A 56638-nucleotide genomic window follows, 5' to 3' on the forward strand; every position below is an offset into this window, starting at 1 on the left:
ATGCCCGGCATGCGGTAGTCGAGCAGCAACAGGTCGACCTTGCCGGCCTCGCACCAGGCCAGCGCGGCCTGCGAGTCGCCGAAGTCGCGCACGGTCAGTTCCGGGGCGATGTCCTCGATCACGTGGCGCAGCATGGTCCGCGCAGACGTCTGATCGTCGACGATGACGATGTTCAAGCGATTGTCCGCCCCCTCCGCCCAGTCCGGGCGGTCGCTGCTGGAGGATACTCCGGACAGGCTCATGCTGGCATCTTGCATCTGCGATCCTCTCGCCCACGGGCTTCGGGCTACTGAGACAATAACGGGAAACGCTCCGGCGCCGGCTATGCCGACCCAACCGCCTCACTTCCGCTTGCTTGCCAACCGCTTGCTTGCCGACGCCCGATACGAGAACCCCACGCCTACGAGAACCCCACGCCAAGGCTACCGCCGCCTTCGGCTAGATTAAGCCTCCGGGCGCATGTACGGGAACAGCAGCACGTCACGGATCGAATTGCTGCCGGTAAGCAACATTACCAGCCGGTCGATGCCGATGCCCAGGCCGCCGGTGGGCGGCAAGCCGACCTCCAGCGCGCGGATGTAGTCGGCGTCGAAGTGCATGGCCTCGTCGTCGCCGCCCTCCTTCGCCGCCACCTGGGCCTGGAACCGGGCCGCCTGGTCTTCCGGATCGTTGAGCTCGGAGAAGCCGTTGGCGATCTCCTTGCCGTTGATGAACAGCTCGAAGCGGTCGGTATAGCCGGGTTCGGTGTCGCTGGAACGGGCCAGCGGCGACACCTCGACCGGGTGGTCGGTGATGAAGGTCGGCTGGATCAGGGTGTGCTCGACGGTGGCCTCGAAGATCTCCAGCAGCAGCTTGCCCCAGCCGTAGGACGGCTTGGTGCGGATCTTCAGCCGCTCGCAGTGGCGCAGCAGCGCGGCGCGGTCGGTGCAGTCGGCGGCGCTGATCTCGGGGTTGTGGTGGCGCACCGCCTCGTCCATGCGCCAGCGGCGGAACGCCGGGGCCAGGTCGATGTCGGCGCCGTCCCAGTGCACCTGGGTGGTGCCGAGCACCTCCTGGGCCACGTCGCGGATCACGCTCTCGGTCAGGTCCATCACCTCGTGGTACGTGGCGTAGGCCTCGTACAGCTCCATCATGGTGAATTCGGGATTGTGCCGGGTGCTGACGCCTTCGTTGCGGAAATTGCGGTTGATTTCGTAGACCCGTTCCAGGCCGCCGACCACCAGCCGCTTCAGGTACAGCTCCGGCGCCACGCGCAGGTACAGATCCAGGTCCAGCGCGTTGTGGTGGGTGGTGAACGGCTTGGCGGTGGCGCCGCCGGGGATGTAATGCATCATCGGCGTCTCCACTTCCAGGAAACGGCGCGCGTCCAGCCAGGCGCGCATCGCGCGGATGATCTTGGAGCGCTTGACGAACACCTCGCGCGCCTCCGGCGACACGATCAGGTCCACGTAGCGCTGGCGGTAGCGCTGCTCCACGTCGGACAGGCCGTGCCACTTGTCCGGCAACGGGCGCAGCGCCTTGGTCAGCAGCCGCAGCGCGGTCGCCCGCACCGACAGTTCGCCGGTCTTGGTGCGGGTCAGCCCGCCTTCCACGCCGATGATGTCGCCGATGTCCCAGCCCTTGAACGCATCGTAGGCCGGGCCCAGCGCGTTGGCCTGCAGGAACAGCTGGATGCGCCCGGATTCGTCCTGCAACTGCACGAAGCTGGCCTTGCCCATCACCCGCTTGGCCAGCAGGCGCCCGGCCAGGCTCAGGTTGCGGCCCTCGGCCTCCAGCGCCTCGGCGCTCCAGCGCTCGGCATCGGCGAACTCGGCCTGCAGGTCGCCGGCGTAATCGTGGCGGCGGAAATCGTTCGGATAGGCCACGCCCTGCGCGCGCAGCGCTCCCAGCTTGGCGCGGCGTTCGGCTATGAGGCCGTTCTCGTCGACGGGAAGGGACGGCGTGGGGGTCTGCTCGGTCATGGGAATGGGTACGCGGAGAAGAAGGGAGAGGATGCAGCAGATGCGGGGGCTGCGCCGCGGGGCCGGCCTCCGCCACGGCGGGCGCAGGCCGACGGTTCAGGCGTCGCTGCGTTTGGCGCCGACTTCCAGGCCCGATTTGAGGCTGGCCTCGACGAATTCGTCCAGGTCGCCGTCGAGCACCTTCTGCGTGTCGGTGCGTTCGATGCCGGTGCGCAGGTCCTTGATCCGGCTCTGGTCGAGCACGTAGTTGCGGATCTGGCTGCCCCAGCCGATGTCCGACTTGGTCGCCTCGACCGCGTCGCGCTCGGCGTTGCGCTTCTGGATCTCCAGCTCGTACAGCTTGGCAGCGAGCATCTTCATCGCGTTGTCGCGGTTCTGGTGCTGGCTGCGCCCGGTCTGGCAGGCCACGACGATGTTGGTCGGGATGTGGGTGATGCGCACCGCCGACTCGGTCTTGTTGACGTGCTGGCCGCCGGCGCCGGAGGAGCGGTAGACGTCGGTGCGCAGGTCGGCCGGATTGATCTCGATGTCGATGTTGTCGTCCACTTCCGGCGACACGAACACCGAGGTGAAGCTGGTGTGGCGGCGGTTGTCCGAATCGAACGGCGACTTGCGCACCAGCCGGTGCACGCCGGTCTCGGTCTTCAGCCAGCCATAGGCGAAATCGCCTTCCACGCGCACCGTGGCCGACTTGATCCCCGCGACTTCGCCGCCGGAGACTTCCATCAGTTCGGTCTTCCAGCCGCGCGACTCGCACCAGCGCAGGTACATGCGCAGCAGGATCTCGGCCCAGTCCTGGGCCTCGGTGCCGCCGGCGCCGGCCTGGATGTCGACGAAGGCGTTGCTGGCGTCCATCTGCCCGGAGAACATGCGCTGGAACTCCAGCTTCTCCACGTGCGCCTGAAAGCGGTCGACATCGGCAACCACCGCCAGTGCGGTGTCCTCGTCGTCCTCGCTCTCGGCCAGCTCCAGGAACTCAAGCGCCTCGTTCAGCCCGTCGAGCACGCTGGCGATGCCGCCGACGGTCTTCTCCAGATTGGAGCGCTCGCGGCCCAGGCCCTGGGCGCGCTCGGGGTCGTTCCAGACATCGGGATTTTCCAGCTCCCGGGTGACTTCCTCTAGGCGTTCTTTCTTGACGTCGTAGTCAAAGAAACCCCCGGAGCGACAGCACCCGATCGGACAGATCGGCGATGCGGTGGCGGATGGGATTGAGTTCGATCATGGCGGCATTCCGGCAAACGGCAAACAAGAGCGCGATTCTAGCAATTCCGGCCGCCGCGCCACAGCGCGCGCGCTGCCGCGCCCAGGCCGGACCGGGCCGCGATCACTCGGCGATCGCCGCCTCGCCCTCGCCGGCCGCCGTGCGCAGGGCCGCGCGGTAGCGGCGGCTGCACGGCACATGGCTGCCGTCGCGCAGGTGCACGCGCGCCTCGCCGGCCTCCAGCGGCTCGATCGAGACCACGCAGCCCAGGTTGACCATGTAGCTGCGGTGGATGCGCACGAACACGGCCGGGTCGAGCCTGGCCTCGATCGCGGCCATGGTGCTGCGCAGCGGGTAGTCGTGGCCGCGCACGCGCAGGTTGACGTAGTTGCCCGAGGCCTGCAGCCATTCGATATCGGCGGCGGCGACCAGGAAATCGCGGCCGAGCTTGCGCACCAGGAAGCGCTCCGGGCGCTCCAGCGACTCCACCGGCGGGCCTTCGTCGGGCGCACCGAGCAGGGCCGCCTCGCCCTGCCAGCGGCGCAGCAGGAAACGGTACATCTCCACGCACAGCAGCATCGAGGCCAGGCTGCGCACGTCCTTCAGGTATTCGTAGGCCAGCCCCTGCGGCCACGGGCCGAAGTCGTAGTGCTGGTCCTGCAGCCGGTACACCACGCTGCGGACCGCGACCATGCCCAGCACGTGCAGCACCGACAGCGCGACGCTGCCCAGCAGGTAGGCCGGCAACCGCCGCCGCCAGTTGTCCCAGTGCAGCGGATAGCGCCGGGTCAACAGCACCACGATCGGCACGATCAGCAGGAACACCAGGCCGCTGGACCATTCCCACAACGCCGGCTCCCACGCGGCGAAGTGCAGCCCGGTGCGGCGGATGTCGATCAGCACGGTGATGCTGTTGGCGATGCCGTTGACCAGGGTCAGCGCGACCCAGAAGCCGATCTCGAAACTGCGGCGCCACGGCAGGAAACGGGAGTAGACGCTGGTGGCTGGCGATTCGGACATGGCGCATTTTAGCGCGCCGGCCACTCTGCAATGGCCGGCGCACGGACGGCCTCAGCGCACCTCGAACTCGCCGACCAGGATCGTCTCCTTCTGGTCCTTCAGCCGCAGCGTCACCTGCTGGTCGCGCTGCGTGGCGCCGCCCCAGCCGGTGCTCAGCTGCAGGTGCAAGGTGGTGGCGCCGGTGACCAGCGGCTGGCGGTCGCCGAAGAAGTTGGCTTCCACCTTGTACTTGCCCGGCTTGGCCCGGCGCAGCGAGAACTCTTCCGGCCCGTAGCCGCCGGTGAAGTCCTGCGACAGCTGCCCGCCCTGGTAGGTCGAGCGGTGCGCGTAATAGCAGCGCTCGCCGTTGGGATCGGTCACCCACAGGTCCATGTCGCTGTTGTCGCTGTCCCAGTTCAGCACCACGCGCAAGTCCAGCGGCAGGTTGCGCTGCAGGCGTGGGTCGATGAAGCCGGTCTGCAATGGCTGCTGCGACTGCGCCACGATCGCATTCAATTCGTTCAAGGCGATCAGCGCCACGCCGTCGAAGCGGCTGTCCCAGTCGCGCGCGACCACCTGGTACAGCTGTTCGATCGCGGCCTGCGCGTCGCCGCGCGCGGCGTAGGCCAGGCCCAGGTCGCGGAAGCTCTGCGGCTCTTCCTCGCCCAGCCGCAGCACCTGCTCGAACACCGGCACCGCCAGGTCCGCCCTGCCCGCCTGCAGCAACCGGTAGCCGAGCACGCGCAGCACATGGCGATTCTCCAGTTGCAGTTCGGCCAGGTTCGACAGCACGCGCAGCGCCAGTTCACGCTGGCCGCGTTCGAACAGCACGTCGGCCACGTCCAGGTAGAACGCAACGCTGTCGGCGTGCGCGGCGCGCTCGCTCAGGTACAGCGGATAGACCGCCTCCGGCGCGGCGGCGCGCAGGCGCCGGGCGTAGGGCGAATCCGGCTGCCACGGCTGCAATGCCAGGGAAATCGTGGTGGACGCGGGCGCGCCGGCACGCGCATCGGCGTCCGCCGGTGCCGCAACCGCGGCGCTGACGGCCATCGCCTCCAGCTCAGCGGGCTCCGCTGCCGGCATCGGCGCGGCGGGTGCCGGCGGTGGCGCCATGGCCATCACCGGTGCGGGCCGCGAAACCTCATCCCGCCGTTCCCGACGGGCGTCCCCGTCCTCGCCTTGCGGCTTGGGCTGCGGCGGCGCGTTCTTCGGGAACGTGCGCTGCCACCAGGCGACGCGCTGCGCGAAATCCTCGGCGACGCGATCGATGCGCTGCTTGCGCTGCTCGCCCTGCTCTTGCTGGCGCTGCGCCTGCGCGCGTGCCACCGCCTCGCGCAGCGCCGGCGGCGGCGCGATGTCGTAGCGTACGTAGTCGTCCACGTTCTCCAGCACCAGCAGCGAGGTGTCGGCGCTGACCATGCCGAAGCGGCTGGCCAGTTGCTGGCGGCGCGCGGCGTCGCCGAGCGGATCGGCGGCCAGGCGGCGCAGCATGGCCCGCGCCCAAGCGCCGGGCACCAGATCGCCCGGTACCTCGCTGGCGTCGCGCAACGGAAGGCTCAAGCGGCGCGTACTGGCGGCAGTGGCGATCTCCAGGTGCAGCGTCGCATCGGCCGCGAGCAGGCGCCCGGCGATGCGCAGATAGCCGTCGTCGGCGTAGCGCGAATCGGCGACCAGATCGGCGACGCCCTCGCCCTGCAGCGCCACCAGTTCGCCGCCGCGCTGCAGCAGCCGTTCGCTGGCCTGCTGCACGCCCTGCATGCCCTGCAACTCGATTAAGCGGCCGCCGCGCGCTTCCGCCGACGATGCCAGACGTGCCGCATCGGCATGGGCGCCAGCCGAATCGATCGCGTACAGGCGCTGGCCCGGCGCCAGCGTCGGCAAGGCCTGCGCGCCGTAGTTGCCGAGGCCATCGCTGAACAACAGATACTCCTGCACGTCCGCCGCCGGCCGCCAATCGCCCAGCGCGCTGGCGCCGTCCGGCTGCAGGCCCTGCAGCGTCGCTTTCAACGCGTTCCACTCGCCAGCGCGCACCTGGAACCGGCGCGGCGCCTCAGCGCGGTCGCGCAGCACGATCAGATCGACCTGCGCGTTACCCAGCGCGGCGAAATAGCGCTGCAGCAAGGCCAGTTCCGCAGGAATATCGCGCTGCCGCGCCGAACCCGATGCATCCCACAGCAGGCCGATGCGCTGCGGCAACGGGCGGGCGCTGTGCAGATCGGCGATCGGCAGCAGCGCCTGGAAGTAGCGCTGGCCGTCGTGGCTGCCGACCGCGACGCGTGGATCGCTGGTCGCGCGCAGCGACAGCGCCAGTTCCCTGGGCAGTTGCGCTGGCGTGCCCGACCACGCCGCCGCGTAACCGCCGGGCGCCGGTGACAGGCGCAGGCCCGCAGGCAACGCCGCGGTGTCCACCGGCGCGGCCTGCATATTCAACTCCAGGCGCAGCGCCTGGGCGCTTGCCGCATACCCCAGCGGCAGCCGCCACTGCCAACCGGCGGCAGTGCGCGGCAGCGACTCGCGATAGACCAGGCGCACGCGGCGGCTGCCGTGCGCGGGAATCGGATAGAGCCGCAGTTGGAACTGGTTGCCGGCGGTCTGCTCGACCAGGCCCGGGTCCACGCCGCGCCGCTCGATCGCCTCGAACACCTGCCGCCCACGCGCCTTCGGCACCGGCACCGCGTCGCGCATCTGTCCGTCGATGTCCAAGGCGAAGCCGCTGATCTGCTGGCCGTCGCGCAGCGGGAACGCCAGTTGCCCTTCCAGCACGCGCGCATTGGGGTTGAAGAACAGCAGCTCCACCGTGGTTTCGGCCAGGCCGGCCGCGGCATGCGCGCTCACCGTCGCCGAGCGCAGCTCGACCGGGCGTTCGCTGCGATCGGTCTTCAGCAGCGGGGCCAGGAGTTGTCGCTGCGGCGCGGTCTGCGCCAAGGCCGGCACGGCGGCGGCCGACAACAGCGAGAACAACAGCAGGCACAGGCCTTTGCGTGCGACGTACGGCATGGATCACTCCTTGATGGGTCGGTACAGCTTGAACGTCCGGTGCGGCGCTGTGGGGTTAGCCAGAATCTTCGTGCGGTGTGCTTGGGTCGCTGAGTCTTGCAGCGATGCGGCTGATCCTATCTTTACCCAGCCGTCTTTGAGGGGAGAGCGGCTAGCGGCCGTTCCCTTCTCCCATCGGGACCATGGCCCCCTTTTCGGGGGAAGGTGCCCCGAAGGGGCGGATGAGGGTACGAGCGCAGCCTCGTGCACCCAAACTCCGCGAGTCGCTTTCGCGCCGTACCCTCACCCCAACCCCTCTCCCGATGGGAGAGGGGCTAATCGGCTGTTCCCTTCTCCCACCGGGAGAAGGTGCCCCGAAGGGGCGGATGAGGGTACGGGCGCAGCCTCGTGCACCCAAACTCAGCGAGTCGCTTTCGCGCCGTATCCTCTCCCCAACCCCTCTCCCGAGGGGAGAGGGGCTATGCGCGCTCGGCTGTTCCCTTCTCCCCTCGGGAGAAGGTGCCCCGCAGGGGTGGATGAGGGTACGGGCGCAGCCTCATGCACCCAAACTCAGCGAGTCGCTTTCGCGCCGGACCCTCACCCCAACCCCTCTCCCGAGGGGAGAGGGCTATGCGCGACCAGGCAACGCGCGCGCGGCAAGGACGCTGGATCAGCCCGTAACGCTCCGGCAATGCTCAACCACCAACTGCACCGCCTCGCCGCCGCGATAGTCGTCGGCGACCAAACGGTAGGCGATGTGCACGCGGCGGCCGGGTTCGTCGCCGCGCCAACCGTTGAAATGGATCGCGTTCAACGGCTCGCCGCGGCCGGCGCAGCGCAGGCTCAGCTTGAGGTGGCGCTCCTTCAGCAGGCGCCACTGCAACACCTCGAACTCGCCGTCGAACAGCGGCTCGGGGAAGCCCTGCCCCCATGGCCCGGCCAGGCGCAGCGCCTCGGCATGGCGATGGTCCAGCTCATGCGGATCCAGCGCGCCGTCGCTGAGCAGTTCGGCCTGCAGCAGCGCCGCGTCCAGGCTGGCCAGCGCATGTTCGCGGAACAGCTGTTCGAACTCGGCCAACGCGGCGTGCGGCAGGCTCAGCCCAGCAGCCATCGCATGGCCGCCGAACTTGTCCATCAATCCGGGCCGGCGCGCCTCCACTGCGGCCATCGCATCGCGGATGTGGAAGCCGGGAATCGAGCGCGCCGAGCCGCGCAACTGGTCGCTGCCCGGCTCGGCCGGGGCGAAGGCGATCACCGGGCGGTGCAGGCGGTCCTTCATCTTCGAGGCGACCAGGCCGATCACGCCCGGATGCCAGTCGGCATCGAACAGGCACACCGCCACCGGCGGCGCGTCCGGCGCGGCCAGCAGCGCCTGCGCCACGGTGGCCTCGGCCTCGTCGGTCATCTGCTGCTGCACCGCGCGGCGCTCGCCGTTGATCTGTTCCAGCGTGGCGGCGATCTCGCGCGCCTGCTGCGGGTCCTCGCACAGCAGCAGCTCGATGCCCAACGCCATGTCCTCGAGCCGGCCGGCGGCATTGAGCCGCGGCGCCAGCGCGAAACCGATGTCGCTGGCACTGAGCCGCGCCGGATCGCGGCCACTGGCTTCGATCAAGGCGCGCAAGCCGATGCAGCCGTCGCCACGCTGCAGGCGGCGCAGTCCGGCCGAGACCAGCGCGCGGTTGTTGGTGTCCAACGGCACCAGGTCGGCGACGGTGCCGACCGCGACCAGGTCCAGCAGCACCGTCAGATCCGGTGGCTGAGTGGCGAACGCGCCGCGCTCGCGCAGGTGCCGGCGCAACGCCAGCAGCACGTAGAAGATCACCCCGACGCCGGCCAGCATCTTGCTCGGGAAGGCGTCGCCGGCCAGGTTCGGATCGACGATCGCGTCGGCCGGCGGCAACACGCTGCCCGGCAGATGGTGGTCGGTGACCAGTACCTGCCAGCCCAGCGCCTTGGCCGCGGCGACGCCGGCATGGCAGGCGATGCCGTGGTCGACGGTGACCAGCAGGTCCGGCTGCAGCGGCGCCAGCTCCGCGACCAGCGCCGGCGACAGCCCGTAGCCATGCACCATGCGATTCGGCACCGCGTGCAGCACCTGCGCGGCGCCGAGCAGGCGCAGTCCGCGCACCGCGACCGCGCAGGCGGTGGCGCCGTCGCAATCGAAATCGCCGACGACCAGGATGCGTTTGCCGGCTGCGATCGCCGACGCCAACAAGGCGACTGCCGCGTCGATGCCGCTCAGCGCATCCGGCGGCAGCAACTGCGCCAGTTTCGGCTGCGCCAGGCTGGCCTCGTGCGCGCCGCGCGCGGTGTAGATGCGGCGCAGCAGCGGCAGCACGCTCTGCGTCCACGGCCCGCCCTCGGCGGCCGGCCGCCGGGTGATGCGCAGCGGCGGGCTCATGCGTCCAGGCGCGCCAGCGGCCGCCGCCAGAAGCGCCAACGCTGCTCGCGCCCGATCCGGAAACGCGTGCCGTCCTCGAAATCCAGCAGCAGTTGCTGCAGTTCGCCCAGGCGCAGCGCTTCGAGCAGCGGCTGCATCACCTCGCCGACGAACTGCTCGGGCGCGCGCAGCTGGCGCAGATCGACCAGCGCATCGACGCGCGGCGTCTGCTCGGCATCGATGCCGGCGGCCTGGGTCAGCGCGCGCAGCAGCGGCTCGCGGCTGCGCACCTGCGCATGCGCGCTGCTCACCGTGGCCGGCAACGCGCCGCCGCCCCAGAACCACAGCGAGTTGATCGCCGGCTGCCCGCGCGCGCTGCGTTCGCGGTTCCACGGATGCTGGTGCAGCAGCACCTGCGCCTCGGTCAGCAGCGCCCGCCAGCGCCGCCCGCCGTCGCCCTGCGGCAGATGGTCGAACAGGTCGGCGCCGAGCACCTGCGCCGGTGCGGCGAACTCGGGCAGCACGCTGTCCGACGCCAGGCGCAGATACCAGCGGGTGGGTTCCGGCGCGTCCAGCACCAGGCCGGACTCGGCGAACAGGTCCTGCAGCGAAGGCAGCAGCGCGGCCAGGTCGATGGCGTCGATCGCGAGCATGTCGCCATGCGCCATCAGCCGCGCGCCCTGCATGTCCGGAACCACATAGGCCGGATCGGCACGCAGCCATACCGCGTCGCCGGCGTCGCCGGCATCCAGCTGCCGGGTCAGCGCCGCCACCGGCCATTGCCCGGGCGGCAGGGTGAAATGGCGGCGCAATTGCGCTTCGGAGCCGGGCTGCAGGCGCTCGCGCTCGGCGCGGCCGAACGCCCGCGCCACCTCACCGGTCAGCGCCGCAGCGGCCAGGCGCGCGCGCTCCGGCAACAACAAGGTGGCGACCGCCACGGCGTCAGCCGACGTATTCGACGCTGACGATCTCGTACTCGCGACGGCCGGCCGGGGCGTCGATGCTGACGCTGTCGCCTTCCAGCTTGCCGATCAGCGCACGCGCCAGCGGCGAGGAGATCGCGATCAGCCCCAGCTTGATGTCCGCTTCCAGATCGCCGACCAGCTGGTAGCGCTTCTCTTCGTCGTTTTCCACGTCGGCCAGGGTCACGGTTGCGCCGAATACCACCTTGCTGCCGACCGCCAGCTTGCTGACGTCGATGATCTCGGCATGCGACAGCTCGCTCTCCAGCTGCTTGATGCGGCCTTCGATGAAGCTCTGCTGCTCGCGCGCGGCGTGGTATTCGGCGTTTTCCTTCAGGTCGCCGTGCGCGCGCGCCTCGGCGATCGCGGCGATGACCTGCGGCCGCTTGACCGACTTCAACTGGTCCAGTTCCTCGCGCAAACGCAGCGCGCCTTGCATGGTGATCGGGGCTCTCACGCTTCCAGCTCCTTGTGCAGTTCCTGCAGCGCCCAGACCGGACCGGTGCCGCGGAATTCCAATGAATGCACCAGCGCGCGGGCGCCAGCGACGGTAGTCGAATAGGTCACGCGATGTTGCAGGGCTTCGCGCCGGATCGAGAACGAATCGGAGATCGCCGCGCGGCCCTCGGTGGTGTTGACGATATACACGATTTCGCCGTTCTTGATCAGATCGACGATATGCGGGCGGCCCTCGGCCACCTTGTTGATCTGGTCGCACTGCAGGCCATGCTGGCGCAGCCATGCGCAGGTGCCGCTGGTGGCCACCAGGGTGTAGCCGCGCTCGACCAGCGCCTGCGCCACCGGCAGCACGCGCTGCTTGTCCGGGTCGCGCACCGACAGGAACGCCTTGCCCAGCGGCGGCGCCTTGATCCCGCCGGCTTCCTGCGCGCGCGCGAACGCGGCGCCGAAGCTGCGGCCCACGCCCATCACCTCGCCGGTGGAGCGCATCTCCGGGCCGAGGATCGGATCCACGCCCTGGAACTTGGCGAACGGGAAGATCGCTTCCTTCACCGAGTAGTAGTCGGGCACGATCTCCTTCAGCGCGCCCTGCTCGGCCAGGGTCTTGCCGGCCATGCAGCGCGCGGCGATCTTGGCCAGCGCCATGCCGGTGGCCTTGGACACGAACGGCACGGTGCGCGAGGCGCGCGGGTTCACTTCCAGCAGGAACACGATGTCGTCGCCGGCCTCGTCCACCTGCACCGCGAACTGGGTGTTCATCAGCCCGACCACGTTCAGGCCCTTGGCCAGCATCACCACCTGGCGGCGCAGTTCGGCCTGGGTCTTGGCCGACAGCGAATACGGCGGCAGCGAGCACGAGGAATCGCCCGAATGCACGCCGGCTTCCTCGATGTGCTCCATCACCCCGCCGATCAGCACGTGGCCGTCCTTGTCGGCGATGATGTCCACGTCCACTTCCACCGCGTTGTCGAGGAAGCGGTCGAGCAGCACCGGCGAATCGTTGGAGACCTTGACCGCGTCGCGCACGTAGCGCGCCAGGTCCGATTCGCCGTAGACGATCTCCATCGCGCGGCCGCCGAGCACGTAGCTCGGGCGCACCACCAGCGGATAACCGATCTCGCGCGCCAGCACCAGCGCCTCTTCAGCGTTGCGGGCGATGCGGTTCGGCGGCTGCTTCAGGCCCAGCTTGTCGACCAGCTGCTGGAAGCGCTCGCGGTCCTCGGCCAGGTCGATCGAGTCCGGGCTGGTGCCGATCACCGGCACGCCGTTGGCTTCCAGCGCGCGCGCCAGCTTCAGCGGGGTCTGCCCGCCGTACTGCACGATCACACCCTTGGGCTGCTCCAGCTCGACGATCTCCAGCACGTCTTCCAGGGTCAGCGGCTCGAAGTACAGGCGGTCGGAGGTGTCGTAGTCGGTGGACACGGTCTCCGGGTTGCAGTTGACCATGATGGTTTCATAGCCATCCTCGCGCAGCGCCAGCGCCGCGTGCACGCAGCAGTAGTCGAACTCGATGCCCTGGCCGATGCGGTTGGGGCCGCCGCCGAGGATCATGATCTTGTCGCGATTGCTGGGCTTGGCCTCGCACTCGTCCTCGTAGGTCGAATACAGGTAGGCGGTGTCGGTGGCGAATTCGGCCGCGCACGAGTCCACCCGCTTGTACACCGGGCGCACCTTGTGCGCGCGGCGCAGCGCGCGCACCGCCGCCTCGTTGGTGCCGCACAGCTCTGCCAGGCGCGCATCGGAGAACCCGGCGCGCTTGAGCGTGCGCAGGCGCGCGGCGTCCAGCGAGCCCAGGCCATCGGCAGCCAGCTGCTTCTCCTGCGCGATCAGGTCCTCGATCTGGTCCAGGAACCACGGATCGATGAACGACAGCGCATGCACCTGCTCCACACTCATGCCGGCGCGGAACGCGTCGGCGACGTAGAACAGCCGCTCCGGACCGGGCGCCTTCAGCTCGCGCTTGAGCGCGGCCATGTCGTCCTCGCTGCCCAGGTCCAGCCCGGTCGGGTCGAGCCCGATCTTGCCGGTCTCCAGGCCGCGCAACGCCTTCTGCAGCGATTCGGAGAAGGTGCGGCCCATCGCCATCACCTCGCCTACCGACTTCATCTGCGTGGTCAGGCGCGCATCGGCCTGCGGGAACTTCTCGAACGCGAAGCGCGGGATCTTGGTCACCACGTAGTCGATCGACGGCTCGAACGAGGCCGGAGTCAGGCCGCCGGTGATCTCGTTCTTCAGTTCGTCCAGGGTGTAGCCGACCGCCAGCTTGGCCGCGACCTTGGCGATCGGGAACCCGGTGGCCTTGGAGGCCAGCGCCGAGGAGCGCGACACGCGCGGGTTCATTTCGATGACGACGACGCGGCCGGTCTGCGCGTTGATGCCGAACTGCACGTTGGAGCCGCCGGTGTCCACGCCGATCTTGCGCAGCACCGCGATCGAGGCGTCGCGCAGGCGCTGGTATTCCTTGTCGGTCAGGGTCTGCGCCGGGGCCACGGTGATCGAGTCGCCGGTGTGCACGCCCATCGGGTCCAGGTTCTCGATCGAGCAGACGATGATGCAGTTGTCCGCGGTGTCGCGGACCACTTCCATCTCGAACTCCTTCCAGCCCAGCACCGACTCTTCGACCAGCACTTCGCTGGTCGGCGACAGCTCCAGGCCGCGGCCGACGATCTCGATCAGCTCCTCGCGGTTGTAGGCGATGCCGCCGCCGCTGCCGCCGAGGGTGAAGCTGGGGCGGATGATGGTCGGATAGCCGACCCGGGTCTGGATCTCCAGCGCTTCTTCGAGGGTGTGCGCCACCGCCGCCTTCGGGCATTCCAGGCCGATCTCGCCCATCGCCACGCGGAACAGCTCGCGGTCCTCGGCCATCATGATCGCTTCGCGCTTGGCGCCGATCAGTTCCACGCCGTACTTTTCCAGCACGCCGTGGTCGGCCAGGTCCAGCGCGCAGTTCAGCGCGGTCTGCCCGCCCATGGTCGGCAGCAGCGCGTCGGGCTTTTCCTTGGCGATGATCTTCTCGACCGTCTGCCAGTTGATCGGCTCGATGTACACGGCGTCGGCCATGTTCGGATCGGTCATGATCGTGGCCGGGTTGCTGTTGACCAGCACCACCCGGTAGCCCTCGTCGCGCAGCGCCTTGCATGCCTGCGCGCCGGAGTAGTCGAACTCGCAGGCCTGGCCGATGACGATCGGGCCGGCGCCGATGATGAGGATGGTTTTTAGGTCGGTGCGCTTGGGCATGGGGATTCTCAGTAAAGTCGGTCCTGCCACGCCGCGGGGGCGCGCCAGGTGATCTGGTCGGACGATCGGGCGTCGATCGCACCATGGTCGACCGCGGCGCGAACATTGCGCTGCATCGCGGCCCAGCTGGGAGCGGCGGCACCGATGCGCGCGCCGATCCGGTTGTTGTGGGCATCCATCGCCCGGCTCGCGTTGCCGCGCCCGTCGCGCTCCATCACCGCCGTCACCCAGTCCACGCAGCGCGGCGACAAGGTGTAGGCGACGATGGCGCTTGCCAGGCTGTGGCGGTACGCATCGGCCGGGCCGTTGCGCCCGCCGGGCAGGCCGGCGCCGAGCCACTGCGCATAGACCGCGACCAGCACGAACAGCGGATACGCGGCGAGCGCCAGCAACGCCAATACGCCCCAACGCCAGCGGCGTGGACGCAGCGACGGCGCCAGCGCGGCGCTCATCAGGCGGCGGCCGCCATCAGCGCGGTGAAGCGATCGAACAGCGGCGCCACATCGCGCGGGCCCGGCGAGGCTTCCGGGTGGCCCTGGAAGCTGAAGGCCGGCGCGTCGGTCAGTTCGATGCCCTGGTTGGTGCCGTCGAACAGCGAGCGGTGGGTCACCCGCACGTTGGCCGGCAGCGACGCTTCATCGACCGCAAAACCGTGGTTCTGCGAGGTGATCATCACCCGGCCGCTGTCCAGGTCCTGCACCGGATGGTTGGCGCCGTGGTGGCCGTGGCCCATCTTCAGGGTCTGCGCGCCGGCGGCCAGCGCCAGCAGCTGGTGGCCCAGGCAGATGCCGAAGGTCGGGATCTTGCTGGCCACGATTTCCTTGATCGCCGCGATCGCGTAGTCGCACGGTGCCGGATCGCCCGGGCCGTTGGACAGGAACACGCCGTCCGGCTGCATCGCCAGCACCTCGGCGGCAGGCGTCTGCGCCGGCACCACGGTGACCTCGCAGCCGCGCTCGGCAAGCATGCGCAGGATGTTGAGCTTCACGCCGTAATCGTAGGCCACCACCTTGTACTTCGGTGCGGCCTGGGCGAACGCGTTGCTGTCCAGGTCGAGCTGGCCGTCGCGCCACGGATAGGCCTTTTCGGTGGAGACCACCTTGGCCAGGTCCATGCCCTTGAGCCCGGGGAACTTGCGCGCCGCTTCCAGCGCGGTGTCCACGTTCACTTCGCCGGCCATCAGCGCGCCGTTCTGCGCTCCCTTCTCGCGCAGGATGCGGGTCAGCTTGCGGGTATCGATGCCGGCGATGGCGACCACGCCGCGCTGGATCAGCCAGTCCGGCAGCGATACCTGGCTGCGCCAGTTGCTGGGACGGCGCGGCACGTCGCGCACGATCAGCCCGGCCGACCAGACCTGGGCGGCTTCGTCGTCCTGGTCGGTGCAGCCGGTGTTGCCGATATGCGGGTACGTCAGGGTGACCAGCTGACGGGCGTAGGAGGGATCGGTGAGGATCTCCTGGTAGCCGGTCATCGCGGTGTTGAACACCACTTCGCCGACGGACAGGCCGGCGGCGCCTACGGATTCGCCCTCGAACACGGTGCCGTCTTCAAGGACAAGGATTGCGGGTTGAGTCACGGGGTTCGCCTTGGGGAGAGAGGAACCCTGCCCCACCAACTTGCGGCTGCAAGAAACCGCGAACTCGGCGCTTCTCCGGGTCCGTGGCGATGGGTAACAGGCGAGCGAGAATTGTACCGACGCGGACCTGTCCGCGCCAGACGTTTATGTGAAAGCGCCGTTCAGCCGAGCAGATCGCGCAGCCGGTAGGCCCCGGGCGCGCGGCCCGGCAGGCGCGCGGCGGCATGCAGCGCGCCGCGGGCGAAGATGTCGCGGTTGCTGGCGCGGTGCACCAGTTCCACCCGCTCGCCGAGTCCGGCGAACTGCACCAGGTGCTCGCCGACGATGTCGCCGGCGCGCAGGCTGGCGTAGCGCGGCTGCGCGCCACCGTGCGCGGCGGCCTCCCCCAGGGTCAGCGCGGTGCCGGACGGGGCGTCCTGCTTGTGCACGTGGTGCGATTCGACGATGTCGCAGTCCCAGCCCGGCAGCGCCGCGGCGGCGCGTTCCACCAGGTCATTCAGCACCGCCACGCCCAGGCTGAAGTTGGACGCCCAGATCAGCGGGATGCGCGCTGCCGCGTCGGCCAGCGCCTGCCGCTGCGCCTCGTCCAGACCGGTGGTGCCAGACACCAGCGCCGCGCCGCGCGCCACGCACAGCGCCAGCACCGGGTCGAAGCCCTGCGGCAGGCTGAAATCGACCGCCACGTCGAACGCAGGCGCGCCGTTCAGCTCGGCCGCAGCGAAGTACGGCACCCCGTCGACGACCCGCTGCGCCGGCGCCCGCCGGATCACCGCGGCTGCCACCTGCAGCGCCGGGTCCTGCGCGGCCAGGCGCAACAACGCCTGGCCCATGCGGCCGGATGCGCCATGAATCAACACACGTACGGGGGAAATGGTCATCGCCACAAGGTAGCGGTTTGTCGCGATCCGCGACAGGGGTGCGGCGCTGTGGCGGTGGTTAGCGACGGAGGCGGTTTGGGCGTTGACGGTATCCGACGTCGGAAAGTCTGCGCTCCGCTCGTCGCGACTCAAGTCGCTCCCACACGGGTCTTGTGGCTCTCTTGCAGGGTGCCCTGTAGGAGGGGCTTCAGCCGCGAGAGACAAGCAAAATCGCCAGGCTTCCTGACATCGTTTGTCGCGGCTGAAGCCGCTCCCACAGGGACTTGAGATCAGCGCGCTGGTGTACTGCGGGGGTGGGCTCGGCTCCGACACATCCGGCGCCGGAAGGTCCGGCGCTTCGTTGTCGCGGCTGAAGCCGCTCCTACAGGGACTTGCGATCAGCGTGCCGGGTGCACTGTAGGAGGGGCTTCAGCCCCGACATCATCCATCCGCAGCCGGAAATTCCACCGTTCCGCTGGTCGCGGCTGAAGCCGCTCCTACTAAGGCTCGCGGCCAACCCGTCGGGTGCACTGTGGGAGGGACTTCAGTCCCGACGGCCCAGCGGCCGGAAGGACCATGCCCCCTGCTTCGCGGAAAGAAGTCGCGCGCGCCTACTCCGCTGCCGGCTGCCCCAGCAGCCTCTTGTCCCAGCACTCGACCTCGCGCTGGGCCAGGCGCCGCTCGAACAGCACGCGCCAGTTCGGCACCAGCGGCAGCGCCAGCACCTGTTCCAGCTGCGCCATGTCCACCTCGCGCCGATACAGCAGCTGGATCAGCCGGGCCAGCGACCAGGCCGGATACGGCCGCTCCAGCAGGACCAGCCGGTCGCCGGCGGCGACCTCGCCGGGCTGCAGCACGCGGTAATACCAGCCGGTGCGGCCGCTTTCCTGCACGCGCCGCGCCAGCGCGGCCACGCCGAAACGGTCGGACAACTTCCAGCACGGCTGCCGCGATTGCGAGACCTCGACCAGCGCCGTGCCCAGCCGCAACCGGTCGCCCAGGCACAGGTCGGCCTCGGTGGCGCCGAGCGTGCTGAGGTTCTCGCCGAACGCGCCCGGCGCTTCCAGCAAGGCGTGCGCGCCCAGCTCCTGGCGCCAGGCCGCGTAGTGGTCGCGCGGATAGTGGTGCAGCGCCTTGTCCGGGCCGCCGTGCACGCGGCGGTCGCCCTGCTCGTCCAGCTCCAGGCCTTCGATCCCGATCCGCAACCGCCCGGGCAACGGCCGCTTGTTGATCGCGCTGCGGCTGCCGGGCCGGGTGAAGTCCTGGACGCGGCCGACCAGCACCGCATCCACGCCCAGGTCCAGATCCAATGCAGCAGCCGCGTGCATGCGCAGGCGCCCGGGTGCCGAATCAGGCCGCCGCGCCGCGATGCGCGGCGATCTCGGCCTGCAGCAGTTCGCCGAGGATGCGCACACCGCTCTCGATGCGTTCTTCCGGCACGGTCACGAACGACAGGCGCAGGGTATTGCGCTGCGGCTCGACCGCGTAGAACGGCGCGCCCGGCACGAAGGCGACGTTGCGCTCGATCGCCTTGGCCAGCAGCGCGCCGCCGTCCATGCCTGCCGGCAATTCGACCCAGATGAACATGCCGCCGGCAGGGCGATTCCAGCGCACCTGCGACGGGAAATACTTCTCCAGCGCCGTCAGCATCTGCTGACAACGGCTTGCATACAGGCTGCGGATGCCGGGGATGTGCGCATCCAGGAAGCCGTCCTGCACCGCCTCGTAGACGATGCGCTGGCTGAACGAGGGCGTGTGCAGGTCCGCCGCCTGCTTGGCCTGCACCAGCTTGGCGTGCACCGCCTCCGGCGCCACCACGAAGCCCAGGCGCAGGCCCGGCGCCAGCACCTTGGAGAACGACCCCATGTAGATGGCCGCGTCCGGATTCATCGACAGCAGGCTCGGCAGCGTGTCGCCGCTGTAGCATAGCTCGCCGTAGGGGTCGTCCTCGACGATGGGCACGCCGGCCGCGGCCGCGCGCGCGACCAGCGCCTGGCGCCGGTGCAGCGGCAGGCGCCGCCCGGTCGGGTTCTGGAAATTCGGCAGGCAGTACATGAAGCGCGCGCCGGCCAGTTGCGCGTCGTCCAGCGCGTCCACCACCAGTCCGTCGTCGTCCGACTGCATCGCCGCGAACGCCGGCTGGAACAGCGAGAACGCCTGCAGCGCACCGAGATAGCTCGGCGTCTCCACCAGCACCTTGCTGCCTTCGTCGATGAAGACCTTGCCGAGCAGGTCCAGGCCCTGCTGCGAGCCGGTGGTGATCAGTACCTGGCTGGGGCGGATGCTGGCGCCGTCGCGGCTCACGCGCGCCGCCACCCATTCGCGCAACGGCAGATAGCCTTCGGTCGGGCCGTATTGCAGCGCCGCCTGCGGCGCCTCGCGCAGCACCTTGTCGCAGGCGTACTGCATGCGCGCCACCGGGAACGTGTCCGGCGACGGCAGCCCGCCGGCGAAGGAGATCACCTCCGGGCGTTCGGTGACCTTGAGGATTTCGCGGATTGCCGAACTGGTCAGCGCCTGCGCACGGCGGGAGAACTGGAAGGTGGTCGTCATGGCCAATAGCATAACGGCAGCATGGCCGCACTCCACTGTGCGGCGCAGCGCAAACGACAGCGACGGTCCGCGGTAGACCGGGCCGACCCAACCGGCACTGGCATAGGTCGGCCAACGTCGACGCACGATGGTGTTGTGGCTACGCGTGGTGGTCCGCAGGGCCGGAGTGACCAGGGTGCGGTGCGCCTCGACCAGCGCCCAGCACTTGTCCGGCGCGATCCCGGCGCCGAGGATGGTGTGATTGTATGAGTAGAGTTCGCTGCGCCGGTCAGCGATTCCCACACATGCTCGCAGCGGTCGCGATCTTGCCGGCCTGGTGGCCGGCTATTGACCCGCGCCGACCACCTGGCTGAACCGCTGACGCTCGGCGCTGGACGCCGAGGGGCGCGCGACGGCGCTGGCGAGCGTGGACCTGAGCGTAGGGCTGAGTTGCACGTCGCCGCTGGCGACGGCATCGAGCGTGGTCATCACCAAAGGACTGGTGGCGCCGCGTGCGATGTAGTTCACCGCCACATCCGCGGCGGCGTCCGGGGCAGAAAGGCGGTAGATCTTCTGCACCGCCATCGCGCGCACCAAGGCGTCGCCGTTGCCAGAGGCCAGCGAGTCCATCTGCGCCACCGCGCTGCGCTTGAGCGCGTCGGCGCCAGGCGCGACGTCGTTCTCGATGGTGCCGATGAAGTTCAGCGCGGCCACCGCGGTGCGCTGGTCGGTGTCGTGCGCGTCCAGGGTCGCCAGGGCATCGGCATAGACCTCGCGCGTTGCCTGGCCAGGCAGGTTGGAATAGGTCTCGTACATTTCTCCGTAGAGTCCCTTGTCCTTGCTGGCCCAGATCTGATTGGCCTCGTCGAGCACCAGCGCGCGCCCCTGCGGCGAGGGCACCAGCATGCCGCGCAGCATGTCGCGCTCCATCGCCTGGCTTGCCGGCATGGCCCGGTAGGTCTCGGCCACCGCCTGTCTCGCCTCGGCGCTGCCATCGACCGCTGCCAGCAGCCGTGCCGCGAATGCGTCCTGCTCGGCGCGCGACGGCGGCGGGTTGGCGTTCACACGGGCGAAGAACTCCTGCAAGCGGCGCTGGATCTCGCCAGCCTCGAACGGCATTGCTGCATCGGCGATGCCGGCATGCATGGGCGCATCCTCGACCACGGGTCGGGTGGGTCGATAAGGATTGGCCGCACTGAGGCCCGTGCCAAACCGATCTGGGACGGAGGCGTCTGCCAGCGCGGCGGTTTCGCTTTCCGCGCCGGACAAGCGCCCGTGCCCACCCTGATAGAAATACAACGCGGCACTGGCGAACAAGCCGCCAACGATCACCAGCGGCAAATAACCTCGATATACGGAACTATTGATCTTCATTGGGATTGCCACGAGCCTGGAAAACAACGACACAACCCCGTGCTTGCCCGAACAAGCGCAAGCACGGGAACCTGCTACCGCAAGGCACGCTTAGATGCGCTCGTAGTCGCAGGTACTGCCGCGCCATTCCGGCAGATAACCCTGCCGGGAATAAGTGCCGCCGTTATATCGACAGGACCAACCGTAGCCACCTTCCCAGTTCGACTTCCAGCCGGCCGGGCAAGACGACTGCAACGTGACGTAATAATCCGGATCGCCACCGACCACATTGACCGTGCCGACACGCTCACTGAAGATGATCGCAGCGCGGCCCTTCCAGCCGGGTTTCGGCGAACAGGTCACGGTTTCCGAGCGGACGTTGCACGCCGACCACGAGTTGTTGTAGCCGCCGTTGATTTCCATCGAGCCGACCCGGGTGGGAACTGCCCATTTGATACCGATATTGAATCCACGGGTCACGCAGGTGCTGTGGCCCGTGGTCAGTGCCACCGAACCGCAGGAACCGCCCTGGTTGCTGAAGCAGTAATGCCAGTCCGATCCGTCGATATATTCGGAACGCTGCTGCTTGCCGATCCAGCCACCGAAGGTGGTTTTCAATTGCGTAGACGGATCTGCAGAGGCGACGCCACTGAACAAGAACAGGACCAACGAGAACAAGATGATCCTTAATTTGAATTTCGACATACCACTCTCCCTAATAAATAAGCCAGCCCAAGATGTAGACAAAATAGCGCCACTGCGTCACACACGATCATCCTGGAAAACGCAGCGAAACCTCCGCGCATGGCGTGCGAAGTATCTCGATCGACGTTTACCGAGGAATCCCAGCCGGAGTGACGGTGCGCAGAGCCTACCCAAGCAATGCTACATATTGGTGGCACGCAAAATTAACTAAATGCAGCAAATCAAATTGCATGAATATTATAATATTGAACGAATTTGAAAATTCGGTCGGCCGGCCCCGAACTTGCGCTGGCAGCGACCGCTGCCCCACCTTCCCGCAAGATCGCATCTGAGCCTTCTACGTTGCTTATCACGCAGGCATGGCAGTAGCACTTCAACGCAGCGCCAGCGCAGAGCGCATCGTGCGGCCAAGACGCTGCGGCGAGACCGCTACGCGAACCGGTCTCGCGCTCGCGCGGATGCGGGCAGGCTTTTTTGGGCACACCGCGATGTCGGCAACAGCCATCGCCGCAGGCACAACCGGATGGCGCAGCCTCACGGCAGCAAGTTTCGCCTCACCCATTCCGCCTGCCGGCAAAGTCGATGCCGCCGCGACGGTGACAGGCCGCAGCAGTCGCAGCCGCCACCATGGCGGCCGCCGGACAACGGTCCGCGGATGCCGGCATCAAGCCTGTGCTGCGACGCCCAATAATTGCCCCAGCGCGGCATGCGTATACAGACGCACATCCGACATGGCAGGAAGTGTCGCCGCCGCGAACAGCGCCTCGTCCAACTGCAGGATCGGACCGTAGGCGATCGCGATCTGCGCACCGATGGAGGACAGACGGCGCAGCACGGTCAGCCGATAGCCCTGCCCCAGGTAATAGCGGGTGCCGCCGTCGGCCGGCAATGGCGCTTCGGTATCGATGCGTGCGTGCAGCGGCGCGCGGCCAGCCGCGACGGCGCGGAAATCGGCATCGGCCTGGCGCAATGCGTCGCGCTGTGGCGGCGCGAGCGCCTGCAGATCCAGGCCGAAGAAGGCGCCGGCGTGTGGCGACATGGGGAGCGACAGATCGCTCATGGCAGCCGGTTTCGCCTCATCTTTTCCGCCCGCCGCTTCAGCTCAATGGCGACGCGGCGGTGCCGGACCGCAGTTGTCGCAGCCGCCGCACGCGCCGGCACCGGCGGTGGCCGCAGGCGCGATCTTGCGGCCCATCGCCTGCAGCCAGGGCGCGCGGCCCGGCTTGAGCAGGCGCACGGCGATGGCGCCGCGCAGCTTGCGCGCGGTGCCGGGAAATTGCTTCTTCAGCACCACCCAGGCGCTGAGCAGGACCGCCAGCGCGATCACGAGGTACTGCAGCAGCAGCGACGTGCTCATCTCAGCCGGCTCCCAGCGCCGCCGCGACCTGGTAGGTGACCAGCGAGGCCAGATACGCCAGCGCGAACAGGTAGAACGCGGCGAAGCTCATCTGCTTCCACGAGTTGGTCTCGCGCTTGATCGTGGCCAGGGTGGAAATGCACATCGGCGCATAGATGTACCAGACCAACAGCGACAGCGCGGTGGCCAGCGACCAGCCATTGTGGATCAGCGGCGACAGCGCCTGCGCGGCGGCATCGTCGTCGGCCGCCGCCAGCGCGTACACCGTCGCCAGCGACGCCACCGCCACTTCGCGTGCGGCCAGGCCGGGGATCAGCGCGATGCAGATCTGCCAGTTGAAGCCCAGCGGCGCGAACACCGTGGTCATCGCATGGCCGATGCGGCCGGCGAAGCTGTAGTCGATCGCCGGCAGCGTGGCGTTGGCCGGCGCGGCCGGGAACGACAGCAGGAACCACAGCAGGATGGTCAGCGCCAGGATGATGCCGCCGACGCGCTTGAGGAAGATCGCCGCGCGCTCCCACAGGCCCAGCGCCAGGTCGCGCAGGTGCGGCACGCGGTACGAAGGCAGCTCCAGCAGCAGCGGATGCTCGCCCTTGTCGCGGCGCCACTTCTTCATCGTCCACGATACCGCCAGCGCGCTGGCGATCGCGGCGAAATACAGCCCGAACAGCACCAGGCCCTGCTGGTTGAACACACCCCAGACCTTTTTCTGCGGGATGAACGCGCCGATCAGCAGCGCGTACACCGGCAAGCGCGCCGAGCAGGTCATCAACGGCGCGACCAGGATCGTGGCCAGGCGGTCGCGCGGATCCTGGATGCTGCGCGTGGACATGATGCCGGGCACCGCGCAGGCGAAGCTGGACAGCAGCGGGATGAACGAACGCCCCGACAGTCCGGCCGCGGCCATCATGCGGTCGAGCAGGAACGCCGCGCGCGGCAGGTAGCCGGATTCCTCCAGCGCCAGGATGAAGGCGAACAGGATCAGGATCTGCGGCAGGAAGATCACCACCCCGCCGAGGCCGGCGATGATGCCGTTGACCAGCAGGCTGTTGAGCGGACCCTCCGGCAAGGTGCTGCCGACCCAGGCGCCGAGCGCCTTGCTGCCGCCGTCGATCAGGTCCATCAACGGCGCCGCCCAGGCGTACACCGCCTGGAAGATCAGGAACATCACCAGCGCCAGGGTCAGCAGCCCGGCGACCGGGTGCAGCAGCCAGCGGTCCAGCGCGTCGTCGATGCGCGAGGTGCGGGTCGGCATCGACACCGCGGCGGCGAGGATGCGCCGCACTTGCTGATGGTAGTCGCCCTGCCCTTCGGCCGGCGCCACCGCCGGCGGCAGCGCCGGGGCCAGCGCATCGAGTCGCTCGACCAGCGCCTTGGCGCCGTTGCGGCGCACCGCCACGGTCTCGATGACCGGCACGCCGAGCGCGTCTTCCAGCGCCTGGCGGTCGATCAGGATGCCGCGGCGTTGCGCGGCGTCGACCATGTTCAGCGCCACCAGCATCGGCTTGCCCAGTTCGCGCAGCTCCAGCGCGAAACGCAGGTGCAGGCGCAGGTTGGTGGCATCGACCACGCACACCAGCACGTCCGGCGCCGGCTCGCCCGGATAGAAGCCGCGGCACAGGTCGCGGGTGATCGCCTCGTCCAGGCTGGCCGGCTGCAGGCTGTAGGCGCCCGGCAGGTCGAGCACGGCGAAGTCGCGCCCGGACGGCGCGCGGAAGCGGCCTTCCTTGCGCTCGACGGTCACGCCGGCGTAGTTGGCCACCTTCTGCTTGCTGCCGGTGAGCTGGTTGAACAGCGCGGTCTTGCCGCAGTTCGGATTGCCGACCAGCGCCAGGCGCAGCGGAACGGCCTCCGCGCTCATGACTGCGCCTCGGCGGCGGCACCGACGCTGACCTGCACCCGCGCCGCTTCGCTGCGGCGCAGGGCGAAACGGGTATAGCCGACCTGCACCAGCAACGGCTCGCCGCCGACCGGGCCGCTGGCCAGTACCTGCACCTGCTCGCCGGCGACGAAGCCCAGCTCGCGCAGGCGGCGCGCGATGGCGTCGTTGGGCTGGCGGTCGTGCACGGTCTCCACGGTGGCGGTGCTGCGCAACGGCATATCGGACAACGTCACGGAACGTTCCGTCGAATAAGAATGGTTATCAATTGTAGCACCGTCGCAGTGCGTCATGGCGTGGCCGGCGCGGCCCGCTATGATTCCCATATGGCTGCCGTTATCCCTCCGTACGAGAACTGCCGATGAGCGATGCATTGCTGCTGGAGCGCTCAGGCAAGGTCCTGACCCTGCGGCTGAACCGACCGGACGTGCGCAACGCGTTCGACGCCGCGCTGATCGCGCGGCTGACCGAAGCGCTGCAGCAGATCGGCGCCGATCCAAAGGTGAAGGTGGTGGTGCTGGCCGGCGCCGGCGCCGCGTTCTCGGCCGGCGCCGACCTGCAATGGATGCGCTCGATGGCCAGCGCCAGCGAGGCGGAGAACCTGGCCGATGCGCTGGCGCTGGCGCAGCTGATGCGCACCCTGGACGAACTGCCCAAGCCGACCGTGGCGCGGGTGCACGGCGCCACGTTCGGCGGCGCGGTCGGGCTGGTCGCCTGCTGCGACATCGCCGTGGCCTCCACCGATGCCCGCTTCGGACTCAGCGAGAGCCGCCTGGGTCTGTTGCCGGCGGTGATCTCCCCGTATGTGATCGCCGCGATCGGCGCGCGCCAGGCGCGGCGCTGGTTCGCCAGCGCCGAAGCGTTCGATGCGGCCACCGCCACCCAGATCGGCCTGGTGCACCAGACCGTGGCGCCGACCGCGCTGGACGCGGCGGTGCAGCGCCAGGTGGAACTGCTCGGCCAGGCCGGCCCGCTCGCCGCCGCCGGCGCCAAGGCGCTGGTGCGCCGGGTCGCCGCCGGCGGCGACAACGCCACGCTGGACCGCGACAACGCGGCGCTGATCGCGCGGCTGCGAGTCTCGGCCGAAGGCCAGGAAGGACTGAGCGCGTTCCTGGACAAGCGCGACCCGAACTGGGCGGGATTCTGGTGAGCCCGCTCGACCACATCGGCCTGCGCTGCGTCGACCTGGAGCGCAGCCTCGGGTTCTACCGCGCCGCGCTGGCCGCGCTCGGGCTGGACATCGTCATGGAGGTGAGCGCCGAGCAGAGCGGCGATCGCCGCCATATCGGTTTCGGCCGCGACGGCAAGCCCAGCGTCTGGCTGACCGATGGCGCTGCGGGCGCCGGCGGCGAACTGCACCTGGCCTTCGCCGCCGCCGACCGCGCCCAGGTGGATGCCTTCCATCGCGCCGGGCTGGCTGCCGGCGGTCGCGACAATGGCGCCCCCGGGCTGCGGCCGCATTACCACCCCAACTACTACGGCGCCTTCCTGCTGGATCCGGATGGGCACAACATCGAAGCGGTCTGCCAGCGGCCGGCGAGCGCCTGAGCGGCGCCCTGCACTGGCGATCGCACTTCGCGCGGGCGGCGGCCTGCGCCGCTCGGCGACGGCGCGCAGCCGTCCACTCCAAGGAATGCATGTGACCGCCAATTCGCCGTTTCCGCCCTGCCCCGCGCGGCCTCTGCCGATCGCGCCCGCTTGCGCGCCGCGCTGCAGGTGCCGCCGATGAGCGACTTCGTCCGCCTGGTGGAAGTGGGACCGCGCGACGGCCTGCAGAACGAGAAGGCCTGGGTCGCCACCGCCGACAAGATCGAGCTGATCGCGCGGCTGTCGCGCACCGGCCTGCGCAGCATCGAGGCGACCAGTTTCGTCAGCCCGAAATGGGTGCCGCAGCTGGCCGACGCGGCCGAGGTCTACGCCGGCATCGTGCCGGCGCCGGGCGTGGACTACCCGGTGCTGGTGCCGAACCTGCAGGGCTATGAGCGCGCCGCAGCGGTCGGCGTGCGCGAGATCGCGGTGTTCACCGCCGCCTCGGAAACCTTCAACCACACCAACACCAATGCCGGCATCGACGAATCGCTGGCGCGCTTCGCGCCGGTGCTGGCGCGTGCGGCGGCGGACGGGGTCAAGGTGCGCGGCTACGTCTCCACCGTGCTCGGCTGCCCCTACCAGGGCGCGGTGCCGCTGTCCGACGTGGTGCGGGTGGCGCGGCAGCTGCACGCCATGGGCTGCTACGAGATCTCGCTGGGCGACACCATCGGCGTCGGCACCCCAGGCAAGGCGCGGGCGATGCTGCGCGCGGTCGCCGCCGAACTGCCGATGGCGGCGCTGGCGGTGCATTTCCACGATACCTACGGCCAGGCACTGGCCAATATCGCCGCGTGCCTGGAGGAAGGCGTGCGCGTGGTAGATGCGGCGGTATCAGGCGCCGGCGGCTGTCCGTACGCCAGGGGCGCCAGCGGCAACGTGGCCAGCGAGGACGTGGTCTACCTGTTGCACGGCAATGGCGTGGCCACCGGCATCGACCTGCAGGCTTTGGCCGCGACCGGACACTGGCTGGCGCAGAAACTCGGCCGTCGCACCGGCAGCAAGGCCGGCCAGGCGCTGGCGGCGGCGTGAACGCAACGGCCACGCGTGCCGCGAGCGGCGCGGCAGCGGCCAGCCGCCCCGCGTCGGTCCTGCCCGCATCGTCCGGCGCCGCTGCATATCGGCACGATCGCCGGGCGGATTCGCGCGGCGGCTGAACCACCGAAGCGCGCGCCTCGGCTAAAATGCGCGCTTTCCTGGGAGGGAACACCCATGCAGCTTGCCGATATCCGCGCGGTCGTCACCGGCGGCGTTTCCGGCCTCGGCCTGGCGGTCGCGCAGCGCATCGTCGCCGACGGCGGCAAGGTCGCGCTGTTCGACCTCAACGACGACAAGGGCGCGGCCGCGGTCGCCGCGCTCGGCGCCGCGCAGGCGCGCTATTTCCGCACCGACGTCAGCGACGAGGCGCAGGTGGCAACGCAGCTTGGCGCGGCGCGCGAGTTCCTCGGCGGGCTGAACGCCGCGATCAACTGCGCCGGCATCCTTGGCGCCGGCCGCGTGCTCGGCAAGGAGGCGCCGATGCCGCTGGCCACGTTCCAGGGCACGGTGATGGTCAACCTGGTCGGCAGCTTCAACGTCGCCAAGGCCGCCGCCGACCTGATGCAACACAACGCGCCGGGCGAGGACGGCGAACGCGGCGCGATCGTCAACACCGCCAGCGTCGCCGCCTATGAAGGCCAGATCGGCCAGGCCGCGTATGCCGCCTCCAAGGGCGGCGTGGTGGCGATGACCCTGCCGATGGCGCGCGAACTGGCGCGCTTCGGCATCCGCGTCAACACCATCGCCCCGGGCATCTTCTGGACCCCAATGGTGGACGGCATGCCCGAGGCGGTGCAGCAGTCGCTGGCCGCATCGATCCCGTTCCCGCCGCGGCTCGGCCGCCCCGAAGAATTCGCCGACACGGTGATGTTCCTGCTGCGCAACCGCTATCTCAACGGCGAGGTCATTCGTCTCGATGGCGCGGTACGCTTGGCGCCCAAGTAGCCGGGATTTGTTATTCGGGATTGGGATTCGTGAAAGCGCCCCGCCCTTCGCTCCCCGCCCTGCTCTTTACCAATCCCGAATCTCCAATCCCCAATCCCGGCTCCAAACCCATGAAAGTCAACGAAATCAAGAAAGGCAACGTCGTCGAGTACAACAACGGCGTCTATCAGATCCGCGACATCGAGCGCAGTTCGCCGCAGGGCCGCGGCGGCAATGTGCGCTTCCGCTTCGTGATGTACAGCGTGCCGGGCGGCAACAAGCTCGATGCCAGCTTCGACGGCGACGACGACTTGCGCGAAGTCGAGCTGAGCCGGCACCAGGCCACCTTCTCGTACAAGGACGGCGAGGCGTTCGTGTTCCTGGACGACGAGGACTACACCCCGTACACGCTCGATGCCGACGTGATCGGCGACGACGCCGGCTACATCACCGAGGGCCTGACCGGCATCTACGTGCAGGTCATCGACGACCAGCCGGTGGCGGTGCAGTTGCCGCAGAGCGTGACCCTGGAAGTGATCGAAACCCCGCCGGAGCTGAAAGGCGGCACCGCGACCAAGCGGCCGAAGCCGGCCAAGCTCAATACCGGGCTCGAGATCATGGTGCCGGAGTACATCGGCAACGGCGAGCGCGTGCTGGTCAACACCACCACCGGCGAGTTCGCCGGGCGCGCGGACTGAGTCCGTGCGTGTGCGCCGCGGCATCGTCCTGGCGACGCTGCTGATCCTGCCGGGCCTGGCCGTGGCCGCCGCGGCCAAGCCCGCGGCCGCGGCGCAGGGCGCGGCCGCCTGTACGATCCCGGAGGAGGTGGATCCCGAGCACCACGCCGGCTTCTGCGCACTGCCGCAGGAGATCCGTGCGTTCGTCGCGCGCCAGGATGTCTGCAACCACTTCGCCGGGGAGGAACCCTACGACGCCGCGCGACGCCGCGAGCTGGACAAGGCGATGGCGAAGTACTGCGACGGCAACGAGGCGACCTGGGCCAGGCTGCGCGCGAAGTATCGGCAGGATCCGGTGCGCGATGCCTGGCTGGATCGCTATGGCGAAGACGTGGGTCTGGATTTGCCGTAGCGGCGGCAGCGGGACGCGTGTGACTTGCGTTCCTGAGTCTTCATCGTGATAGGGTCGCGACGTTCGATTGAACGAGGCTTTTGCCCCTACCCTCATCTTTCGCTGCGGCGCCCTCGCGATGTTCGATTGCGCGAGGCTTCGCCCGTACCCTCATCCGCCCCTTCGGGGCACCTTCTCCCGATGGGAGAAGGGAACTGCGCTTTTAGCCCCTCTCCCACCGGGAGAGGGGTTGGGGGTGAGGGTCGGGAGCGAAGCGTCTCGTCCAATCAAGGCACCAGCGGCTTTAGTCGCGGCTGACGGTTGGCTGCCAATCGATGCCCTGAATGGCCGCAGCTCGGTCATGCAGGAGCGAATTCCATCGCGCGACCTCTCCCAGATGGCCAAGTCCCGCGAATCCGACGCTCAAGCAATTGCTGTCGCGGTCCAACCACCTCCAGATCATTGCTTGCCGGCAGGCTGCAACACTGAAGGCGAAACCAGTTGCAGTCCGCCGCTGTCGCGATTGAGATCGCGTAGCCGCGCGCCCAGCGTCGCCAGGTTCGCATCGATCTGCTGCAGTTCCGCGCGCAGCGGTGGCGGCAGCAAGGCGTGCAGGCGCGCCTGCAGCGCGACGCCGTCGCTGCGCAGTGCGTCGATCCGCGCTTGCCCCTGATCCTGCAGCCATGCGCGCTCCTGCGCCTGCGGCAGCCCATAGCCGGGCTGGCCCTGCAATAGCGTCGACGGTTGGCTCAACAGGCCTTGCTGTGCCAACATCGCGCGAACTGCGGCAGCGGCATCCTGAGTCTGGGCATCCGTCGCGTCGGCGATCGTGGTGGCATCACCATCACCGGCACCAGTACCAGCACCGGCTCCGGCGTCAACGCCGGAACCGGCAGCGGCAGACGCAGGCAGATGCGCCCTGGCCAGATAACGCCGCTTCAAGGCATCGCGGCCGCGCTGCTCCTGGCGCCGGCGCGCGGCATTCTCAAGCAACAAAAGTGCGGCACTGGCGCGCAGGTCGCCGCGCTGCAGCCAGGGTGCGCGCTGCGTCGCCGGCAGGTTCAGCCAGGTTTCCACGCTGCGCGCCGGCAGTGCCAGCTGCGCGCGCGCGACCTCGAACATCGCCGCGTAGTGCGCGCTGGCCGACGCGAAGTAGTAGCCCTGGCGTGTGGCGGCGTCCGCGTCGTCCAGCACCGCGGTGTCGGCGATACCGGCGCGGGCCAGGCGCCGCAGCAGGCCGGTCGGGCTGATCCCGCCCAGGCGCGCGCCGGCCAGACGCGGCACGCCGTCGTGCAGCAGCTTGTAGGTTTCCACCGCGCAGTTGTTGCTGAGAAAGTAATAGCGTCCGTCGTAGCTCCAGTGCAGCTGCGCGGCGCGCTCCAGCAGCGCCGCGCGCTCGTCCGCGCTCAGCCGCAGCGGAATCGACTGCAGGCCGCGCAACTGCACCTGGGTGTAGTCGTCCGCCACCTGGCGCAGCGGCAGCACGAACAGCCGCGACGGATACGAACCGACCAGACCGCGCATGTTGGAGATCTGCACGTCGTCGACGAACGCGCGGAACGACAGCACCTTGTGATACGCCAGGTCCAGGCGGCAGTCGGGACCTGGCATGCGTCCCGGCGCGCAGATCACCAGCCGCAGCATGCTGTGGCCCCAATGGCTCATTGGCTGCGCGTTGCCCTCGGCCAGCAGGTAGTCGATCGCGTAGACCCGCGCCGGATCCAGTTGCAGCAGCGCCGCCTCGTCGGCCAGCGGATCCTGCAGATAGGCCAGGCCGGGCGCGCATGCCGTCGCCGGCGGCGACCAGGCCAGGCGCTGCGCGAAATAACGCGCCAGCGCCGGGCGCCGGCACGCGTAGTCGGGATCCAGCAGGAAATGTTCCAGATTGACCGCGACGAATTCCGTCGGCGACTCAAGTTCGTACCGGTCCGGGCTGCGCTCGCTGAAGGCATTGCGGCCCATGCGCAGGCCCAGCCGCATCGGGCTGACCTGCCAGCCGGCCAGATCCAGCAGGCGCGGATCCGACGACAGCCGGCCCGTCGCGGAGCGGTCGTAGAAATGCGCCAGTTCGTGCAGCAGCGCGGCGATCGCGGGCCGCCTCGCCGGGTCTGCTGCGCCACCGTCGGCGGCACCGGCAGCAGGCTGCGCCATCCACGCGCGCAGCAGGGCCTTGTTCAACAGCAGGTGCCGCGCCTGCGCCCTGCCGTGCACCTGTTCGGGCAGGTCGTCTCGCCATTGCAGCGTCAGCGGCGTCGCGATCGCCGCGCCCCAGGCCGGCGGCAGCGTCGGCAGCGTCGCGTCGAGCAGGGCCTGGCTGGCCGCGCGTTCGGAAGCGCTCAATCCGCCCGCGTCGACCTGCAACCGCACTGCCTGCGCAGGCAGTGCGCACGCCAACCCAAGCAACGCCAGCCACGCCAGCCGGCGCAGCCGCCGGCGCGGCATCACAGCGCCAGGATGGCCTGCGCCAGTTGCAGGTCGCTGGCCTGCTGCGACTGCGGGTTGCGCTCGCGCAGCACGCGCAGCGCCGCCTCCAGCTGCACGCCGCGGATGCGGCCGGCACTGGCGACGAAACCGGCCGCGTCGTCGCGCGCCTGCAGCACCAGCTTGTCGTCGCCGGAGCTGCTGTCCGAAGACGCGGAACTGCCGGCAGAACCCGCCGAAGCGGAACCGGCGGAACTGCCGGCGAAGCTGGAAGCCTGCGCGAACGCGGGGACGGACAGGATCAACAACAGGGCGCAGCGCGCGGTCACTCGGTTCATCGCATCGGTTCCAACAGGATCGGGAAAGAGAAACGGCCATGGCCGCGTCGGCATAGCCTAGCCGGCCGCCGCCGCGAGCGCGAGCATCGACGCCGCGCGCATGCCTGCACGGCGTGCGCGCGGCTCAGGGATCGAACAGCTTGCCCGGATTGAGCAGCCCGGCCGGATCGAACACGCGCTTGACCGCGCGCATCAGCGCGATCTCCTCGGCGCTGCGGGTGCTCTCCAGGTACGGCTTCTTGACCAGGCCGATGCCGTGTTCGGCAGAGATGCTGCCGCCATGCTCGGCCAGCACCTGCGCCAGCAGCTTGGTGACCTGCTCGCAGGCGGCGATGAAATCCGCATCGGCGCTGGCGTCGGGCTTGAGCACGTTGATGTGCAGGTTGCCGTCGCCGATGTGGCCGAACCAGACCACGTCGAACTGCGGATAGGCTTCGCCGAGCAGCGCCTGGGTCTGCGCCAGGAATGCCGGCATCGCCGAGATCCGCACCGACACGTCGTTCTTGTACGGTTTGTAACGCGCCACCGCCTCGGTGATGCCTTCGCGCAGGCGCCACAGCTGCGCCGCCTGCGCATCGCTCTGGCTGATCACCCCGTCCAGCACCCAACCCTGCTCCATGCAGGTTTCGAACGCGGCCAGCGCCGCGGCTTCCTGCGCCTCGTCGCCGCTGGCGTACTCGGTGACCACGTAGTACGGATAGACCGTGTCGAACGGCGCCTGCGCGCCGTGCGCCAGCACATGTTGCAACGCGCGGTCGGTGAAGAATTCGAAGGCCTCCAGCTGCAGGCGGCCGCGGAACGCGGCGAACACCTGCATCAGCACTTCGAACGACGGCAGCGCCAGCAGCATCACGTTGCTCGGCGGCGGCGGATCGGTCAGCCGCAGCGTGGCCTCCACGACGATGCCGAGGGTGCCTTCCGAGCCGATCAGCAACTGGCGGAAATCGTAGCCGCTGGAATTCTTGATCAGCCCGCGGTTGAGTTCGAGCAGCTCGCCACTGCCGGTCACCACCTTGAGTCCGGCGATCCATTCGCGGGTATTGCCATAGCGGATCACGCGGATGCCGCCGGCATTGGTGGCGATGTTGCCGCCGATCGAACACGAGCCGCGTGCGGCGAAATCCACCGGATACACCAGCCCGTGCTCGCGCGCCGCGTTGTGCACGGCCTCCAGCGGCATGCCGGCCTGCACGGTGAGGGTGCGATCGACCGCATCGAACGCCAGCGCCTTGTTCATCCGCTCCAGGCTCAGCACCAGTTCGCCGTGCGCGGCCACCGCGCCGCCGGACAGGCCGGTGCGGCCGCCCGAGGGCACCACCGCCACCGCGTGGTCGTTGGCCCAGCGCAGCACCGCCTGCACCTCGTCCACCGTGGCCGGCAACGCGATCGCCAGCGGTGCCGGCGTCCAGCGCCGGGTCCAGTCGCGGCCGTAGTGCTCCAGGTCGGCGGGGTCTGTCTTCAGGCGCAGTCCGGGAACGGAGTGCGTAAGGGCGTCCAGGCGCGGGTCGGTCATGGGTCGGGATCGGGCAAAGGCAAGCGTTCAAGCGTGCCAGCGTTGGGTAGCGGCGTCCAGTTGGGCGGGACTCGGGACTGGGGACTGGGGACTCGGAAGAGCCGGACCACCAGCATGAAGCGAGGCGGTGCCTTCGGCCCACGCTTTCTTCCGAGTCCCGAGTCCCTAGTCCCGGGTCCCGAACAGATGCAACTGAAACCTTTGCCACCGTTGCGTTTGCGCGACCCCGGCGTCCTATTGCGACGCACCAAAACGCGGACGCATCTGGCATAGTGACCGACCCTTTCGCTTCGCCTCGCCGCCGCAATGTCGCCCAAGAAAACCTCGTTTCCGAAGCAGGACATCCGCGTCCTGTTGCTCGAAGGCATCAGCCAGACCGCCATCGACGTGTTCCGCGCTGCCGGCTACTCGCAGATCGAACTGCACGCCAAGTCGCTGCCGGAAGAGGAACTGAAGGCGCGCATCGCCGACGCGCACATCGTCGGCATCCGCTCGCGCACCCAGCTCAGCGCCGAGGTGCTGGCGCAGGCCAAGCGCCTGATCGCGGTCGGCTGCTTCTGCATCGGCACCAACCAGGTGGACCTGGACGCGGCCGAGCTGGCCGGCATCCCGGTGTTCAACGCGCCCTACTCCAACACCCGCAGCGTCGCCGAGCTGGTCATCGCCGAGGCGATCCTGCTGCTGCGCGGCATTCCGCAGAAGAACGCCGAATGCCACCGCGGCGGCTGGTCGAAATCGGCCACCGGCAGCCACGAGACCCGCGGCAAGGTGCTGGGCATCGTCGGCTACGGGCATATCGGCACCCAGGTCGGCGTGCTGGCCGAATCGCTGGGCATGCAGGTGATCTTCCACGACATCGAGGCCAAGCTGTCGCTGGGCAACGCGCGCGCGGCGACCGACCTGGACGACCTGCTGACGCGCTCGGACGTGGTGACCTTGCATGTGCCGGAAACCGCAGCGACCAAGGACATGATCGGCGCGGCGCAGATCGCGCAGATGAAGCCCGGCGCGCACCTGATCAACGCCTCGCGCGGCACCGTCATCGACATCGCCGCGCTGGACGCGGCATTGACCTCCGGCCACATCGGCGGCGCCGCGGTAGACGTGTTCCCGGTCGAGCCGAAGGGCAACGGCGACGTATTCGAATCGCCGCTGGCCGCGCACGACAACGTGATCCTGACCCCGCACGTGGGCGGCAGCACGCTGGAAGCGCAGGACAACATCGGCGTGGAGGTGGCGGCCAAGCTGGTGCGCTACAGCGACAACGGCAGCACCCTGTCGGCGGTGAACTTCCCCGAGGTCACCCTGCCCGAGCATGCCGAAAGCCTGCGCCTGCTGCATATCCACCGCAACGTGCCGGGCGTGCTGTCGCAGATCAACGAACTGTTCTCGCGCCACAACGTCAACATCGACGGCCAGTTCCTGCGCACCGACCCCAAGGTCGGCTACGTGGTGATCGACGTCGCCGCCAGCGAAGAACTGGCGGCGGTGCTGAAGGACGAGCTGGGGCAGATCGCCGGGACGCTACGCACGCGCATCCTTTACTGAGCGGGACTCGGGACTCGGGACCGGGGACCCGGAACAGCGGCGGCGCTGACGAGTCCCTTCTCCGACTGCGATCGGGCTTGGAGTGTCTGCGGCTGCGGCGCAAACGCGCGCGAGTGCGAAGGCTTGAATCAAGCGCGCAAAAGCGGATCACGCGGCACACGCTCTTGCGAATCCCCAATCCCAAATCCCGAATCCCGGCCCCTCAGGGCTGCAACTCGCCGCGCAACCCCTCGCTCAACAGATAGTCGTCGGCCTTCAAATACCACCGCTCCGGGCCGGTGGTGACCGCCTCCATGTACAGGCCGTCGCCGTCCTCGCGCGGCGGGCGCTGCAGGCTGACGATCGCCACGCCATGCGGCGGCCCGCTCAACGCCAGCAGCGCCCGTTGCACGGTACGCGCCAGTTCGGCCGAATCCATCCGGTCGTCGATCGGGCGGAACGCCAGGCGGTAAGTGAACGAAGCAGCGGTGCGGGACATGGGCATGGACAGGCAACGGGCGCCCAAGGGTACCCAATCCCGCCATGCCCGCCCAGCCAGCGGACGCTCGGCGCCCGCGCAAGCCGGTCCGGCAGCGCCCGTCACCGGCGCATCAGCTGCCGCCGTGCGCCAGCCACTTGCCGGCCATGCGCCGCAGCGACGGATCCAGGTCCGGTTCGGCCAGCAGTTCGGCGATCGGGCGCCAGGCCAGGGCCAGCGATTCGGCGCTGACCGCGAACGCCTCGTCGGCGCCGGCGCGCACTACGTAGCGCGCGTCGAAGTGCCAGTGCCCCGGCACGTCCTGGCGCTCGGGGATCCAGTGCCGGTCCAGGTCGAACAGCGCGCCGTCTTCCAGCGCCAGATCAGGCAGCCCGGATTCCTCCTCGGCTTCCTTCAGCGCCACCAGCGCCAGGTCGCGGTCGCCGTCGGCATGCCCGCCCAACTGCAGCCAGCGCTGCAGCTTGCGGTGGTGGGTCAGCAGGGTGCGGGTGCCGTCGGCGCTGACCAGCCAGGCCGAACCGGTGAAGTGGCCATCCAGGCGTTCGCGCACGAACGGGTCCTGCGCATCGTCCAGCAACGCCAGGAATTGCGCGGCAACCTCGGCCTCCTGCGGCCAACGGGCGGCATAGGCCTGCAACTGGCGGCGCAGGGAAAGGTCCGGCATGGGCGGTTCTCGCGATCGGGGACCGCCATTATCGCCGCCGACGGTGCGGCGCGGCTTGTGGCGGCCGTCCGGCTTTGGCATGGTACGACGCTTGCGTGGCCTGCTTGGGCCTAGCGCACCATCTTTACCGGGGCACGACAGCCCCGCTCGCCACCCAGGGGATCCACCGCATGCTGAAGTCTCTGTTGAGGGTCAAGCCGATCGAACCGGCCGGGCACGTCGATGCCGGCGAACCGTTCGAAGGCAGCCTGGAAGGCGAAGCCACGCTGAAACGGACCCTCACCGCCAAGCATCTGATCATGCTCGGCATCGGTGCGGTGATCGGCGCGGGCATCTTCGTGCTGACCGGCCAGGCCGCGGCCAACCACGCCGGACCGGCGGTGATGCTGTCGTTCGTGTTCGCCGGCATCGCCTGCGCCTTCGCCGGCCTGTGCTACGCCGAGTTCGCGGCGATGATGCCGGTCTCCGGCAGCGCCTATTCCTACTCCTACACCACCCTGGGCGAAGGCGTGGCCTGGTTCATCGGCTGGTGCCTGGTGCTGGAATACCTGTTCGCCGGCTCCAGCGTCGCGGTCGGCTGGTCGGCCTACCTGATCAGTTTCCTCACCGGCACCCTGGGGCTGCCGTTCCCGGCCGAACTGGCCGGCGCGCCGCTGGCCTGGACCGGCCACACCTTCGTCGCCTCCGGCAGCATCGTCAATCTGCCGGCGGTGCTGATCGTGGTCGCGGTCAGCGCGCTGTGCTACGTCGGCGTGACCCAGTCGGCGTTCGTCAACGCCATCGTGGTGGCGATCAAGGTGTTGGTGATCTGCCTGTTCGTCGGCTTCGGCGTGTCCCACGTCGATCCGGCCAACTGGCATCCGTTCATTCCCGAGAACACCGGGCCGGGCCAGTTCGGCTGGAGCGGGATCTTCCGCGCCGCCTCGATCGTGTTCTTTTCCTACATCGGCTTCGACGCGGTCTCCACCTCGGCCGGCGAAACCAAGGACCCGCAGCGCAACATGCCGATCGGCATCCTGGTGTCGCTGGCGGTGTGCACGGTCATCTACATCATCGTCTGCGCGGTGCTGACCGGCCTGCTGCCCTACACCCAACTCGGCACCGCCAAGCCGGTGGCCACCGCGCTGGAACACTACCCGAGCCTGGCCTGGCTGAAGACCGCGGTGGAGATCGGCGCGATCGCCGGCCTGTCCTCGGTGGTGCTGGTGATGCTGATGGCGCAGCCGCGCATCTTCTACACCATGTCGCGCGACGGCCTGCTGCCGAAGCTGTTCGGCAAGGTCCACCGCAAGTTCCACACGCCCTACGTCGGCACCATCTTCGTCGGCGTGGTCGCCGCGCTGCTGGCCGGGCTGATCCCGCTGGACGTGCTCGGCGAGCTGGTGTCGATGGGCACCCTGCTCGCCTTCGCCACGGTCTGCATCGGGGTGATGGTGCTGCGCTTCACCAAGCCCGACCTGCCGCGCCCGTTCCGCGTGCCGCTGGCGATGGTGATCTGCCCGCTCGGCGCGCTGGCCTGCCTGTTCCTGTTCCTGCAGGCGTTCCAGGAACACTGGAAGGTGTTCGTCGGCTGGACCGTGATCGGCCTGTTCATCTACTTCGGCTACGGCATCCGCCACAGCCGCCTGGCCACCAAGGCCTGATTCTCCCCCCGAAGACCGGCGCCCGCGCCGGTCTTCGCGTTCGTTCCTTCTTCCATCGCGCGCAGCGCCAGGCTGGAATCGCTCCATGTTCAAACAACTCTGGGCCACCAAACATCCCCATGCCGCCCACGAGGACGCCGGCGGCCTGGGCCTGCAGCGTGCGCTCGGGCCCTGGGGCCTGACTGCGCTGGGCATCGGCGCGGTGATCGGCGGCGGCATCTTCGTCATCACCGGACAGGCCGCGGCCAACCACGCCGGCCCGGCGATCATGCTGTCGTTCGTGCTGGCCGCGCTGTGCTGCGCGTTCTGCGCGCTGGCCTACGCCGAGTTCGCGGCGATGGTGCCGGTGTCCGGCAGCGCCTACACCTACACTTACGCCACCTTCGGCGAACTGGCGGCGTGGTTCATCGGCTGGATGCTGGTGCTGGAATACGGCGTGTCGGCCTCGGCGGTGGCGGTGAGCTGGACCGGCTATTTCCTCAGCCTGCTCGACCATTTCGGCATCCACCTGCCCGCGGCGCTGGTCAACGCGCCGCTGGACGGCAAGCTGCAGCGCACCGGCGCGATCGCCAACCTGCCCGCCGCCGGCATCGTGCTGCTGCTGACCTGGCTGTGCTACGTCGGCATCCGCAAGTCCTCGGCGATGAACATGGCGATGGTGGTGCTGAAGACCGGGCTGATCCTGCTGGTGATCGCGGCCGGCTGGAAGTACGTGGACACGGCCAACTGGCACCCGTTCATCCCGGCCAACGAAGGCCCCGGCAAGTACGGCATGGACGGCGTGCTGCGCGGTGCGGCGATGGTGTTCTTCGCCTACATCGGCTTCGAGGCGGTGTCAGTGGCCGCGCAGGAATCGCACCGGCCGCAGCGCGACCTGCCGATCGGCATGATCCTGTCGCTGGTGATCTGCACCGTGCTGTACATCGCCATGGCGGCGGTGATGACCGGGCTGGTGCCGTACACCCAGTTGGGCACCGACGAGCCGGTGGTGACCGCGGTGGGCGCGCATCCGCAGCTGGCCTGGCTGCGGGTGGTGGTCGAGGTCGGCGCGCTGATCGGGCTGTCCTCGGTGGTGCTGGTGATGATCATCGGCCAGCCGCGGATCTTCATGATCATCGCCCGCGACGGGCTGCTGCCGCCGCTGTTCACCCGGATCCATCCCAAGTACCGCACCCCGCACATCAACACGGTGATCACCGGCATCGGCATCGCGCTGCTGGCGGCGCTATTCCCGCTGGACGTGCTCGGCGAACTGACCTCGATGGGCACGCTGATCGCCTTCGCCGCGGTCTGCGCCGGGGTGCTGATCCTGCGCCGCACCCAGCCGGACCTGCCGCGCCCGTTCCGTATCCCGTTCGCCTGGCCGATCTGCATCGCCGGGGTGCTCAGCTGCATGGCGCTGCTGTCGGCGATGACCGCGCACAACTGGCTGCTGATGGCCGGCTGGACCGTGCTCGGCCTGCTGATCTATTTCGGCTACGGCTTCCGCCACAGCCGTCTGCGTGCCACACAGGCTCGCTAGAATAGGGGCATGAACGCACAGCCCTACGATACCGAACGCCTGCGCACGCTGGCCCAGCTGCTGATCGGCAACATCCGCGAACTGTCGGCGGCCGGCTGGACCCCGGCCACCAGCAGCAACTTCTCGCACCGGCTCGACGCGGCGCATGCCGCGATCACCGTGTCCGGCCGCGACAAGGGCCGGCTGGTCGAGGCCGACATCATGGTGGTGGACTTCGACGGCAAGGCGGTCGGCAGCGATCACCGGCCCTCGGCCGAGACCCTGTTGCACACCCAGCTGTACCGCCGCTTCCCGGAGATCGGCTGCGTGCTGCACACGCACTCGCCGGTGCAGACCATCGCCTCGCGGCTGTACGCCGGCGCGGGCCATGTGCGCCTGGAAGGCTACGAATTGCTGAAGGCGCTGCACGGCAACCAGACCCACGAGACCGCGGTGGAGCTGCCGGTGTTCGCCAACACCCAGGACATGACCGTGCTGGCCGCGCAGGTGGACGCGCTGCTCGACCGCGCACCGCTGTGGGGCTACCTGATCGACGGTCATGGCCTATACGCCTGGGGCCGCGACATGGCCGAGGCGCGCCGCCACCTGGAAGCCATCGAGTTCCTGCTGCATTGCGAGCTGGAACTGCGCAAACTGCGCGCCACCGGCTGAGCCGCGGCGCACAGCGCCGGCGCGACAGCGTTCCAGCGCCGCAACGGCGGCTTACCCGCCAGCTGCTACCCTTTTCCTCCCCTCCACGACGCCCTCGCCCGCCGCCATGAGCCGACTCCGCATCTTCGCCGAAACCACTCCCGACGCGCCGCTGTTCGACAGCCGCGATGGCGACGCGATCGCCGCCGAGCTGCGCAAGATCGGCGTCACCTTCGAGCGCTGGCAGGCCGACCAGCCGATCGAGGCCGGCGCCACCCCGGAAGCGGTGATGGCCGCCTACAAGAGCGACATCGACCGGCTGGTGACCGCGCACGGCTTCAAGACCGTGGACGTGGTCAGCATCGCCCCGGACCATCCGCAGCGCGAGGAGATGCGCAGGAAGTTCCTCGAGGAGCATTTCCACAAGGAAGACGAAGTGCGCTTCTTCGTCGCCGGCTCGGGCCTGTTCACCCTGCACGTGGACGGCAAGGTCTACGAGATCGAATGCGTGCAGAACGACCTGATCGCGGTGCCGGACGGCACCCACCACTGGTTCGACATGGGCCCGGAGCCGCGCTTCATTGCGATCCGCTTCTTCACCGAGCCGGACGGCTGGGTCGGCCATTTCACCGGCACCGACATCGCCCAGCGCTTCCCGCGCTACGAAGCGGCGCTGCGCGGCGAGGCGAACTGAGCGATGGGCAGCCCGCGCGTGATCCTGACCGACATCGAAGGCACCACCAGCAGCATCTCCTTCGTCAAGGACGTGCTGTTCCCCTACGCGCGTCGCGCCCTGCCCGAGTTCGTGCGCGAACACGGCCAGCAACCGCAGGTGCGGCAGTGGCTGGACGCGGTGGCGACCGAATCCGGCGGCATCTGCACCGATGCGGTGATCGTGGAGACGCTGCAGGGCTGGATCGACCAGGACCGCAAGCACACCGCGCTGAAGGCGTTGCAGGGCATGATCTGGGAGGCCGGCTACCGCGACGCCGACTTCGCCGCGCACATCTACCCCGACGCCGCGCCGGCGCTGCGCCGCTGGCATGCCGACGGCCACCCGCTGTACGTGTACTCGTCCGGCTCCGTGCCGGCGCAGAAACTGTTCTTCGGTCATAGCGACGCCGGCGACCTGACCGGGCTGTTTTCCGGCTGGTTCGACACCGAGGTCGGCGCCAAGCGCGAAGCGGCCAGTTACGTGCGCATCGCCGAGGCTACCGGCGCCGCGCCCGCGCAGATCGTGTTCCTGTCCGACGTCGTCGCCGAGCTCGATGCCGCGCGCGAAGCCGGACTGGACACGGTGCTGGTCGATCGCCGCGAGGACTATCCCGAACCGCGCTTGGGCGACGCCTGCAACGGCCACCGGCGCGTGGAGAGCTTCGCCGAGCTGGCGCTCTGAGCGTCGCGGCCGCCGCCGCGCGTTACCGCCCCCTTTCTTCGCCGCAGCCGCCGCCCATGCCTTCGTTCCTGCGCAGCCTCCGCGTGCCGCACCGCCGCCTGATCCTGGCCCTGCTGCTGGCGCTGCTGCTGCCCGCCTGCCATCCGGATGCCGGCGCGGCGCAGGCACAGGCCGATGCGGCGGTGCCGGTCGATCCGATCGACCAGGCGCAGCTGCGCAAGGCGCTGGCCGCGCTGCAGCCGCAGCGGCCGGGCACCACCGACCTGTACGTGGTCGGCTTCGCCGGCGACGCCAGCGAAGACGTGTTCCGCAACGAGACCCAGTACCTGCGCCAGCTGTTCGCGCAGCGCTTCGACGCGGCGGGACGCATCGTCACCTTGATCAACCACGCCGACAATCTCGGCACCCACGCCTACGCGCCGCAGGCCTCGTACGACAACCTGGCCGACACGCTGCAGCGCATCGGCAAGCTGATGGACAAGCGCGAGGACGCGCTGCTGCTGTTCCTGACCAGCCACGGCACCGAGCAGCACGAACTGTACGTGCAGTTCGGCCCCGGCGAGGACGCCGACTACGACACCATCACGCCCAAGGAATTGCGCGGGCTGCTCGACGACGCCGGCATCCGCAACCGGGTGATCGTGCTGTCGGCCTGCTATTCGGGCGGCTTCGTGCCGGCGCTGAAGAGTCCGGACACCCTGATCATCACCGCCGCGCGCCGCGACCGGCCCTCGTTCGGCTGCGGCAACACCGCCAGCGCGACCTATTTCGGCCGCGCCTGGCTGATCGACGCGCTGGCGCGCACCACCGATTTCGTCGAGAGCTATCGCCTGGCCACGGCCGAGATCACCGCCCGCGAACAGGCGGAAGGCGAAGCGCCTTCGTACCCGCAGCTGTACGTCGGCGCGCGCATCGCGCCGCTGCTGCAGCGCTGGCGTGCGCAGCTGCGGCCGGTCGCGGCGCCGGCGTATCCCTATCCGGAACCTGAGGTGGAGATGGAGACGGAGTCGGAGACAACAGCAACGCCGGACACAGCGGCCGGCGGCAAGGCTGGGCAATAACCAAACTGGATAAGGCTTCGGATCCGAATGCCGATGACGGGCTGAGATGGCAGGTTCGGTGCGCGCGCGACAGCATCCGAAAGGATGATGAGGTGACTTCGCCCTGACCCTCAGCTCCGCCCACGCTCCCACGGGGGACTTCCTTCGGTCGCCGGGGGAGAGGAGCTTCAGTGTGGTGATCGGCATCGCCCTCAGCGGTCGTACCCATCATGAGCGTCGCGCGACGACAGCCGCGCAAGACGATCCCACAAGTACGCAGTGCGGCATCGAGCGCATGTCTTGCGTGCGTCGCCTTGCGAGTAGATGAGAGTGAGTCGCGTTTGATCGCCGAATCGTGGCACTCGCTAGACTTGGCCTCGCAGCAAGCCCGCCAGCCTCACGCCAGCCAGCTGCGCCCGATCCTTCCGCCCGCTCGCCTTCGCTCGCCAGCCAGGATCACCCGCTTTCGACAGCCTCCCGCGTGGAGGCGTCTTTGTTTTTGGGATTCGGAAAATGCGCTTGCTGGTCTTGCGTCTTGGCTCAACGGTGCCGACAAATCCACGGGCTCTGAAGAGTTTGCTACTTGCGCTCGTCGCGAATGAAGTCGCTCCCACAAGATTTCGCGGCAAGCCAGCCGAGTGCACTGTAGGAGGGGCTTCAGCCCCGACAGTTCACTTGCAGGGCCGACCAGTTTGCCGACGCATTCGTCGCGGCTGAAGCCGCTCCTACAAAGGCGCGCAGCAGCGGCCTGGATGCAATGTGGGAGGGACTTCAGTCCCGACAGCTGACGAAGCCACCCATCTCGCTGCCACATTTGTCGTTATCGAAAAAACTCTCATACAGAAAGCGCAGAAAGCCAGCCTGAGCGCACTGTAAGAGGAGCTTCAGCCCCGACAGTTCGCTTGCGGAGCCGACCAGTTTGCCGACGCATTCGTCGCGGCTGAAGCCGCTCCTACAAAGGCGCGCAGCAGCGGCCTGGACACAATGTGGCAGGGACTTCAGTCCCGACAACTGACGAAGCCACCCATCTCGCTGCCGCATTTGTCGTTATCGGGACATCTCATAAAGAAAGCGCAGAAAGCCAGCCTGAGTGCACTGTAGGAGGTGCTTCAGCCCCGACAGGTCGCTTGCGGGGGCCGACCAGTTTGCCGGCGCATTTGTCGCGGCTGAAGCCGCTCCTACAAAGGCGCGCAGCAGCGGCCTGGACGCAATGCGGGAGGGACTTCAGTCCCGACAGCTGACGAAGCCACCCATCTCGCTGCCGCATTTGTCGTTATCGGGACATCCCCTACAGAAAGCGCAGAAAGCGCAGAAAGCCAGCGTGAGCGCACTGTAAGAGGGGCTTCAGCCCCGACAGTTCGCTCGCAGGGCCGACCAGTTTGCCGGCGCATTCGTCGCGGCTGAAGCCGCTCCTACAAAGGCGCGCAGCAGCGGCCTGGATGCAATGTGGGAGGGACTTCAGTCCCGACGGAGGAAGCCTGACCGTTCGCCGTACGCCGCTTCTTGCATCGGCCAGGAACCCGTTGCATCAATGCACCGAACGCGGCGCGCCCTCAGGGCGTCGCGTCCTGCAGGCGATAGCCGATGCTCGCGCGCTGCTCGCCGCGCCAGCGGTCGAAGGCACGGACCTCGATGCGGTGCGCGCCGGCGCTCAGGTCGGTCGGCAAGGCGCCGCGCCACAGGTGCTGCGACGGGACGGCTTCCGGCGAACGGTCGTAGCCGCGCAGCGCCTCGGCGGCATCGTCGCGCGCGTTCTCGGCGAGCAGGTCAGGATCCGGCTGCTGCACGTGCACCATCGGCTTCCATGCGCCGTCGTCGATGCGGTATGCCACGCGGCTGTCGTCCTCGCCCATGAACACGTTCGCGTACACCGCCCAGGCCGGATAGGCGCCGCGGCGCAGCACCTTCGGCGCGTGCAGGGTCATCGACGCATCGTCGGCCGCGCGCGCGGCGTGGTAAGCCAGCGCGTAGCGGCCATCGCGCTGCAGCGTCAGCAGCGCATAGCCGTTCGGGGTGCCGTCGGCCATCGTCGCGGCGGGAATGCCGTCGGCATCCTTGGCCCCGGACCAGAACGCGCCGCAGGCCGCGCCCACGTTGTACTCATGCAGCGGCTGCGCGCCGTGCCAGCCGTCGTCGGCGCCGTGGTAGTAGTGGCGCTGGGTGTGGCTGTGGCCGCTGAGCACCAGCACATGCGCGAACGGCTGCAGCAGCGCGAACAGGCGCGCGCGGTCGGCATGGCGGAAAGTCTCCTTGCCCGGCGCCGCGTCGAACAGCGGGATATGCATGCCCAGCACCAACAGCCGCTCTTTTGGCAGCGTCGCCAGATAGGCCTGCAGGAACACGAACTGGTCCTCGCGCAGGCCGCCGATGTAATTGGGTTTCTGCTGCGGCTGGTAGACCACGTCGTCGAGAAACACGAAGCTGGCGCCGCCCTCTTCCACCGCATAGGTATCCGGCCCGTAGACCGCGCGCCAGCTGGACAGCGAGCCGGCATCGTCGGCCGCATCGAAATTCAGATCGTGGTTGCCGGGCACATGGAACCACGGCACGTCGAGCTTGGCGGTCTCGGCGTTCAATGCCGGATACAACGACAGGTCGTCGCTGACCACGTCGCCCAGGGTGGTCCCCAACCGCGCGCGGGTCTTGCCGAGTAACGGCGCGACGATGTCGCGCGCGTAGTAACCGACATCGGTCGCCGAGGCGGTCTGGGTGTCGGCGAACACCAACACCTCGGTGCTGGCCGCCGGCGCTTGCGCGCGCAGCGCGAAATCCCAGCCGCTGGTGGCGCCGCCGGTCGGCGCGATGCCCGGATATTTGAGCGCAGGCGAACCGGTCGGCGCGTAGTGCCGCCAGTAGGCCGGCAAGCCGTTGCCGGCGCTGGCGAAGGCGTAGCCGTCGGGCTTAATCACGAACACCGTGCGCCCCGGCTCCACTTCGAGGCTGTAGCGGCCCTGCGCATCGGTGCGCACGATGTGCACGCCGTCGGACACCTGCACGCCGGCGATGCCGCGCTCGCCGTTGCTGCGGCCCGCGTGGCCGTCGCGCTCCTGGTAGACGCTGCCGCTGATCGTCGCCGTCTGCGCCAGCGCGGGCGCCGCGGCAGTCAACAGGCAGGTAAGCACTACGGCGCGCAGCAGCATGCGGGACATCCGGCAATCGACAGAAGCCGCGATTGTAGCCACCCGCCACGGCACGACGGTGACCGCTGTTGCGCCGGCCTAGTTGTGCCGCGCTTCCAGCACCGCTACCGCGTCGGTCAGCGCCAGGCCGCGCGCGCGCAGCAATACGGTCAGGTGATACAGCAGGTCGGCCGATTCGCCGAGCAGCGCTGCATCGTCCTGCGCCACACCGGCCAAGGCGGTCTCCACGCCTTCCTCGCCGACCTTCTGCGCGATGCGCCGGGTGCCCTTCTCGAACAATTGCGTGGTGTAGCTGCCCGGCGGACGCTCGCGTTCGCGTTGTTCGACCAGGCGGTCGAGCGCGCCCAGGAACTGGCCTGGCGCCTGCGGGAAGCAGCTGCTGCGGCCTAGGTGGCAGGTCGGGCCGTGCGGGTGCGCCAGCACCAGCAAGGTGTCGCGGTCGCAATCGGTCTCGATCGACACCAGGTCCAACGTATTGCCCGAGCTTTCGCCCTTGGTCCACAGGCGCTGCTTGCTGCGGCTGTAGAAGGTGACCTTGCCGCTGGCGCGGGTCGCGGCCAGGGCATCGGCATTCATGTAGCCGAGCATCAGCACGCGCAGCGTGGCCGCGTCCTGCACCACCACCGGCAGCAGGCCATCGCCCTTGCTCCAGTCCAGCGTGCTCCAATCAAACGTGTCCCAATCAAACGCCGCATCCGCGGGCACGGCGGCGGTTTCGTGCTCATGCGCCATCGCGCACCTCGATCTGTCGTTGGCGCAGGAAGCGCTTGAGGTCGGGAATCGGAATCGCGCCGCTGTGGAACACGCTGGCGGCCAGCGCGCCGTCCACGTCGGCCTGTTCGAACACGTCGGCGAAGTGCTGCATCTCACCGGCACCGCCGGAGGCGACCAGCGGCACCTTGCACAGCGAGCGCACCTCGAACAGCTGGGCGATGTCGTAGCCGCGGCGCACGCCGTCGTTGTCCATGCAGTTGAGCACGATCTCGCCGGCGCCGAGTTGCTGCGCCTCCACCACCCAGTCCACGGTGCGCACGCGCAGCGCCTGGGTCTTGCTCGGGTCGCCGGTGAAACGGCGCACGCGCCATTGGCCGTCGTCCTCGCGGATCGAATCGATGCCGACCACCACGCATTGCACGCCGAACGCTTCGGCCAGTTCGGCGATCAGCGCCGGCCGTTCCAGCGCCGGCGAGTTGATCGAGATCTTGTCGGCGCCGGCATGCAGCACGGCGCGTGCGGTGGCCACGTCGCGGATGCCGCCGGCTACGCAGAACGGGATGTCGATCAGCCGCGCCACCCGTTCCACCCAGGCGTAGTCGACCGAGCGCCCTTCCGGGCTGGCGCCGATGTCGTAGAACACCAGTTCGTCGGCGCCCTGGTCGCGGTAGCGCAAGGCCAGTTCGACGATGTCGCCCATGTCGACGTGGTCGCGGAACTTGACGCCCTTGACCACGCGGCCGTCGCGCACGTCCAGGCACGGGATGATGCGCCGGCTCAGCATGCCAGCGCCTCGTCCAGGCGCAATCGCCCTTCCAGCAGCGACTTGCCGAGCACCGCGCCGGCGCAGCCGACCTCGCGCGCGGCGCGCACGTCGGCGGCGTCGCGGATGCCGCCGGAGGCCTGCACGTGCACGCCCGGCGCGATCCGGCGCAGGTAGGCGTACAGCTCCAGGTTCGGCCCGGACAGCATGCCGTCGCGCGCGATGTCGGTGCACAGCAGGTGTTTCAGCCCGGCCGCCGCGTATTCGACCGCCAGCGCTTCCAGGGTCAGCGAGGAGGTCTCGGTCCAGCCCAGCACCGGCAACCGCCACACGCCCTGCGCGTCCTGGCGCGTGTCCAGCGCCACGGTGATGCGCTCGGCGCCGAACTCGGCCAGCCATTCCAGCACCGACTCGCGGTCGCGCACCGCCAGCGAGCCGATCACCACGCGCGCGGCGCCGGCGTCGAGGATGCGCTGCACGTCGGCGCGCGAGCGCACGCCGCCGCCGGTCTGCACCTGCAGCCCGGTCTGGGCGCCGATCTGGCTTAGCAGTGGGGCCAGGGTGTAGCCGCCGGCACGCGCCGCATCCAGGTCAACCAGGTGCATCCAGCCTGCGCCGGCGTCGGCGAAGGCCTGCGCGCGCGGCAGCGGATCGTCGCCGTAGTGGGTTTCGCGGGCGTAATCGCCCTGCGCCAGCCGCACCACGCGGCCGTCGCGGATGTCCAGCGCGGGATAGACGATGAAGCTCATGGGAAATCGGTCTCGAGGAAATTGCGCAGGATGCGCGCGCCGGTGCTGGCCGAGCGCTCGGGATGGAACTGCGCGCCGCAGCGGCGGCCGTGCTGCACCACCGCGGTGAACAGGCCGCCGTGGTCGCAGGCGGCCACGGTATCGGCGGTGACCGGTGCGGCGTAGCCATGCACGAAGTACGCAGTGGCGGTCTCCGGCAGACCCTCAAGCAACGGCGACGGACGCATCGGCAGCAGCCGGTTCCAGCCCATGTGCGGGATGCGGATGCCCAGCGCCGGCGGCATGTGCCGGACCACGCCGGTCAGCAGGCCCAGGCAATCGACGTCGCCTTCCTCGGAATGCTCGAACAGCAGCTGCATGCCCAGGCAGATGCCGATCAGCGGCACCTCGAGCGCTCGCAGCGGTTCGATCAGGCCTTGCTCGCGCAGCCGCGCCATCGCATGCGGCGCGGCGCCGACCCCGGGCAGGATCACCCGGTCCGCGCCCTGCAGCCCGGCCGCGTCGCGCACCAGCCTGGCTTCCACGCCCAAACGCTCCAGCGCGTAGCGCACCGAGCCTAGGTTGGCGCCGCCGGCATCGATCAGGGCGACGTCGGTCATCGCACGCTCCCCGCAGAACACGCGCGCATCACAGCACACCCTTGGTCGAAGGCAGCGCGACGCCCTCGCGGCGCAGCGCCTGGCGCAAGGCGCGCGCCAATGCCTTGAAGCAGGCTTCGACCTTGTGGTGGTCGTTGTCGCCGTGCACGCGCAGGTGCAGGTTCAACCCCGCGGCATCGCACAGCGAACGAAAGAAATGCGGCACCAGTTCGGTCGGCATGTCGCCGACGCGCTCGCGCTTGAACTCGCCTTCGAAGACGAAGTACGGGCGGCCGCTGAAATCCAGCGCGGCGCTGGCCAGGGTCTCGTCCATCGGCAAGGTGAAGCCGGCGCGGCCAGCGGCGTCGGCGGCCGGCCACGGGCTGTCCGGCGGATCGAAGCCGTAGCGGCCGATGCCGCGCTTGTCGCCCAGCGCCTGGCGCAAGGCCTGGCCCAGCGCCAGGCCGGTGTCCTCGATGGTGTGGTGTTCGTCGATATGCAGGTCGCCCTCGGCGCGCACGTCCAGGGCGAAGCCGCCGTGCTTGCCGATCTGCTCGAGCATGTGGTCGAAGAACGGCAGGCCGGTGGCGCAATGCGGATCGCGCGCCAGGTCCAGGTCGATCTCGACGCGGATCCGGGTTTCCTTGGTATCGCGCTGCACGGTGGTGCGGCGCGGCGCGTCGGCCAGTTCGTGGGCGATGCCGGCCCAGTCCCAGTCGCCGCCGAACTGTTCGGTCTGCAGCTGGAAGCCGCGGATGCGCAGGTTCTCGGCGAACTGGATGTCGGTGAGGCGGTCGCCGACCATCGCCGAACGCGCCCAGTCGATGCTGCGGTCCTGCAGGTACGGCAGCATCAGGCCGATGCCGGGCTTGCGCGTGGGTGCGTTGTCGGCCGGCCAGCTGCGGTCGATCAGCACCTCGCGGAAGGCGATGCCCTGGCTGGCGAAGATCTGCAGCATCAGGTCGTTGGGACCATCGAACGCGGCCTGCGGATAGGCATCGCTGCCCAGTCCGTCCTGGTTGGTGACGATGACGAACTGGTAGCCGGCGTCGCGCAATTTCAACATCGCCGGGATCACGCCCTGCACGAAGCGCAGCTTCTCGTAGGCGTCAATCTGGAAATCGGCCGGCTCCTCGATCAGGGTGCCGTCGCGGTCGACGAACAGGATCGGGGTCATGCCGCCACCCTCCCCGCCTGCAGCGCGCCCAACACGCGTTGGTTCTGCTCCGCGGTGCCGAGGGTGATGCGCAGCGCATCGCCCAGGGTCGGCGCGGCGCGCTGGTCGCGCACCACCACGCCAGCGCCGAGCAAGCCGCGGAACGCGGCTTCGGCATCGTCGAAGCGCAGCAGCAGGAAGTTGCCTTGCGAGGGATACACGCGGCGCACGCCGGGCAGCGCGGCCAGCGCGGCGGACATACGCTCGCGCTCGCGGCGGATCTCGGCCACGCGCGCCGCGGTCTGCCGCAACGGCTCGGCCTGCAGCGCGGCCAGCGCCAGCTGCGTGCACGGTGCCGGAATCGGGTACGGCGCCTGGCAGCGGCGCAGCACGGCGATCAGCGCCGGATCGGCGATCACGCAGCCGATCCGCGCCGCGGCCAGCGCATGCGCCTTGGACAGCGTGCGCAACACCGCCAGGTTGGGATACCGCGCCAGCAACGTGGTCGCCGACGGCACATCAGAGAATTCGCCGTAGGCCTCATCGACCACCAGCAAGGCGCGCCCATGCAGGCGTTCGGCGGCACGTTCGATGTCGGCCAGCGGGATCGCCGCCCCGCTGGGATTGCCCGGCGAGCACAGGAACACCAGCTTGGCCATCTGGCTCAGCGCCGCATCGACCACCGCATCGACGTCGGTAACCAGTCCGGCCGCATCCTCGCGCAACGGCACTTCGACGATGCGCGCGTTCTGCAGCCGCGCGCACACCGCATACATGCCGAACACCGGCGGGGTGATCACGATCGCGTCGCGGCCCGGCTCGCACAGCGCGCGCAGCAGCAGGTCGATGGCCTCGTCGCTGCCACGGCCGAGCAGCAACTGCTCTGGCGCGCAGGCGTACAGCGACGCCAGCGCCGCTCGCAACGCCGGCGGTTGCGGATCCGGATAGCGGCGGTTGCCGGCGTCGCGGTCGGCGGGGTTGGCCCAGGCCGATTCGTTGGCGTTGAGCCAGACCTCGCCGTGCAGCGCGCTGCTGCGCGCCGAGGAATAGCCGGCGAAGTCGCGCAGGTCGTGGCGGACCAGCGCCAGCATCGATCCCGGCATCTGCGTGTCGTTCGGCGCGCTCATGCCGCCTTCTCCATCCGCAGCGCCACCGCATTGGCATGCGCGTCCAGGCCTTCGGCGCGCGCCATGATCACCGCACAGGCGCCGATCGCGGCGATGCCGGCGCGGCTGGCGCTCTGCACGCTGACGAAGTTCTGGAAGCTGGCGACGCTGACCCCACTGTAGGCGCGCGCCGCGCCGTTGGTCGGCAGCACGTGGTTGGTGCCGCTGCAATAGTCGCCCAGCGCTTCCGGGGTGAAATCGCCGAGGAACACCGAGCCGGCCGCCTCGACCCGCTCCAGCCAGCCGCGCGGCTCGCGCAACGCCAGGATCAGGTGCTCGGGCGCATAGCGGTTGCTGATCGCGAAGGCGTCCTCGAGCGTACCGACCTGGATCAGCCGCGACGCGGCCAGCGCCTGGCGCGCGATCGCCGCACGCGGCAGCGTCGCCAGCTGGCGCTCGATCTCGTCCTCGACCGCATCGATCAGCTCGGCGCTGTCGGACAGCAGCAGCACCTGCGAGTCCGGGCCGTGCTCGGCCTGCGACAGCAGGTCGGCGGCGACGAACGCGGCGTCGGCGCCGCCATCGGCGATCACCAGCACCTCGGACGGCCCGGCCGGCATGTCGATCGCCGCCGCGCCGGCCTGTGCCACCTGCTGCTTGGCCTCGGTGACGTAGCCGTTGCCCGGCCCGAACAGCTTGTCGCAGGACGGCACCGACTCGGTGCCGAAACCCATCGCCGCGATCGCCTGCGCGCCGCCGAGCTTGAACACGCGATCCACGCCGGTCAGCTTCGCCGCGACCAGCACCGCCGGATCGGCCGAGCCGTCGGCGCGCGGCGGCGTGCACAGCACCACCTCGCGGCAACCGGCCAGCGCCGCCGGCACGCACAGCATCAGCGCGGTGGACGGCAGCGGCGCGCTGCCGGCCGGCACGTACAGGCCGACCCGGCCGATCGGCCGCACTACCCGCTCGCAGACCACGCCCGGCGCGGTTTCCACCGCATAGGGCTGCGCCATGCCGGCGCGATGGAAGGTCTCGATCCGCGCCGCGGCCTGCGCCATCGCCTCGCGCAGCACTGGCGGCACCGCCGCTTCGGCGGCGGCGAACTCGTCGGCACCGACTTCGAAACTCTGCAGCACCACGCCGTCGAAACGCGCGGTGATCTCGCGCAATGCGGCATCGCCGCGGCCGCGCACGTCGTCCAGCAGCTGCGCCACCGCGGCGCGGGTCTGCGCGGCGACAGTCTGCGCCGGCCGGGTCAGGGCCTGCGTGCGCGCCTGCGCGTCGAGCGAATTCCAATCCAGTCGGTTCATGCCAGCGAGCGCTCCACCGTCAACACCATCAGCCCCTGCGCGCCGGCGCGCTCCAGTTCCTCCATGCGCTGCCAGGTGATCGCGCCGTGGCACATGGTCTGCAACTGCAGCGGGCCATCGCCGTCGCCGGGCAATTGCACCAGCGGGTCGGCATCGGGCAGCAGCCGGGTCAGTTCGGCGACGTGATCGCGCGAGGCGCGGAACATCAGCAGCTTGCTGTCGCGCAGCTTGAGCACGCCGTCGAGCCGGCGCAGCAGCATCGCCGCCAGCGCGGCGCGGGCGTCGCCCGGTTCGCGCACCGGCCCGGCCAGCACCGCCTCGCTTTCCAGCAACGTCTCCACCGGCTTGAGCTGGTTGGCGGCCAGGGTCGCGCCGCTGGACACCAGGTCGCAGATCAGGTCGGCGGTGCCCAGGCGCGGCGCGATTTCCACCGAGCCGGACAGTTCCACCACCTGCGCGTCGAGGCCGCGCGCTTCCAGCCAGTCGGCCAGCACCGCCGGATAGCTGGTGGCGATGCGCTTGCCCTGCAATTGCTCCGAGCCGGTCCACTCCCAGCTGTCGGGCACCGCCAGCATCAGCCGGCACTGGCCGAAGTTCAGCCCGCGCAGCGCGCGGTAGGCTTCCTGCAGGCCGTTGCGGCGGCGCTCGCCGGCCTGCTCTTCCAGTTCGTTGCGGCCGACGATGCCGAAATCGCAGACGCCGTCGGCGATCAGCCCGGGGATGTCGTCGTCGCGCACCAGCAACAGGTCCACCGGCAGCGACTCGCCGTAGCAGAACAACTTGTCGCGGCTCTCGCGCCAGCTCAGCCCGCAGGCGGCCAGCACCGCCCGCGCCGGCTCGGCGAGGCGGCCGCTCTTCTGGATCGCGATACGCAGCCGGTCACGCGCCGGCGCTGCCAGGGAAGCACTCATCAGGACATCTCAATGGGAATCGGAGGGGCGCGCCGCTTGCCGGCGCAGCGCCGTGGCATAGCCGCCGGCGCCGTATTCCAGGGTCCGCGCGACGCGGCCGATGGTGGTCACGCTGACCTGGGTCAGCTCGTGGATCTCGCGGTACGGCACGCCCTTGAGCAGCAGCGGCACCACCCGCCAGCGATCGGACATCGCCTCCAGTTCGGCCGGCGTGCACAGGTCCTGCAGAAACGCGGCGACCTCCTGCGGCTTGCTCAGGTGGGCCAAGGCGCGCGACAGCGCCTTGAACGAGGTGTCGCTGTCGCGATCGGGTTGGGTGGCGGTTCGTTGTTTCATTGCGATAATGTAATAGCGTGTTAGTACATTAGCGCGATTGGACAGACTGAGTCAAGCCGCGGCGTGCGGGCGTTGTGTGGATGTGTTCGATCGCCGATGGGCGCTAGGACGCCATGCGATCTGTCGCGGCTGAAGCCGCTCCTACAAGGTGCACGAAAGTTCGCGCACACCGCCCCCTGTAGGAGCGGCTTCAGCCGCGACAGGCACTCACACCCACCGCATAGGCCAAGGGCGCAGGAGCGGCTTCAGTAGCGGCAGGCCCTGGTCATCCGCGTCGCGACTGAAGGTCACCTCGAACAACCCGTCATTTCACTGATGTGAGCTGCAAAGACGCTCCCGCTACGTCTGTTTGAGGAAGCCGACGTGCTTCGCAGGGGGCGCTGGGCGTCCTGGATGTGGGAAGAGCGGCCGTTTTTGGCCGCCTCACCCGCTCACGCGGGCGCCATGGCCCGCTGCTGCAGCCGCGCCAGCCGCATCAGGTTGTGACTGGCGACCTTCAACCCGATCACCACCGTGGCCCGTGCCAACCCGATGGTGCGCAGGCATTTACCGCCCTGCTGCGCCAGCCGCGCGAACGGGTGTTCGCCGAACACCCGGTCCTTGGCAAGCCGCCGGTTGCGACGTTGTTCGGCCGCGCTTAGTGGCTTGCGCGCCTGGCCCTGGTGCTGAATGGCCGCCCGATAGCCGCGTTGCGTCAGATCGGCCTCCCGCGATGCGTCGGCATAGCCACTGTCGGCCCACACCGTGCGTCCGCGATTGCTGGGGTCCAGCACCTCCTCGAAGTGTCGGCTGTCATGCACGTTGGCTGCGCTCACCGCATGTCGGCGGATGAAGCCCCAACGCCGATCGGTGCTGGCGTGCAGCTTGTAGCCGTAGTGCGCCTTGCCGTGCTTGCGGGTCCAGCGGGCTTGCACATCCTTCTGTGCGCGCTTGGCGTCGCTCCAGTCTTGGCCTACCTCGCCACCCTGCTTGATCTGTGCGTTCTCCTCGCGCGTGTTGCGTTGGATCGGGGCGCTGACGATGCTCGCATCGATGATCTGACCGCCACGCGCGATGAATCCCGCACGCTGCAATTGCACGCCGACCGCTGCGCTGATGTCGCCCATCACATCCTGCGCCTTGAGCCGCTCGCGCCACACCCAGATCGTCTTGGCGTCAGGCACCTTGCCGCTGTGTTCCAGCCCAAGGAACTGCTGGAAACTGCGCCGATCCAGCACCTGGTACTCCAGCGCATCGTCAGAGAGGTTGTATAGCTGCTGCAACAGCAGCAGTTTGACCATCACCACCGTCGGCCAGGCCAGACGACCCCCGCGCGTACCGGTGCCCAAGGACAGCTTCGCATCGACGGCTTGGGCAATCGCTGCGAAATCGATATGGCGCGAAAGCAGGGTCAGCGGGTCGCCTATCTGCTGGCGCTTGGCTTCGCGTTCGTGTCCGGCAAACAGGCTGATCATCGCGGGGCCTCGGCTCTCTCTTCTGACCATATGATGCCAAAGAAGGAGGTTTTTAGAGGTGCCCTGAAGTCGCTCGCACAAGGAACATGCGACGCGAACGTTCATGTCACGCCACACCGGCCCTGCATCCCCGCTCAGGGCATGACCTTGGCCTGCTCCAGCTCGACCAGCAGGGCGCTGGCCAGTTCGTCGCGGGCGACCTCGAACTGCTGCTCGCGCACCAGGTCCTTGACCGCGACCACGCCGCGCGCCAGTTCGTCGTCGCCGGCCAGCACCACGAAGCGGATGCCGGCGCGTGCGGCGTACTGGAACTGCTTGCCGACCTTCTTCGGCTCCATCTGCACTTCGGTATTGATGCCGCCGACGCGCAGGCGCCGGGCGATGTCCAGCGCGTCGTCCAGCTTGGCCTCGTCCATCAGCGCCACCATCGCCTGCACGCTGCTGGAGGCGATGCCCTCGATCAGCCCGGCCTCGCGCAGTTGCCAGAACAGGCGGGTCAGGCCGATCGAGATGCCCACGCCCGGCAGCTTGGACTTGCTGTAGTGGCTGGCCAGGTCCTCGTAGCGCCCGCCCGAGCAGATCGAGCCGATCTGCGGGTAGTCGGTCAGCAGGGTCTCGTAGACGGTGCCGGTGTAGTAGTCCAGGCCGCGGGCGATGGAGAAGTTCAGGCAGTACGCGGTTTCCGGCACGCCCAGCGCCTTGACCAGGGCCAGCACCTCGCGCAGCTCGGCCACGCCCTCGCGCAGCGTCGCGCTCGAGGCGGCCGCCGCGTCCAGCGCATCCAGCCGTGCCAGCGCGTCGTCGTGGCCGCTGGAGCGCACCGCGACGAAGGCCAGGATCTGTTCGACCTGCTCGGCCGGGATGGCGAATCCCTCCCCGGCCAGCGTCTCGCGCACATAGTCGGCACCGCGCTTGTCCAGCTTGTCGACCTCGCGCAGCACCGCCAGCTGGCGCTCGCCCTCGGCCACGCCCAGGCTCTCGAAGAAGCCGCGCATCAGCTTGCGGTTGTTCAACTGCACCGCGAACGCGCCGATGCCCAGTTCGGCGAACACCGCGTGGATCACCGCCAGCACTTCAGCGTCGTAGCGGATGCTCAGCGCGTCCTTGCCGATCACGTCGATGTCGCACTGGTAGAACTCGCGGAAACGGCCGCGCTGGGCGCGCTCGCCGCGGTACACGCGCTGCATCTGGTAGCGGCGGAACGGGAAGCTCAGCTCGTGCTCGTGTTCGGCCACGTAGCGCGCCAGCGGCACGGTCAGGTCGAAGCGCAGCGCCAGTTCCGGCAGCCCGCCCTCGCCGCTGGCCTCGGCATTGGCCAGCGCGCCGGTGGACTGCACGAAATACACCTGACGCTCGGTCTCCCCGCCGGACTTGGTCAGCAACACGTCGGACAGTTCGAACACCGGCGTCTCCACCGGCAGGAACCCGAACCGCTCGTAGTTGCGGCGGATGACGTCCAGCATGCGCTGGAACGCGATCTGCTCGCGCGGCAGCAATTCCATGATGCCGGGCGGCGTACGGGGCTTGATCACGTGCAAAACTCCTGCGTCTTGGGGGCAAACAGACGCCAATTCTAGCCGTACCGGGGTGCCGGCGAACGTATCGGCGTATCATCCCGGCGTGACCACTCCGCCCGCCAAGCGCATGCACCGGACCGTCCCCGGCTTCGCCCTGCCCTATGCCGAACCCGCCACGGCCCGCGATCCGAACGCGCACGAATGCATGCATTGCGCCGTGCGCCACCTGGCGATCTGCTCGGCGCTGGCCTGCGACGAAGTGCAGGCGCTGGAGCGGGTGACCACCTCGCTGTCCTACGCCGCCGGCGCCACCCTGGTCCGCACCGGCGAGGCGCGGCAAGCGGTCTATACCGTCACCTCCGGCGCGCTGCGCCTGGTCCGCACCCTGGCCGACGGCCGCCGCCAGGTGGTCGGCTTCGTGCTGCCGGGCGACTACGTGGGCCTGAGCGAGTCGGAGAAATACCGCAACGACATCGAAGCGATCGCCGACAGCCGCGTATGCCGGGTGTCGGTGGCGCAGATGCGGCTGCTGCGCACGCAATACCCGCAGCTGGAACGCAAGCTGTTGCAGCGCGCCTGCCTGGAACTGGACGCGGCCCAGGATGCGGCGCTGTCGCTGGCGCGCCTGCAGCCGATGGAAAAGCTCGCCGACTTCCT

General features: G+C 69.0%; 51 protein-coding genes (2 of these 51 cut by a window edge). 14 read left to right on the forward strand and 37 right to left on the reverse strand.

What is annotated here, in order from left to right:
- The 20 genes from HEP73_RS12170 to HEP73_RS12265 all read right to left on the reverse strand — a co-directional run.
- On the reverse strand, window positions 1–257 hold the beginning of the coding sequence (locus tag HEP73_RS12170; RefSeq protein ID WP_179564411.1) for a response regulator. 886 nt of this gene lie to the left of the window's left edge; only the first 257 of its 1143 coding nucleotides appear in the window; the start codon lies at window positions 255–257; the stop codon falls past the left edge of the window.
- A gap of 186 nt (window positions 258–443) precedes the next feature.
- Window positions 444–1961 carry a lysine--tRNA ligase gene (lysS, locus tag HEP73_RS12175; RefSeq protein ID WP_185820196.1) on the reverse strand — a complete coding sequence of 506 codons (1518 nt, stop codon included), beginning with the start codon at window positions 1959–1961 and terminating at the stop codon, window positions 444–446.
- Window positions 1962–2057: 96 nt separating this feature from the next.
- A protein-coding gene (gene prfB / locus HEP73_RS12180; RefSeq protein WP_185812969.1) for a peptide chain release factor 2 occupies window positions 2058–3183 on the reverse strand; the annotation gives its coding sequence in 2 pieces (ribosomal slippage) (window positions 2058–3107 and window positions 3109–3183; 1125 coding nt in all).
- A 102-nt stretch (window positions 3184–3285) separates the two neighbouring features.
- On the reverse strand, window positions 3286–4182 hold the full coding sequence (locus HEP73_RS12185) for a LytTR family DNA-binding domain-containing protein (protein WP_185820197.1): 897 nt from the start codon (window positions 4180–4182) through the stop codon (window positions 3286–3288).
- A gap of 51 nt (window positions 4183–4233) precedes the next feature.
- Window positions 4234–7158: a VIT domain-containing protein gene (locus HEP73_RS12190; protein WP_185820198.1), complete on the reverse strand. Its 2925-nt coding sequence runs from the start codon at window positions 7156–7158 to the stop codon at window positions 4234–4236.
- Between the two features lie 649 nt (window positions 7159–7807).
- On the reverse strand, window positions 7808–9538 hold the full coding sequence (gene recJ, locus HEP73_RS12195; protein WP_185820199.1) for a single-stranded-DNA-specific exonuclease RecJ: 1731 nt from the start codon (window positions 9536–9538) through the stop codon (window positions 7808–7810).
- Window positions 9535–10455 carry a phosphoglycerate mutase gene (locus tag HEP73_RS12200; protein ID WP_185820200.1) on the reverse strand — a complete coding sequence of 307 codons (921 nt, stop codon included), beginning with the start codon at window positions 10453–10455 and terminating at the stop codon, window positions 9535–9537. Before HEP73_RS12200 ends, recJ begins: the two co-directional genes overlap by 4 nt.
- A 4-nt stretch (window positions 10456–10459) precedes the next feature.
- Complete coding sequence (gene greA, locus HEP73_RS12205) at window positions 10460–10924, reverse strand: transcription elongation factor GreA (protein ID WP_170867603.1); 465 nt, start codon at window positions 10922–10924, stop codon at window positions 10460–10462.
- 8 nt (window positions 10925–10932) lie between these two features.
- On the reverse strand, window positions 10933–14175 hold the full coding sequence (gene carB / locus HEP73_RS12210) for a carbamoyl-phosphate synthase large subunit (protein WP_185820201.1): 3243 nt from the start codon (window positions 14173–14175) through the stop codon (window positions 10933–10935).
- Between the two features lie 8 nt (window positions 14176–14183).
- A complete protein-coding gene (locus HEP73_RS12215; protein WP_185820202.1) occupies window positions 14184–14627 on the reverse strand; it encodes a DUF6973 domain-containing protein in 444 nt (147 codons plus the stop codon).
- On the reverse strand, window positions 14627–15751 hold the full coding sequence (carA, locus tag HEP73_RS12220; RefSeq protein WP_185820203.1) for a glutamine-hydrolyzing carbamoyl-phosphate synthase small subunit: 1125 nt from the start codon (window positions 15749–15751) through the stop codon (window positions 14627–14629). The genes HEP73_RS12215 and carA overlap by 1 nt, the downstream gene beginning before the upstream one ends.
- Before the next feature lie 161 nt (window positions 15752–15912).
- Window positions 15913–16629, reverse strand: coding sequence for a 4-hydroxy-tetrahydrodipicolinate reductase (gene dapB, locus HEP73_RS12225; protein WP_185820204.1), 717 nt, complete (start codon window positions 16627–16629; stop codon window positions 15913–15915).
- A 590-nt stretch (window positions 16630–17219) separates the two neighbouring features.
- Window positions 17220–17936 (reverse strand): MOSC domain-containing protein, encoded by a 717-nt coding sequence (locus HEP73_RS12230; protein WP_185820205.1) that lies wholly within the window; start codon window positions 17934–17936, stop codon window positions 17220–17222.
- A 22-nt stretch (window positions 17937–17958) separates the two neighbouring features.
- Window positions 17959–19167 carry an aminotransferase-like domain-containing protein gene (locus HEP73_RS12235; protein WP_185823401.1) on the reverse strand — a complete coding sequence of 403 codons (1209 nt, stop codon included), beginning with the start codon at window positions 19165–19167 and terminating at the stop codon, window positions 17959–17961.
- 318 nt (window positions 19168–19485) lie between these two features.
- Complete coding sequence (locus HEP73_RS22620) at window positions 19486–20514, reverse strand: hypothetical protein (RefSeq protein ID WP_255423480.1); 1029 nt, start codon at window positions 20512–20514, stop codon at window positions 19486–19488.
- A gap of 90 nt (window positions 20515–20604) precedes the next feature.
- On the reverse strand, window positions 20605–21198 hold the full coding sequence (locus HEP73_RS12245) for a hypothetical protein (RefSeq protein ID WP_185820206.1): 594 nt from the start codon (window positions 21196–21198) through the stop codon (window positions 20605–20607).
- A gap of 664 nt (window positions 21199–21862) precedes the next feature.
- On the reverse strand, window positions 21863–22258 hold the full coding sequence (locus tag HEP73_RS12250) for a hypothetical protein (protein WP_185820207.1): 396 nt from the start codon (window positions 22256–22258) through the stop codon (window positions 21863–21865).
- 42 nt (window positions 22259–22300) lie between these two features.
- Window positions 22301–22555: a DUF6587 family protein gene (locus HEP73_RS12255; protein WP_185820208.1), complete on the reverse strand. Its 255-nt coding sequence runs from the start codon at window positions 22553–22555 to the stop codon at window positions 22301–22303.
- Between the two features lies 1 nt (window position 22556).
- The gene (gene feoB, locus HEP73_RS12260; RefSeq protein ID WP_185820209.1) at window positions 22557–24416 is read right to left on the reverse strand and encodes a ferrous iron transporter B; all 1860 of its coding nucleotides are present in this window, start codon (window positions 24414–24416) and stop codon (window positions 22557–22559) included.
- Window positions 24413–24670 (reverse strand): FeoA family protein, encoded by a 258-nt coding sequence (locus HEP73_RS12265; protein WP_139117945.1) that lies wholly within the window; start codon window positions 24668–24670, stop codon window positions 24413–24415. Before HEP73_RS12265 ends, feoB begins: the two co-directional genes overlap by 4 nt.
- A gap of 125 nt (window positions 24671–24795) precedes the next feature.
- Here HEP73_RS12265 and HEP73_RS12270 point away from each other — a divergent pair, with 125 nt between their 5' ends.
- The 6 genes from HEP73_RS12270 to HEP73_RS12295 all read left to right on the forward strand — a co-directional run bounded on the left by HEP73_RS12270 (window position 24796) and on the right by HEP73_RS12295 (window position 29072).
- Window positions 24796–25584 (forward strand): enoyl-CoA hydratase-related protein, encoded by a 789-nt coding sequence (locus HEP73_RS12270; RefSeq protein ID WP_185812983.1) that lies wholly within the window; start codon window positions 24796–24798, stop codon window positions 25582–25584.
- Window positions 25581–25982, forward strand: coding sequence for a VOC family protein (locus tag HEP73_RS12275; protein ID WP_053841060.1), 402 nt, complete (start codon window positions 25581–25583; stop codon window positions 25980–25982). The genes HEP73_RS12270 and HEP73_RS12275 overlap by 4 nt, the downstream gene beginning before the upstream one ends.
- Window positions 25983–26159: 177 nt before the next feature.
- A complete protein-coding gene (locus HEP73_RS12280; protein ID WP_185820210.1) occupies window positions 26160–27053 on the forward strand; it encodes a hydroxymethylglutaryl-CoA lyase in 894 nt (297 codons plus the stop codon).
- Window positions 27054–27233: 180 nt separating this feature from the next.
- Window positions 27234–28004 carry an SDR family oxidoreductase gene (locus tag HEP73_RS12285; RefSeq protein WP_185820211.1) on the forward strand — a complete coding sequence of 257 codons (771 nt, stop codon included), beginning with the start codon at window positions 27234–27236 and terminating at the stop codon, window positions 28002–28004.
- A gap of 110 nt (window positions 28005–28114) precedes the next feature.
- Window positions 28115–28681 (forward strand): elongation factor P-like protein YeiP, encoded by a 567-nt coding sequence (yeiP, locus tag HEP73_RS12290; RefSeq protein WP_185820212.1) that lies wholly within the window; start codon window positions 28115–28117, stop codon window positions 28679–28681.
- 10 nt (window positions 28682–28691) lie between these two features.
- Window positions 28692–29072 (forward strand): hypothetical protein, encoded by a 381-nt coding sequence (locus HEP73_RS12295; RefSeq protein ID WP_255423481.1) that lies wholly within the window; start codon window positions 28692–28694, stop codon window positions 29070–29072.
- Window positions 29073–29510: 438 nt separating this feature from the next.
- Here HEP73_RS12295 and HEP73_RS12300 read toward each other — a convergent pair whose 3' ends face one another.
- The 3 genes from HEP73_RS12300 to HEP73_RS12310 all read right to left on the reverse strand — a co-directional run bounded on the left by HEP73_RS12300 (window position 29511) and on the right by HEP73_RS12310 (window position 33323).
- On the reverse strand, window positions 29511–31493 hold the full coding sequence (locus HEP73_RS12300) for a DUF7844 domain-containing protein (protein WP_185820214.1): 1983 nt from the start codon (window positions 31491–31493) through the stop codon (window positions 29511–29513).
- Window positions 31493–31810 carry a DUF2388 domain-containing protein gene (locus tag HEP73_RS12305; RefSeq protein WP_185820215.1) on the reverse strand — a complete coding sequence of 106 codons (318 nt, stop codon included), beginning with the start codon at window positions 31808–31810 and terminating at the stop codon, window positions 31493–31495. Before HEP73_RS12305 ends, HEP73_RS12300 begins: the two co-directional genes overlap by 1 nt.
- Before the next feature lie 124 nt (window positions 31811–31934).
- Window positions 31935–33323: an FAD-binding oxidoreductase gene (locus HEP73_RS12310; RefSeq protein WP_185820216.1), complete on the reverse strand. Its 1389-nt coding sequence runs from the start codon at window positions 33321–33323 to the stop codon at window positions 31935–31937.
- Between the two features lie 306 nt (window positions 33324–33629).
- Between HEP73_RS12310 and serA the strand changes: the two genes are divergently transcribed.
- Window positions 33630–34871: a phosphoglycerate dehydrogenase gene (gene serA, locus HEP73_RS12315; RefSeq protein WP_185820217.1), complete on the forward strand. Its 1242-nt coding sequence runs from the start codon at window positions 33630–33632 to the stop codon at window positions 34869–34871.
- Window positions 34872–35073: 202 nt separating this feature from the next.
- On the opposite strand, the gene HEP73_RS12320 is transcribed toward serA, so the two are convergent.
- Entirely contained in the window at window positions 35074–35355 is a 282-nt protein-coding gene (locus tag HEP73_RS12320; RefSeq protein WP_185820218.1) for a hypothetical protein, read from the reverse strand.
- A gap of 106 nt (window positions 35356–35461) precedes the next feature.
- The gene (locus tag HEP73_RS12325; protein WP_185820219.1) at window positions 35462–36013 is read right to left on the reverse strand and encodes an NUDIX hydrolase; all 552 of its coding nucleotides are present in this window, start codon (window positions 36011–36013) and stop codon (window positions 35462–35464) included.
- A 170-nt stretch (window positions 36014–36183) separates the two neighbouring features.
- Here HEP73_RS12325 and HEP73_RS12330 point away from each other — a divergent pair, with 170 nt between their 5' ends.
- The 6 genes from HEP73_RS12330 to HEP73_RS12355 all read left to right on the forward strand — a co-directional run bounded on the left by HEP73_RS12330 (window position 36184) and on the right by HEP73_RS12355 (window position 42265).
- Window positions 36184–37656: an amino acid permease gene (locus HEP73_RS12330; RefSeq protein WP_185812993.1), complete on the forward strand. Its 1473-nt coding sequence runs from the start codon at window positions 36184–36186 to the stop codon at window positions 37654–37656.
- 85 nt (window positions 37657–37741) lie between these two features.
- Window positions 37742–39178, forward strand: a complete 1437-nt coding sequence (locus HEP73_RS12335) for an amino acid permease (RefSeq protein WP_185820220.1) — start codon at window positions 37742–37744, stop codon at window positions 39176–39178.
- A 9-nt stretch (window positions 39179–39187) separates the two neighbouring features.
- Entirely contained in the window at window positions 39188–39829 is a 642-nt protein-coding gene (locus HEP73_RS12340) for a methylthioribulose 1-phosphate dehydratase (protein WP_185820221.1), read from the forward strand.
- Window positions 39830–39935: 106 nt separating this feature from the next.
- A complete protein-coding gene (locus HEP73_RS12345) occupies window positions 39936–40502 on the forward strand; it encodes a 1,2-dihydroxy-3-keto-5-methylthiopentene dioxygenase (RefSeq protein WP_185820222.1) in 567 nt (188 codons plus the stop codon).
- A 3-nt stretch (window positions 40503–40505) separates the two neighbouring features.
- On the forward strand, window positions 40506–41204 hold the full coding sequence (mtnC, locus tag HEP73_RS12350; RefSeq protein ID WP_185820223.1) for an acireductone synthase: 699 nt from the start codon (window positions 40506–40508) through the stop codon (window positions 41202–41204).
- A gap of 56 nt (window positions 41205–41260) precedes the next feature.
- Window positions 41261–42265 (forward strand): C13 family peptidase, encoded by a 1005-nt coding sequence (locus tag HEP73_RS12355; RefSeq protein ID WP_185820224.1) that lies wholly within the window; start codon window positions 41261–41263, stop codon window positions 42263–42265.
- A 1532-nt stretch (window positions 42266–43797) separates the two neighbouring features.
- Here the strand turns inward: HEP73_RS12355 and HEP73_RS12360 are convergent.
- The 12 genes from HEP73_RS12360 to hisS form a co-directional block, all read right to left on the reverse strand.
- Window positions 43798–45381: a calcineurin-like phosphoesterase C-terminal domain-containing protein gene (locus tag HEP73_RS12360; RefSeq protein WP_458309685.1), complete on the reverse strand. Its 1584-nt coding sequence runs from the start codon at window positions 45379–45381 to the stop codon at window positions 43798–43800.
- Between the two features lie 81 nt (window positions 45382–45462).
- Complete coding sequence (hisIE, locus tag HEP73_RS12365; RefSeq protein ID WP_255423482.1) at window positions 45463–46116, reverse strand: bifunctional phosphoribosyl-AMP cyclohydrolase/phosphoribosyl-ATP diphosphatase HisIE; 654 nt, start codon at window positions 46114–46116, stop codon at window positions 45463–45465.
- Window positions 46106–46882, reverse strand: coding sequence for an imidazole glycerol phosphate synthase subunit HisF (gene hisF / locus HEP73_RS12370; protein ID WP_185813000.1), 777 nt, complete (start codon window positions 46880–46882; stop codon window positions 46106–46108). Before hisF ends, hisIE begins: the two co-directional genes overlap by 11 nt.
- Window positions 46876–47610, reverse strand: a complete 735-nt coding sequence (gene hisA / locus HEP73_RS12375) for a 1-(5-phosphoribosyl)-5-[(5-phosphoribosylamino)methylideneamino]imidazole-4-carboxamide isomerase (RefSeq protein ID WP_185820226.1) — start codon at window positions 47608–47610, stop codon at window positions 46876–46878. Before hisA ends, hisF begins: the two co-directional genes overlap by 7 nt.
- The gene (hisH, locus tag HEP73_RS12380) at window positions 47607–48209 is read right to left on the reverse strand and encodes an imidazole glycerol phosphate synthase subunit HisH (RefSeq protein WP_185820227.1); all 603 of its coding nucleotides are present in this window, start codon (window positions 48207–48209) and stop codon (window positions 47607–47609) included. The genes hisA and hisH overlap by 4 nt, the downstream gene beginning before the upstream one ends.
- Before the next feature lie 28 nt (window positions 48210–48237).
- Window positions 48238–49365 carry a bifunctional histidinol-phosphatase/imidazoleglycerol-phosphate dehydratase HisB gene (gene hisB, locus HEP73_RS12385; protein WP_185820228.1) on the reverse strand — a complete coding sequence of 376 codons (1128 nt, stop codon included), beginning with the start codon at window positions 49363–49365 and terminating at the stop codon, window positions 48238–48240.
- The gene (gene hisC, locus HEP73_RS12390; RefSeq protein WP_458309686.1) at window positions 49362–50447 is read right to left on the reverse strand and encodes a histidinol-phosphate transaminase; all 1086 of its coding nucleotides are present in this window, start codon (window positions 50445–50447) and stop codon (window positions 49362–49364) included. The genes hisB and hisC overlap by 4 nt, the downstream gene beginning before the upstream one ends.
- Before the next feature lie 20 nt (window positions 50448–50467).
- Window positions 50468–51763, reverse strand: coding sequence for a histidinol dehydrogenase (hisD, locus tag HEP73_RS12395; protein WP_185820230.1), 1296 nt, complete (start codon window positions 51761–51763; stop codon window positions 50468–50470).
- Window positions 51760–52674, reverse strand: coding sequence for an ATP phosphoribosyltransferase (hisG, locus tag HEP73_RS12400; RefSeq protein ID WP_185820231.1), 915 nt, complete (start codon window positions 52672–52674; stop codon window positions 51760–51762). Before hisG ends, hisD begins: the two co-directional genes overlap by 4 nt.
- 9 nt (window positions 52675–52683) lie before the next feature.
- The gene (locus tag HEP73_RS12405; protein WP_185820232.1) at window positions 52684–53010 is read right to left on the reverse strand and encodes a YerC/YecD family TrpR-related protein; all 327 of its coding nucleotides are present in this window, start codon (window positions 53008–53010) and stop codon (window positions 52684–52686) included.
- A 431-nt stretch (window positions 53011–53441) separates the two neighbouring features.
- Window positions 53442–54569 (reverse strand): IS5 family transposase, encoded by a 1128-nt coding sequence (locus HEP73_RS12410; protein WP_255423483.1) that lies wholly within the window; start codon window positions 54567–54569, stop codon window positions 53442–53444.
- Between the two features lie 29 nt (window positions 54570–54598).
- Entirely contained in the window at window positions 54599–55996 is a 1398-nt protein-coding gene (gene hisS, locus HEP73_RS12415; RefSeq protein ID WP_185813007.1) for a histidine--tRNA ligase, read from the reverse strand.
- 202 nt (window positions 55997–56198) lie between these two features.
- Between hisS and HEP73_RS12420 the strand changes: the two genes are divergently transcribed.
- Window positions 56199–56638, forward strand: partial view of a helix-turn-helix domain-containing protein gene (locus tag HEP73_RS12420; RefSeq protein WP_185816597.1) — the 5' portion only. The gene runs 226 nt beyond the window's last position; the window shows 440 of its 666 coding nt (coding positions 1–440); it begins with the start codon at window positions 56199–56201; the stop codon falls past the right edge of the window.

Source organism: Xanthomonas sp. GW, from assembly GCF_014236815.1.
GTDB lineage: Bacteria > Pseudomonadota > Gammaproteobacteria > Xanthomonadales > Xanthomonadaceae > Xanthomonas_A.

Bases quoted from the DNA above. Each gene is read 5' to 3' on its own strand.
- feoB (WP_185820209.1), bottom strand. From the start codon at position 24,416: ATGAGCGCGGAGGCCGTTCCGCTGCGCCTGGCGCTGGTCGGCAATCCG.
- carB (WP_185820201.1), bottom strand. From the start codon at position 14,175: ATGCCCAAGCGCACCGACCTAAAAACCATCCTCATCATCGGCGCCGGC.
- hisB (WP_185820228.1), bottom strand. From the start codon at position 49,365: ATGACCCCGATCCTGTTCGTCGACCGCGACGGCACCCTGATCGAGGAG.
- serA (WP_185820217.1), top strand. From the start codon at position 33,630: ATGTCGCCCAAGAAAACCTCGTTTCCGAAGCAGGACATCCGCGTCCTG.
- HEP73_RS12330 (WP_185812993.1), top strand. From the start codon at position 36,184: ATGCTGAAGTCTCTGTTGAGGGTCAAGCCGATCGAACCGGCCGGGCAC.
- HEP73_RS12340 (WP_185820221.1), top strand. From the start codon at position 39,188: ATGAACGCACAGCCCTACGATACCGAACGCCTGCGCACGCTGGCCCAG.
- HEP73_RS12250 (WP_185820207.1), bottom strand. From the start codon at position 22,258: ATGAGCGATCTGTCGCTCCCCATGTCGCCACACGCCGGCGCCTTCTTC.
- mtnC (WP_185820223.1), top strand. From the start codon at position 40,506: ATGGGCAGCCCGCGCGTGATCCTGACCGACATCGAAGGCACCACCAGC.
- HEP73_RS12245 (WP_185820206.1), bottom strand. From the start codon at position 21,198: ATGTCGAAATTCAAATTAAGGATCATCTTGTTCTCGTTGGTCCTGTTC.
- HEP73_RS12405 (WP_185820232.1), bottom strand. From the start codon at position 53,010: ATGAAACAACGAACCGCCACCCAACCCGATCGCGACAGCGACACCTCG.
- hisC (WP_458309686.1), bottom strand. From the start codon at position 50,447: ATGCCGGGATCGATGCTGGCGCTGGTCCGCCACGACCTGCGCGACTTC.
- HEP73_RS12190 (WP_185820198.1), bottom strand. From the start codon at position 7,158: ATGCCGTACGTCGCACGCAAAGGCCTGTGCCTGCTGTTGTTCTCGCTG.
- recJ (WP_185820199.1), bottom strand. From the start codon at position 9,538: ATGAGCCCGCCGCTGCGCATCACCCGGCGGCCGGCCGCCGAGGGCGGG.
- HEP73_RS12410 (WP_255423483.1), bottom strand. From the start codon at position 54,569: ATGAACGTTCGCGTCGCATGTTCCTTGTGCGAGCGACTTCAGGGCACC.
- HEP73_RS22620 (WP_255423480.1), bottom strand. From the start codon at position 20,514: ATGAAGATCAATAGTTCCGTATATCGAGGTTATTTGCCGCTGGTGATC.
- hisF (WP_185813000.1), bottom strand. From the start codon at position 46,882: ATGCTGAGCCGGCGCATCATCCCGTGCCTGGACGTGCGCGACGGCCGC.
- HEP73_RS12270 (WP_185812983.1), top strand. From the start codon at position 24,796: ATGAGCGATGCATTGCTGCTGGAGCGCTCAGGCAAGGTCCTGACCCTG.
- HEP73_RS12305 (WP_185820215.1), bottom strand. From the start codon at position 31,810: ATGAACCGAGTGACCGCGCGCTGCGCCCTGTTGTTGATCCTGTCCGTC.
- HEP73_RS12345 (WP_185820222.1), top strand. From the start codon at position 39,936: ATGAGCCGACTCCGCATCTTCGCCGAAACCACTCCCGACGCGCCGCTG.
- HEP73_RS12310 (WP_185820216.1), bottom strand. From the start codon at position 33,323: ATGACCGACCCGCGCCTGGACGCCCTTACGCACTCCGTTCCCGGACTG.
- HEP73_RS12230 (WP_185820205.1), bottom strand. From the start codon at position 17,936: ATGCACGCGGCTGCTGCATTGGATCTGGACCTGGGCGTGGATGCGGTG.
- HEP73_RS12325 (WP_185820219.1), bottom strand. From the start codon at position 36,013: ATGCCGGACCTTTCCCTGCGCCGCCAGTTGCAGGCCTATGCCGCCCGT.
- hisD (WP_185820230.1), bottom strand. From the start codon at position 51,763: ATGAACCGACTGGATTGGAATTCGCTCGACGCGCAGGCGCGCACGCAG.
- dapB (WP_185820204.1), bottom strand. From the start codon at position 16,629: ATGACCATTTCCCCCGTACGTGTGTTGATTCATGGCGCATCCGGCCGC.
- hisH (WP_185820227.1), bottom strand. From the start codon at position 48,209: ATGACCGACGTCGCCCTGATCGATGCCGGCGGCGCCAACCTAGGCTCG.
- HEP73_RS12185 (WP_185820197.1), bottom strand. From the start codon at position 4,182: ATGTCCGAATCGCCAGCCACCAGCGTCTACTCCCGTTTCCTGCCGTGG.
- hisG (WP_185820231.1), bottom strand. From the start codon at position 52,674: ATGAGTGCTTCCCTGGCAGCGCCGGCGCGTGACCGGCTGCGTATCGCG.
- HEP73_RS12355 (WP_185820224.1), top strand. From the start codon at position 41,261: ATGCCTTCGTTCCTGCGCAGCCTCCGCGTGCCGCACCGCCGCCTGATC.
- HEP73_RS12320 (WP_185820218.1), bottom strand. From the start codon at position 35,355: ATGCCCATGTCCCGCACCGCTGCTTCGTTCACTTACCGCCTGGCGTTC.
- HEP73_RS12255 (WP_185820208.1), bottom strand. From the start codon at position 22,555: ATGAGCACGTCGCTGCTGCTGCAGTACCTCGTGATCGCGCTGGCGGTC.
- HEP73_RS12300 (WP_185820214.1), bottom strand. From the start codon at position 31,493: ATGCCGCGCCGGCGGCTGCGCCGGCTGGCGTGGCTGGCGTTGCTTGGG.
- HEP73_RS12280 (WP_185820210.1), top strand. From the start codon at position 26,160: ATGAGCGACTTCGTCCGCCTGGTGGAAGTGGGACCGCGCGACGGCCTG.
- hisA (WP_185820226.1), bottom strand. From the start codon at position 47,610: ATGAGCTTCATCGTCTATCCCGCGCTGGACATCCGCGACGGCCGCGTG.
- yeiP (WP_185820212.1), top strand. From the start codon at position 28,115: ATGAAAGTCAACGAAATCAAGAAAGGCAACGTCGTCGAGTACAACAAC.
- HEP73_RS12335 (WP_185820220.1), top strand. From the start codon at position 37,742: ATGTTCAAACAACTCTGGGCCACCAAACATCCCCATGCCGCCCACGAG.
- HEP73_RS12285 (WP_185820211.1), top strand. From the start codon at position 27,234: ATGCAGCTTGCCGATATCCGCGCGGTCGTCACCGGCGGCGTTTCCGGC.
- HEP73_RS12215 (WP_185820202.1), bottom strand. From the start codon at position 14,627: ATGAGCGCCGCGCTGGCGCCGTCGCTGCGTCCACGCCGCTGGCGTTGG.
- lysS (WP_185820196.1), bottom strand. From the start codon at position 1,961: ATGACCGAGCAGACCCCCACGCCGTCCCTTCCCGTCGACGAGAACGGC.
- hisIE (WP_255423482.1), bottom strand. From the start codon at position 46,116: ATGGCGCATGAGCACGAAACCGCCGCCGTGCCCGCGGATGCGGCGTTT.